The following is a 42400-nucleotide window of genomic DNA, read 5'->3' as shown; positions in this document are numbered from 1 at the left end:
CAATATTGAGCACACTACAATCTGGCTCACCAAAAGCGAGCACACTCGCAAGTAACTAGGGATTTACAGAACCAGAATCAACAAAAGGAGTTGAGCGATGAGTTCTAAAAAGGAAGTTTATTTCGTTCCACACCAAAGCCACTGGCCATTGGTGGGTGCTGTAGCACTGTTTTTGGTCGCAGTTGGCGCTGGCTTGACGGTGCAAAACATGGGAACCGACGCCGCTGGTGGTGTATTTGGCAAAGCGGTGTTGTTAGTCGGGTTTGCTGTGCTGCTTTACATGCTCGCAGGTTGGTTTAGCAATGTGATCACAGAATCATTGAGTGGTCTCTATTCTGAGCAGATTTCTCGTTCTTTTAGACAAGGAATGAGTTGGTTTATTTTCTCCGAAATCATGTTCTTCGGCGCTTTCTTTGGCGCGCTTTTCTATGCTCGCATGATTTCTGTGCCTTGGATTGGTGGTGCGGGCAATAATGAAATGACCCATGAAGTATTGTGGCCGATGTTCCAATCAATATGGCCACTAACGACTACCCCTGATGGCGTAACGACACAAGCCATGCCTTGGCAAGGTATCCCGCTTAAGAACACTATTATTTTGCTGCTCTCCTCTGTGACGCTGCACATGGCACATATCAGTCTTGAACAAAATAAGCGTATGGCTTTGATCGTCTGGTTGGAGATAACCATTGTTCTGGCAGGCTTCTTCCTGTTCTTCCAAGTTGAAGAGTACCTTCACGCTTATCAAGAGATGGGGCTGACACTTCAGTCTGGTATCTACGGTAATACCTTCTTTTTGCTGACTGGGTTTCATGGTTTACATGTCTGTTTAGGGACGATCTTTTTGATTGTGTTGCTGGCAAGGGTTGCGAAAGACCACTTCACTCCAAAAGACCACTTTGCGTTCCAAGCGGGCAGTTGGTATTGGCACTTTGTTGATGTGGTTTGGTTAGGGCTGTTTGTGTTTGTTTATGTGCTTTAACGGTTGAGCCTATAGGGGATTAATAGGGGCGGGGGTTAGGAGTTATTATTCCTGATCCCAAAGCAAGTAATAAAAGTAACACGACAACGGCTGACCACATGACACGACGACCCAAGAAGTGACTGAGTCTTTTTCCATTGTGTTTGCCCGAGGCGATTTGGATTAGACCTTTCATCAAATTGAAAGCGATAAAAAACAGCAAAGCGACCAATACGACTTTAAATAACAGAACAAAGGTAGATGACACCATAGTGATAACTCCAAACCGATTGATTGATGATGAACACAAGTTCCGCAGTAAAGGTTTTTGGATAGCGGTTGTTTTAACTGTGGTTTCAGTCGGCGCTTTAATCAAGTTAGGTTTATGGCAACTCGATCGTGGTAACGAGAAATTACGTTATGAACAGCAATTAGCTGAGAGAGCACAGCTATCGTCACAACCTTTAGATGTCGTTTTTTCTGAGTTGCGAGATATGGATTTATCTGGGCAAGAGTCATTAAATCCTCAAACCCTAAACGGGTTAAAGGCGGATGTTGAATTAGTAGATGCGAGTGGTTTGATGCTCTTGTTAGACAACCAGATAAACCAAGGAACGGTAGGGTATGTGATTTACATGTTGGGTAAGGTTCGTCTTGAAGATGAAAACCAGTCCTTAGTGGCTGAAAAACAGTTGTTGATCGATCTTGGGTTTGTTCCGGCAAGTAATGACAGAAGAGAACTGCCGCAACTAGGAACTATCACTGTACCAACCAAAATGTCAGGGCGCTTGTATACACGCTCCGTTAACCCTTTAAGTCATGAGTTGGGTTTAGAAAATACGACACCGAATAGAATCCAAAACCTAAACATAGCAGCGTTATCACAGTATACAGGGCAAGAAGTGCTGCCCTTTGCCTTCCAACCTCAGAGCTTAGATTCCTGGCCTTATGAGTTGTTATGGCGACCGACGGCGATGAAATCTGAGAAGCACTTTGGTTACTCGTTTCAATGGTTTGTAATGGCTGCTGTACTTCTGTTTTTGATGTTGTTGATTGGGTTCCGTCATTTTAAGAAAAATAGCCACATGAATAAGAAGTAGGCACTTGAAGTTTAAATAGCGGCTTAAACGCATCACCTGCAACAAGGAAGAAAGATGGATAAATCTCAAACACAAATGAACAGGGAAAGTACCGATGCAAATATGGCCGAGCTTAAAAGCCGTCGTACTAAGGGGCGTCTGGTATTAATCGGATTAGTGTTGATTTTCGCTTTGCCTGCGATTATTGCCAAAACCGTGTTGGATCAGAATTGGTACACATCAGGCGTCACTAACTCGGGCGAATTGGTAGAACCAAGAACCACACTAGCGGATTTCGGCGTAACGGTACCCATGGCTGGAGAGGGGTGGTTAGTGGGTTATATTGCGCCGATAGAGTGCGAAAGCTTGTGTGAACAACAGCTTCATTATTTGAATCAAAGCTACTTGGCGTTAGGGAAAAATAAAGAGCGAGTGACCGCCGTTGTTTTTGTATCGGAAGGTAACTCGTTAACGGGGTCGCTTGATAAGCCGGATTTGTCTTTGTTAGCTGGTGGCGATCAGTTAAGTACCGAGTTTTCGCCGGCTTCCATTGTCATTATTGACCCACTAGGTCAGTTGGTTATGGAGTACAAAAGCGTTTCGGAACCGTCGCAGTTAGTCGAGCAATCCAAAGGCATGATTCATGATTTAAGAAAGCTACTTAAGCTATCAAGAGTCGGGTAGTTGATGAGCTTAAGTCTATAAGCTTTAGCAGATGCCGCGAATGCTTGAGCTTAAGCAGCGAAAAGGGAATAAGTATAGGGAGATAAGTGATGCAGAATAAAGCCCCTGATTTACTGATGCTCGTGATGAGATTAACTATCTTGTTAACCCTTACCGTGATTGTTCTCGGCGCTTATACACGTTTGTCTGATGCTGGCCTTGGCTGTCCTGACTGGCCAGGGTGTTATGGGAAGATCACCGTTCCTTCTGATGCCCAAGCGGTGAATCAAGCCAATCTGCAATTCCCTGATCGGGCTCTCGAAGCAGACAAAGCGTGGATAGAGATGATACATCGCTACTTTGCAGGAACATTAGGGCTGCTTATCTTTGTCGTTGTTGCTTGGTGTATTAAAAAGAACATCACACCAGTCGGTCTTCCATTACTTATCTCGGCTACTGTGATCTTTCAGGCTTTGCTTGGAATGTGGACGGTGACTCTCAAGTTGATGCCCGTTGTGGTTATGGCGCATTTGATGGGGGGCTTCACGTTGCTGTCACTGTTGTGTCTGCTCTACTGTCGTTTGTCTCAATTCCAAAGCCGTTTTGGCGAGGCTTCTTATTCTCCAACACTTAAAGTTTGGGCGCTGTTTGGGTTACTCATTGTAGTGGGGCAGATACTGCTTGGTGGTTGGACATCGTCAAACTATGCCGCTTTGGTGTGTACCCAATTGCCTATTTGTGAAGGTAACTGGATGAGCTACCTCGATTTCAAAAATGCGTTCGATTTTGCTCAACATGGACACGACAACTATGAGTTTGGCGTGTTGGAGTATCCCGCGAGGCTCACCATCCATGTCATGCACAGGTTCGGGGCTATTGTGGCGACATTAACGGTGCTGATGGTCGTGTACCAGTTATGGAAGTTTGGCCAAGCACCTCACCAAAAGCTGAGCGTGATTGTCGCAATAGTGTTGTTTACTCAAATCAGCCTTGGGATCAGTAATGTATGGTTTCACCTGCCAATCTCAGTCGCGGTTTTGCATAACCTAGTCGCAGCGATGCTGCTCATCTGCATGGTTGTAACCAATTTTGTGGTGTGGCAACGCAAACCGAGTGAGAGCTTGGTGAAGAACAGTGTATTACAAGGAGGTAATCATGGTCAGTAGAACGTCAACGGAGTATGAAGTGGTGGTTCAAGACGCAGACTTAACTCATAAGATAACAGCCAACAATGACACAGCTTTGGATAACGAAATGGCTGCAAAAAACAAAGCCACTTGGAAAGTTTATTTAACGCTGACTAAGCCGAAAGTGGTGGCTTTGATGTTGTTGACGGCATTGGTTGGGATGTGTTTGGCCGTGCCGAATGGATTGCCTTTGCAACAAACTCTGTTCGGAATGATAGGGATAGGGTTAATGGCAGGTTCAGCGGCTGCGTTTAACCATTTGATCGATAAAAAGATCGACGGCCAGATGACTCGAACAAATCGACGTCCTTTACCATCAGGTGAGCTCAGCAGTGTGCGAGTATTCAGCTTTGCAGCAGGTATCGGTTTGCTTGGGTTTACTACGTTAGTGATATGGGTCAATCAACTCACGGCTTGGTTAACCTTTGCAAGCTTATTGGGCTATGCGGTGATTTATACCATGTACCTGAAGCGAGCGACGCCACAGAACATCGTAATTGCAGGGATTGCAGGCGCGATGCCTCCACTATTAGGTTGGACGGCAGTCACCAACGAGCTGCATTCAAACGCTTGGTTGTTGGTGATGATCATCTTTATTTGGACACCTCCGCACTTCTGGGCGTTGGCAATTCATCGTCGTGACGAGTATGCCAAAGTGAACATCCCCATGTTGCCTGTAACCCACGGAATCGAATACACCAAGACGTCTATTTTTCTCTATACCTTGTTGCTTAGCATCGTGTGTATATTGCCTGTATTGGTTGGCATGAGTAGCTGGATATATCTGAGCGCTTCATTGGTGCTCAACGGCGGTTTTGTTTATCACGCTTGGATACTTAAATATCGTGATGAACCTAATATGGCGATGAAGACCTTTAAGTTCTCCATCTATCATCTCATGATCTTGTTTGTGGCTCTGTTGGCAGACCACTATCTACTTTAATAACCGCATTTATGCTGTTGCTGAATAAGAAAACGGATGCTCTGGGCATCCGTTTTTGTTTGTCTAATTACACAAGCTTACATACTTGAAAGTAAGTAACTCGCTAACAATTAGTCCACTTTGTTCCAAGCATCTTGCCAGTGTGAACCTACACCAGGTTCGTACTGAGTTGCTGTTGGGGCCCATTGAACACAGTAGCCAGAGTATGGGAACTCTTTACACTGATAAACACCACCATCGCTGCTTAGAACCTTTGTTCCTGCAGTGTAAGATTCAATGCTTTCTGGGAACACAAAGTCGTAATCGCCCGCTGGTGGCGGTGTTTGCTCGTCCATCAGATGGAAATCAAGCGTGTTCTGATCCACTAAGTTGCCTTGGTCATCTTTCGTCACAACCACAAGCATGTGGTGGCCAGCTTCAGACTTAGACAGAGTCAGTTGAACACCTTCAACTTGTCCGTCTGTTAGCTCCGATTTCTGAGATGCAAGCGCTTCACGGTGATGGTTGTACACGGTAAGCTCAGCTTGGATATCGCCAGTTGCCGCTAACGTAAGATCAAGCTGAGTAGGTTGGCTCTCATCGATAATGTACTCTGACTCTAGACCTGTTACTTCTAGCTCATGCTCGGGTTCTGGAGTATCAATCTTGTAGCCGATTTCTACACTGTTAAAGCCAGAGCCTGCTTTTAGATAAACAGGGTTAGTGCCGTAAACGGGTGCGAAATCGCCATGGTCGTTCAATTGGCCTGCTTTGATTTGCGTCTGCTCTTGATTGATCTTAGAGGCAAGCGCGTAAGACCAGTTATTGGCTTTGCCTTGCTCAGAACTTTCAATCACAAGCTCTGTGCTGTATGAAGCGTTCTCACCAGATTGGTCAAATACACGCGTATAAACAGCGTCACCAACATTCAGGTCTTGTGTCGGATTGATTTGACCACCTTGATCCCAATCAGGAATGATAGGGCCGTCGCCATCAAATTTCACGTCGATAACGTTGTAGAAAGCCGCAGCAGTGTCACCTACATCCCATACCGCAAGGATCACTTGATAACCTTCACGCTCTGGCACATTACACAAGTGACTGACTTGCATCGGTGGCTGTTCCATATTGCCTTCAACAACACAGAATGGCGTCAAGTCAAAAGAGCTGCGTGCCAAAGGCTGGTTTGGATTCCAGTCTGGTTGAGTAATGTAATATTTCCAATCGCGAGTCTTGTGGTTAGCTGTGAACGTCCACTCAAAGTACTGAGAACCAGACTTGATCGGGCGTTTAACCCAGCGGTCTGCCTTTTGCTCGTCTAGCGCTGCTGCTAAAGAAGATTGCGCACTGGCAATTTTTCCATCAGCAGGGCCGACTTCCGGGAAGCCTTCAGGTCCTTCTACACTTTGTGGTTCGTATTGGATACCACCACAGTTGGTGTTTTTCTCTTGCGTATCACTCGCTGGGAACTTACATAAGGCAACACGGCTCTCAGCAACGCCATTGTTGTATGCAGAGACATAACCGTGACCGAAGCTTGCACCGCTTACGCTAAGAAGCGATAGCGCGATGAGTGATTTTTTTGGGAGTTGTTTCATTATTTGTCCTTACTGTATTTGGCCGACAAAAAAGAGAACACTCCGGCATGCATTTACACTTAAATCCTATTAAGTGGCGGCCCCGCTATCATAGACAGAATATTTGTCGACAGACCGGTGGCTTTGCGTCCTATTCTTTCAAATAGTTTGCCAGAAGTGCGTTTGAGCAATCGAAATGTAGCCAACCAGTTTTATAAATGCGAATCAATCGATTGAAATGTGGAATGCCAATCTCGAACTTTTAATTCTTAATACAAATTAACTTGCTATATGTTTAGTTCGTCAACGTATAAATTATTGATATAAATAAAGAAAGTATTTGCTCTAATCGTTTTTGTGAATGAGTTTGGGTTGTTTCTCTTTGCTCTGTACAACAATTGCGCGCATATCAAAACCAAACCTTTGGTTTCCACTAACCGAACCCTGACACGCCATGTATGAAAAACCGGACAATTGATTGGTATGAATTATATAAAGGAGTCGGTATGGAATTCACAGAACTAGACAGAGACGCGTTGTATCAAACGTGGATGTCACAAAAATCGAGAATGCGAATTACGCAGATGGAGTTTTCAAAAAAGCTAGGCATGAACCAGCTTGATTTCTCAAGAGTGCTAAGAGGGGAGACGCCATTAACCATGTCTTTCATTAGTCACTTTTGTCGTTTACTTCATTTGGAACCAAGGAATGTATTCCCTTCGCTGAAAGAGGGCAATGAGTCTGGGCCTAAAGTGGTGTACCTGAAAAGTAGAATGAGTGTTGATGGTGAGATCCAAAATGCTTATATTGAAGGAAATCAGGTAATTGTAGAGTACGCACACACTGTTCAACATGATTAATTTTAGAGTTAGCTCTGATTTTTAACCCCCTTTTTCTACAACCTTTTCACATAGGGTATGGCATACTTATTTAGATTCCTTAATTTTAGCTAAGTGCGTTATGAACTCTTTAAAAGTCCTTTTGCTTGTTGCAACCAGCATTTTCTTGTTTGGTTGTGCAGGCGGCCCAATTAGAACCGCTACTCAATTTACCAGCTACGAAGATTTTCAGGCTGGGCCTGACGGAGGTGTCGACTTGGTTTGGACAAGGGTTGGGCTACGTGACGCACAGCGTTTGAAATCCAAGTTAGATGATTACGACTCTGTAGTGATCGACCAAATTTTTGTTTTAGCAGAAGAAGGTTCGTTGGATCAGGAAGAGATTCAGGAACTCACTGAGCACATGGTTGCGCGCTTGGAAGAGAAAATATCGCCTCATAAAACAATTGTCGATGAACCTACAGGAAAAACGCTGCGCTTGAGTATCGCTCTGAGTAACGTTGAAATGCCCAATCCGATCTTAGCTGTAACGAGCAGCGTTCTTCCGTTTGGCCTTGCGATGTCAACCATATCTAAGGTCACGACTGGTGAGCACACCAATGTTGGGAGTGCGAGTGTAGAGTTATTGGTCAGTGATGCTCAAGAGGGCACACCACTGTTTGCAGCCATCGACCGTGAAGCGGGTAATAAAGACTTTTCAACTATGATTGATTCGCTGGATGATGCAAAAGACGCGATCAACTATTGGGTCGAGCGTTTAGGTGATACTCTACACAACATAGATGACGCATAGAAAGAGCGAATAATGCTAGAGAAAGAGAACCTGATTAAGTTGGCTCGAATGCAGATGCCATTTGGAAAGTACGCGGGTCGTACACTGATTGACTTACCTGAAGAATATTTGCTGTGGTTCGATAAAAAGGGATTCCCGTCTGGTGAACTCGGCGATTTATTAAAACTGTGCCTTGCTCTGAAGATTGAAGGGCTTGATAATGTCGTCAAGCCATTGAAAAGAATGTAATTAAATAAAAGCTCACGCTGATCACGTGAGCTTTTTTGTTTTTAGGTTCGACACAATTTTACATGCATGATGAAGCTTGAATATTGGCTGTTCTTGCTTTCCTATAAAATACGCAATCGATAGCGTGTAAATAATGGTATACAGGGTGTTTTAAATATAAAACACAAAAAAAATTGCGTTTATTTTTAATTAGTGATTGAAACTAGAGTTTTTACTAGTTAAGTTACAGGGAACAAGAAGATTAGTGCTGATAGAAAGTGACGTGAGACAACGTACATTCAGCTCAAGGATAGAAAAAAGGAAGAAGTAAGCAATGTTCCAGACTGATGATGTAAGAATTAACAAAGTAAAAGAGTTATTACCCCCTGTTGCTGTTTTAGAAAAGTTTCCAGCAACAGAAGTTGCTTCTTCTACAACCTTTGAAAGCCGCAAAGCGATCCACAATATTTTAGAAGAGAGCGATGACCGCTTGCTTGTTATTGTAGGTCCATGTTCTATTCATGACACAGAAGCTGCTCTTGAGTACGGTAAACGTTTGAAAGTGTTGCGCGATGAACTTGGTGATAACCTTGAAATCGTAATGCGTGTTTACTTTGAAAAGCCACGTACAACTGTTGGTTGGAAAGGTCTAATTAATGACCCGTACATGAACGATACGTTCAAGCTCAATGATGGCCTTCGTCTAGGACGTAAGCTACTGCTGGATCTAACTGACATGGGTATGCCAACGGCAAGCGAATTCCTAGATATGATCACGCCTCAATACGTTGCTGACCTAATCAGCTGGGGTGCAATCGGCGCACGTACTACAGAATCTCAAGTTCACCGCGAACTGGCTTCTGGCCTATCTTGCCCAGTTGGATTTAAGAATGGTACTGATGGCAACATCAAGATTGCAACAGATGCTATTCGCTCTGCTAGCGCTTCTCACCACTTCTTATCGGTAACTAAGTACGGTCACTCAGCTATCGTTGAAACAGCAGGTAACCCTGATTGTCATATCATCCTACGTGGTGGTAAAGAGCCAAACTACAGCGCAGAACACGTTGGTAAGATTAAAGAAGAGCTAGCAGCTTCAGGTCTTCCACAAAAAGTGATGATCGATTTCAGCCACGCAAACAGCTCTAAGCAGTTTAAGCGTCAAATGAACGTATCTGATGACGTAAGCGCACAAATTTCTGGTGGCGACAAAGCTATCTTTGGTGTGATGATTGAATCTCATCTTGTTGAAGGTCGCCAAGACCTGGTTGACGGCAAAGCTGCAACTTACGGTCAATCTGTTACTGATGCATGTATTGGTTGGGAAGATACTGAAACAGTACTTCGCCAACTGGCAGACGCTGTTGAAGCTCGCCGTAACAAGTAATCCAATTATTACAGCCGGTCACTAATCGGCTGAAAATTCAAAGCCCTTATTAGCAATCGCTAGTAAGGGCTTTTTTGTGGATCTTAGTTGAAAACTGGAAGTGTCTGTATTCTTAAATGAGAAAAGACAGTAGCTCGTCGACTTTAAATGATAGAAAATCTCTATCTTGTTTGGTTTCAACGTTAAGGCGTATTAATGGCTCGGTATTGGACTTTCTCAAGTTGAAGCGCCATGTGCTCATATTGATGCTGATCCCGTCTGTGTGATCGATCTCAACGGCATTATCTCGGTAGTGCGATAACACGCAAGCCATGACCTGCTCTGGGTCTGATACTCTTCGATTGATCTCCCCGGAAGAGGGGAATCTATCTATACTAGTACTCGTTAATTGGTGAAGAGATTGTTGAGTTTTCGACATCAGTTCGATAACCAATAGCCAAGGAATCATGCCTGAATCGCAATATCCAAAATCACGAAAATAATGGTGTGCGCTCATTTCTCCCCCATAGACGGCATTCGTTTCACGCATCTTCTCTTTGATCAGTGCGTGTCCTGCTTTAATTCCAATCGCTTTTCCACCATGCGTTTTTGCGACTTCAATTGTGTTCCAGGTCATGCGCATATCGTGCAATACCGTCGCGTTAGGCTGATTGACCAAGAATGCTTCAGCAAGCAACCCGACAATGTAATAACCCTCGATGTAATTGCCTTGCTCATCAAAGAAAAAGCATCGGTCGAAGTCTCCATCCCAAGCAATTCCAAGGTTGGCAGAATGCTCTAAAACGGCATCTCGAGTGGCTGCTTGGTTCTCTCTAATTAAAGGGTTTGGAATACCATTTGGGAAGTTTCCATCAGGGGTATGATGAACCTTGATGAAGGTGATAGGGACACCGAGTTCGTTAAATTTTTTCTCTAAAGCATCAATGATATGTCCTGCAACGCCGTTCCCAGCATTAACCGCAATCTTCATCGGTGACAGCTTTGATGGGGTTATGTACGAGAGTAGGTGCTCGACGTACGGAGCAAGAATACTGGTCGTTCTACGAGAATTACTTGGTTGTGCATGAACGAACGGTAAATTGCAGTTCAGCTCTTGATTAAGTTCTTCAATGCGTCGTTTGATTTTATCTAAACCACTGTTTTTACTGATAGGGCTAGCGTCTACACCGACCAATTTCATGCCGTTGTAATTGATTGGGTTGTGGCTAGCTGTAATTTGTATTCCGCCAATCGCTTTTAGGTAACGAGTCGCAAAGTAGACCTCTTCAGTGCCAGTCATACCCAGGTCAATCACGGTAATCCCTGACTCGATCAAGCCTTTGGTCATGGCTTCTTGTAATGACAGGGAGGTTTTGCGGTTATCACGACCAATCACTACCTGAGCCAAACCATCGAGTGAGGTTTCAGGCGTAGCGGATAGGACGTACTCTCCAAATGCCTTGCCGAGCAGGTAGGCGAAGTGCCCATTGATTTGGTCACCAATGATGCCGCGAATATCGTTGTTCTTAAAGCAGCTAAGGTCTAATGTTGGTTTCATCGATTTGTCGCTGCTTTATTTCGTTTGGTTGTGCTTTGATGAGTGGACTTGTTGCTTGCGCACGTCTCGCCCATAACTGTCTTGATATCGAATGATGTCGTCTTCACTTAAATGACTGCCTGTTTGTACTTCAATCATCTCGAGTGGGAGATCCCCTGGGTTCTCTAGGCAGTGAATATGGCCTAAAGGGATGTAAGTGGATTGATCTTCTTTAACCAGATAGGTTTTTTCATCGTTGGTCACTTTCGCAGTACCCGCCACGACTACCCAATGTTCCGCTCTATGGTGGTGCATTTGTAACGACAACTTGTGACCGGGTTTTACGGTGATACGTTTAACTTTGTCGCGTTTGCCTAGATCGATTACATCGTATTTACCCCAAGGTCTAAACACTTCGCGGTGATGAACATGTTCTGTGCGATCTGCTTGATTCAGCTGGCTGACAATCGATTTAACACCCTGAACCTTGTCTTTATTCGCAACCAATATAGCGTCTTTGGTTTCGACAATAATCAGGTTATCGACGCCTACCGTAGCAACCAGCTTATTTTCAGCATGGATGTAGTTGTGTTGAGAGTCGACGGTCAACACATCACCTTCAATGACGTTATTGTGCTCATCTTTTTCGCTTACATCCCAGATCGCGGACCATGAGCCAATGTCGTTCCAACCGACATCCATCGGGATCACTGCGGCGTGTGAGGTCTTCTCCATCACGGCATAATCGATAGAATCACTCGGACTGCTTTTGAATGCTTCAGCGTCTATACGGATAAAGTCGAGGTCGGTATTTTGCTTTGCAAGAGCGAGTTTACAAGCCGCTAATATCTCTGGACTATGTTCAGCAAGTTCTTCAAGGTAGCGTGATGCTCTAAACATGAACATACCGCTGTTCCATAGGTATTGTCCCGAATTAACGTATTGTTCTGCAGTGGCTAGATCTGGCTTTTCAACGAAACATTCAATGGCAAAAGCATAGTGGGAGAGTGGATCTCCTTGTTTTATATAACCATAGCCAGTTTCTGGTGCGCTTGGAGTAATACCAAAAGTAACCAGTTTACCTTGTTTTGCGTATTCAACACCTCTCGCCACCGTTTGCTGAAATTCCGCTGTTTTAGCGATGTGATGATCGGCTGCCAGTACCAATAATATTGGGTCTGACTTGTTCTGTTGGTTGCTGTTCGAGTGACTTAAAGCCTGTAAGGCTGCCAGTGCGATGGCGGGAGCTGTGTTTCTTCCGACAGGTTCTAGCAAAATACCACTGTGTTCTATGTTGGCCGAGCGAGCCTGTTCCGCAGCAATAAAGCGGTGCTCTTCATTACAGACAATGAAGGGAGCCGCACATTCTGCATTACTCAAGTGCGCTTCAAGACCTTGCAGGCGTATAAGGGTTTGCTGGAGCATCGATTGTTCGCCAGCAATATTGAGGAACTGCTTTGGGTAAAGCTCGCGAGATAGTGGCCAGAGGCGGCTACCAGAGCCGCCGGCTAGAATGACAGGTAAAATCATAGCGTGGTAATTGGGTGCTTTAAAATACTGGCGCCATGTTACCACGCTTCACTCTTTTTCATTATCGATAACCCATTTAGTTACCTATAAACAGTAGATACGCTGCTTATTGATGACCTGATGGATTTGAAATAGCCATATCTTGAACTTCGCTAAAACCTTGCGGGTCGATTTTGAGTGTTTGTGTTGGGAAGGCGATATCCGCATTGTGTTTGTGAATAATCGCTAACACCTGCAGCAATACATCTTGCTTAACTTCATGGTATCTCACCCAGTTGACGGTTTTGGTGAAGGTATAGATAAAGAAGTTCAGCGTTGATGGGCCAAACTTGTCAAAGTTAACAATGAGCGTTTGCTTAGCATCGATATCTGGGTGCGTTTCAAGCATGGCTTTTACGTCATCCACGATAGCAGCTAACTTGCTCGCGTCTTCGTAACGAAGCCCAAAGGTTTCATTAATTCGGCGGTTTAGCATTCGCGATGGGTTTTCCACCACAATGTTACTGAATACTGAGTTTGGCACGTACAACGGTCGTTTATCAAAGGTGCGAATAATGGTCATGCGCCAGCCAATACGTTCGACAGTACCTTCGATTTGACGGTCGGGAGAGCGAATCCAATCACCGACTTTAAAAGGTCGGTCGAAGTAGATCATCATGCCACCAAAGAAGTTTGAGAGTAGATCTTTTGCCGCCAAACCGACAATCAAACCACCCACACCACCAAAGGTCAGAAGGCCAGACAGGCTGAGACCGAATGCTTGCATGATCGTAAGGCCGCCCATCACCATAAAGAACAAGCGAGCGACTTTCGCTATAGCTTGTACTGTGGTTTCGTCTCTGGTTTTTTGCTCTAAGACATACGCTTCAGTGTTAGTGATCATTCGTAAGGTAAACCAAACGAAGGTACAGATAATCAATATGTGTTTAAGCGTTTTTAACCAGTTGATTTCATTGCCAAACTGGTCTTGAAGGATTAGCCCGACAGATACAGTAGCAGGCCAACACCAAAGTAACGTGCTGACAGGGGTTTTTAGTGCCTCTAGCAGTAGATCGTCCCAGTGAAATGGGGTTTTCTGAACCAGAATTTCTAAGCGATTATGGATAATTCGCCAAGCTACCCAAGCGAGAAAACTCGCAATAGTGATGAATAGGACGCTGTTTGCCCAATCACTATGGCTCTGGTTGATGTAGGTTTGTACTTGGGTTATGAATTCATTCATTGTGTGTGCTGCCGCAGAAATTATGAATTGGAAATTAGCAGAAACTCGAGTTGTTCTCTACCTTTATAAATCAAGCGATTATAACAATAGTATAACTCTATTTATTGCAGAACTGACTTTTTTTGAGATAGAAACTAATGTAGGTTTGGCTATCCCGTGTAATTAAAATTTCTAAACAGGATTTCAAATGAGCGACAAACAATATGCAGTTATCGGTTTAGGGCGTTTTGGTTTATCTGTTTGCCAAGAACTTCAAAGTTCAGGCTCACAGGTGTTAGCCGTCGATATTGATGAGGAGCGAGTGAAAGAAGCCGCGGCCTTTGTTTCACAAGCGATTGTTGCTAACTGTACGAGTGAAGAGACGGTTAAAGAGTTAAGGCTCGATGAGTACGATATGGTTATGGTCTCGATTGGTTCTGATGTGAACTCGAGCATTTTGACTACTCTGGTCGTAAAAGAGTCGGGTGCTAAAACCGTTTGGGTTAAGGCGAACGATAAATTCCACGGTAAGATCCTCTCTAAAATTGGCGCTGACCATATCATCATGCCGGAGCGAGACATGGGTATCCGTGTCGCAAGGAAGATGCTGGATAGACGCGTTCTTGAATTTATCGACCTCGGCAGTGGCTTAGCGATGACCGAAATTGTTATCGGTGCCAAGTTGTTGGGTAAGAAACTTGGCGACCTCAAGCTGTGTAAAGAAAATGGTGTTGAGGTACTTGGCTTCAAGCGAGGACCTAACCTCACTAAAGCACCAGAACTGGATGTGAGTTTAGAAATTGGAGATGTGGTGATCATCGCTGGGCCGAAAGAGACCTTATCTAGAAAGCTACGCAATTGGTAATTGGCAATAAGGTAACAGTATGAATTCGTTAAAACGAAAAGGTACTTTCTACACGCTCAAGAGTGATAAAAAGCCACGTAAAGGCTCTGAACCTAAGATTATCCTTACGAGTTTCTTAGGCGTACTTATCCCCTCTGCAATATTGTTGACGATGCCTGTATTCTCCGTGACAGGCCTAAGCTTTACGGATGCACTGTTTACAGCAACCTCGGCGATCAGTGTGACAGGCTTGGGTGTTGTTGATACGGGCGAACACTTTACTCTGGCTGGAAAAATCTTGCTGATGTTCTTGATGCAAGTGGGCGGGTTAGGGCAGATGACTTTATCAGCGGTACTGCTCTACATGTTTGGTGTTCGGTTAAGCCTGAAACAACAAGCATTAGCGAAAGAAGCGCTTGGCCAAGATCGTAAGATTAACCTTCGCAAATTAGTTAAGAAGATCATCATCTTTGCATTAGTGGCTGAATTTATCGGTTTTGTATTGCTCTGTTTCCGCTGGGTGCCAGAGATGGGATGGTCAACGGGTAGCTTTTATGCACTTTTTCATGCGATATCAGCATTCAATAACGCAGGTTTTGCACTGTTTTCAGACAGTATGATGAGTTTTGTTGATGATCCATTAGTGATCTTTACCTTAGCTGGCTTGTTTATTTTCGGCGGGCTAGGCTTCACAGTCGTCGGCGACCTATCGAGTAACTGGCGTAAAGGTTTTCGACATCTTCATTTACACACCAAGATTATGCTAACCGCCACTCCGACTCTATTGTTGGTAGGTACGGTATTGTTCTGGCTGTTGGAAAGAAATAACTCAGCAACCATGGAAGGGTTATCGACTCAAGGACAGTGGCTAGCCGCATTCTTTCAGTCGGCAAGTGCTCGTACTGCTGGCTTTAATAGTGTGGATTTGTCTCAGTACACGCAACCTGCATTATTGGTGATGATTGTACTGATGTTGATTGGTGCCGGTTCTACCTCAACGGGTGGTGGTATTAAGGTTTCGACCTTTGCGGTCGCGTTTGTCGCAACTTGGACCTTCCTACGTCAGAAAAAGCATGTAGTGATGTTTAAGCGAACCGTAACTTGGCAAGCGGTAACAAAGTCATTGGCCATTATTGTGGTAAGTGGGGCGTTATTAACCACCGCGATGTTTTTGTTAATGCTTACTGAAAAGGCAGCGTTTGATCGAGTCATGTTTGAGGTGATTTCAGCATTTGCAACGGTTGGTTTAACAGCTGGCTTAACCGCAAACCTGACTGAGCCTGGTAAATACATCATGATTGTTGTTATGGTGATTGGACGTATCGGTCCTTTGACCTTGGCTTATATGTTAGCTCGCCCAGAACCTTCCTTGTTGAAATACCCAGAAGACACGGTGTTAACGGGTTAATAAGATGAACAGGCTTATAAATAAAGCTCTGTAAATAAAAATAAAGCCAGCGATCTGCTGGCTTTGTTGTCATAGGCTGTTCGTTAAATGCAGAATGCTTAGCCCTCAAACATCTCAACGTATTCCTCATAGCCTTCTTCTGCTAATCTATCCGCTGGGATAAAGCGCATTGCGGCTGAGTTCATGCAGTAACGTAACCCTGTTGGTTTTGGACCATCTTTAAATACATGTCCCAGGTGAGAATCGCCAAACTTGCTTCGAACCTCAGTTCTTGGGTAAAGCAATTTGTAGTCAGTAGTTGTGACTACATAAGCCTCGCTGATTGGCTGTGTAAAGCTCGGCCAGCCTGTACCTGATTTGTATTTGTCTTTTGAAGAGAACAATGGCTCCCCAGTTACGATATCAACGTAAATACCTTCTTGCTTGTTATCCCAGTATTTGTTGTCAAACGGGCGCTCTGTTGCATCGTCTTGTGTTACATCGTACTGCAGCGAGGTTAGCTTCGCTTTGATCTCTGCATCAGATGGCTTGACGTAGGTCTTAGCATTAGCTGTCGCATTTTTGCTGTCGATGATCTGACGGATAGTTTGTGGATTCTCTTTTCTATCGTCACCGAAGATCTTATCTAGGTACTGATCGCGACCAGAAGCATAGCGGTAGTAGTTATAACGAACTTTACTCTTCTTGTAATAGTCTTGGTGATAGTCTTCCGCTGGCCAGAATTTTTCAAATTCAATCAGTTCTGTTTTTAGTGGTTCACCAAAGATATTAGCTTTGTCGATCTCCATCATGAAGTTCTGAGCAACATCTTTTTGTGCTTGGTTATGATAGAAAATAGCTGGTCGATAATGACGGCCTCGGTCTACAAAAGAGCCTTTGTCATCGGTTGGGTCGATGTGTCTGAAGAATTGGTCAAGAACCTGTTCATAGCTAACAACATCAGGGTTGTAAGTCACGTTGATCACTTCGATGTGACCAGACTTACCTGAGGATACTTGTTTGTAGGTTGGGTTTTCTAGTTCACCACCAGAGTACCCAGAGATAACGTCAGTGACGCCTGTCAGCTTTTCTAGGTCGGATTCTGTACACCAAAAACAACCACCAGCCAGTGTCGCGATTTCACTTTTACCTGAGTTAGCTGTTTTATCCATTGTATTGGCAGTGCCAGTCTGGCTTACAAACAGCGAAATCAGTGGTAGCGCAACCACGAGTGATACCAATATTTTAGATAATTTATTCATAGATACCTCATCTTGACGTTCTTCTCATTCGATTTTGAATGTACGAATAGAGACAGGTTTTAGATGGAAAAAATTGCATCATTCATGAAAAAAATATGTCATTGAGAAAATCTTGCTCATAAATGCCGCCAGTAGTAGGGTGTCGGTACTAACAATAAATAATAGACAGTGATGGCGGTTATCGGTCATCTAAGGGACAGTATGAAAGCAGAAGTTAAATGGGTCGAAGGCTTTAAATTCTTAGGTCAATCTCAATCAGGTCACTCTGTCGTGATGGATGGAAGTGGTGGTGCAACTGCGCCAAGCCCGATGGAAATGGTGTTAATGGCGGCTGGTGGTTGTAGCTCTGTTGATGTGGTTGATGGTTTGAAATCTGCAGGCCAGAACATCACTGGTTGTAATGCAAAACTTGAAACAACACGACGTGAAACCGCACCAAAGATCTTTACTGTGATTAATATTCATTTTGAAGTATCGGGTGACAACCTTGATCCTGAGCTTGTTGCTAAAGTCTGTGCGGATTCATTAGAGAAATACTGTTCAGTATGTCTGATGCTCGGCGCTGGCGTAGAGATGAGCCACAGTTGGGAAATCGTCTAGTCTCTGATTGTTCAGCTTGGCGGTAGGCTAATCTTTACGGCTTACGGCGTATGAGTATAGCCAGACAAAGAAAAGGGCGGAGCACTTTACAGTGTTCCGCCCTTAATTATTCTCGCTAGAGTAGAGTGCTATTATTCAGCCGCTTCTACGATAACTTCTTCAACTTTAACTTCTTGCTGGTATTCAAAACCAGGGATCGTTGCGTCAACACGACGGTTTTGAGCGCGACCTTCTTCAGTATCATTTGATGCAATAGGATTCTCTTCACCTTCACCAGACGCTGAGATACGGTCTGCTTCAATACCTTGCTCTTCGATGTAAGCGGCTACAGCGGCAGCACGTTTCTTAGAGATCATCATGTTGTACTCTGCTGAACCTGTTGAATCGGTATGGCCAACGACATCAACTGATGATTGAGGATGATCTTTCAGTACTTCGACCAATGGCATCAATGCAATTTTTCCGTCGGTAGACAATTCTGTACTGTTCGTTGCAAACATCTCTTGAGAATAGCTCTCTGTTTGAGCTTGAGTTACAATAACTGTCGTTTTTTCTTCAATTTCAGCAGTCTCTGTGATTTGCTCAGATGGTGCTTGAGTCACTGCTACCGCAGAAGCTGTAGCAGCTGCTGCTGATGCGGTTGTACTACCAGTACCGAAGTTGTAGCTAACACCAACAGACAATAAGTTCGAGTTGAGATCTTGGATGTAATTGTCTTCGAAATTATCAAAATATTGGTATTCAACACGCAGTGCCCAGTCAGGAGATAGCTGCTTCTCAACACCGATACCGGCCGTAAGAACAACGTCATCTTCGCCACCGTGTGAGATGTAAGCAGGACCTGCTTTGAAGAATACGTCAAACTCTTGCTGGACAGGTAGACGATACATTGGCGTAAGTGAGATTGCGATTAGTGGATCGCTGAAGTTCGCATTTAAGCCTGGGCCAGCAGGAAAGCTTGTCTTGTAGTCACCAAGGAAGTCTGAGCTTAGCTCGATACCAAATTTTTCACTAAAATTGTAACCAGAGTAGATACCAGCACCGATTGAATCATCATCACACTTTTCATCACTTACACAGGCACTATCTAGCCAGCCCATTCCTACTTTTGCCCCAACATAAGTAGTAGCTGCAATAGAAGGAGCAGCAGCTAAGCCTGAAGCAGCAACAACAGCACACATGATTTTTGACAGTTTTTTCATAATCTTATCCTTGGATTAACTATTATTGTTATCTGAACTTACTAGTAAAACGATCACTTATTGGGTAACGACACTGCGTATAATAAGTAATTCAAAGTGTTGTTTCAGTTGAACCTATCTTGTATCAGTAATTATATTGTTAGTCTGATTGCGTATCGCAGTCAATGAAATTGTTAAAAATTATACATTTAAAGTGTTATTTACTGTGCTGTTTGTCAATAATATGTTGTCTCAAATGTTGGAAACGAAGAAACCTCGTCCCATTTTTAGGTGATACGAGGTTTCTTTTTCATGTGTGCGGATTATTGGGCTATCGCCCCTGATTTGTCGAAGTTCTAGGAGTTATGGGCGCTCACCAGCTAACAAACGTTTTTCAATGTCTGCAATGACACCTGGTAGGTCTGCAATGGTATCGATTAGGTAGTGTGGGTTTGATTTGTTTAGCTTAACGCTTGCTTTGTCACGTGCAGCTGCAAGTGTTGTCTCGTCTGCATCTAAATATTCTTGATACGTTAAGCCTGCTTCGTTCCCCGATAATACAAGTCCAACTGTCCACATGCCTGCGTTGTGACCTTCATCGATCCCCGGTGCTGCATCGTCTACTTTTACACACGCAGCAACGCTAGTTACACCTAGGTCGATTACGTTTTTCAGTGCCATAAATGGAGCAGGGCGACCACCTTGAGGTAAGTCATCGGTCGCTACCACGTTATCTGGTCGGTAACCGTAATCTACAGCAGCAGGAATTAAAACATCCATCACTTCACGTGGGTAACCTGAACAAGACCCGATCTTCACGTTCTTCTCTTTTAGGTTATTGACCACTTCTATCGCATTCAAAATAGGTGCTGCGTGATCGGCTACTTTCGCTTTTTGAAGAGGCATGAATGCCGCGTAGATCGCGTCAACGTCTTCACTTGTCATCGAGCGTCCGAACTGAGCCTTCCAACGAGCGTCAACAGCTGGAATTCGACCCACTGCTTGGATGTGGTCCCATTTGCCGATCCCCATAGGTTCACGCGCTTCTGCTAAGTCGATATCAAAGTCGAAACCTTGTCTGAATGCTTCAACGAAAATACTGGTTGGAGCAAATGATCCAAAATCAACGATAGTGCCAGCCCAGTCAAAGATAACCGCTTGGATAGGTGATGTTGTGTTCATAGTCTTGTCCTATTTCTGTTCTCTCCCAGCTCAAGTTGTTCTGGGAGATGAATGATTGTTTAAGTTATTGGTTAGATGATGGTTTAAAGGTATTCAAAGTCTTTACAGACTTTTGCTATCGCTTTTTCGAATACAGACAGAGCGACTTCTAGTTCGCTGCGGCTGATGATCAATGGTGGGCTCAACTGAATCACATTACCTTGTGAAACCTTGAAACTCAGGCCATCGTTTAGACATTGGTAAAGTACTGCTTCCGCTTCATCGAAAGCTCGGGTTTTGGTGATATGATCGGTGACCAATTCCACCCCCCAGAGCAGGCCGATGCCGCGAACGTCACCAATGACTGGGTACTTCTCTTTCATTTGAAGCAGCTGTTCACGCACGAATGTGCTGTCCGCTTGTACTTTTTCAAGTAGGTTTTCTTGCTCAATCACTTCCATGGTGGCGAGTGCTGCCGCGCAACCAATTGGGCTTTTTTCGTGGGTGTAGTGACCAAGAGAAACTTGCGCTGCCGTGTTGTATTTGTCTTTAGTGATCATGGCTGCGATTGGCACTAAGCCGCCGCCAAAACCTTTACCGATACAAAGAATGTCAGGTTCGATATCAAAAGCTTGGTGAGTGAACCATTCGCCACTGCGACCCATACCGTTTGGAATATCGTCGATGATCAACATGACGTTATGCTTATCGCAGATCTCACGGATGCGCTTCCAGTAAGCTTTGCTTGGTACTTGAACGTCTGTGTTACGCACTGCTTCGGCAATGAAGGCACCAATGCCACCTTCTTTTTCAATCACATACTCAAGGTAATCGGCGTAGTGCACATCACATGCAGCCTCACTTTCACCGCCTGCGCTTTGCCCGCGAAGCGGAAAAGCACCACGATAGGAAACCGCTGGTGGAATGCGTTCTACGCCAGCCATTAATGGCCCCATGCCTTCGCGGAAACAAGCTTCGCCACCCACTGAAATGGCATCGAGTGACGCGCCATGGAATGAGTCCCACAATGACACTACTTTGAAATTGTTGGTGACATGTCTAGCAAGTTTTAGCGCCATGCCGATCACTGATGTGCCACCGGGAGCAAACAACACGCGATTCAAATCACCACCGCAGATCTGTGTGAGTTTCTCAGCACACCGAACCGCAGTTTCATTGGTAAAGCGACGCGGTGAAAACGGCAATGACGCCATTTGCTGAGTCACTTTATTGATGATGTGGGGATGACCATAGCCTAGTTGATGAACATTGTTACCGTGAAAGTCCATGTACTTTTTGCCCGTCGCATCTTGAATGTAGATGCCTTCGGCTGCTTCAAGTGTGTCTAGGCAAGGCGTTGACATGGCTTGATGAAGAAACACGTCAGCATCACGCTTTAACATCGCTTGAGTCGCATCATCGTTTAGCGATTCGTTCCATTTTTCGCGTGCTGGCGTGGTGTTCACATCGCCTTCGCTTCGAAAGTGTGTGGCCTTTAGAATCGGCTCTTGATTGGTCGTCGTCATTATTTGATGTCCCAGTACATAGCGTTTTTCACTGCGCCAATTAGAGCTTCAATGTCTGACGGGTACACTTCACCGATGTTACCGATTCGGAAGCAGTCTGCGTTTGAAACCTTGCCCGGGTAAATCACAAAACCTTGTTCTTTCAAGCGGTCATAGAATTCCTTGAATTGGTAATCGCTATGAGTTGGAGAATAGAAAGAAGTAATGATAGGTGAATGAAGATCATCATTAAGCAGTGGCTCAAAGCCAAGAGAGCGCATACCTGCAACCAAGGTAGTTTGGTTGGTTTGGTAGCGATTATGACGGGCTTCGATGCCACCTTCTTGCTCCAATTCAAGTAGAGCTTGGTAGAAAGCTCGCACTGTATGAGTTGGAGAGGTGAAGCGCCATTTACCATGGTTGCTTTCCATGCAGTGCCATTGGTCAAACAGGTCAAGGCTTAATGAACGAGCTTGGCCTTTGCATTTTTCCAGTTCCGATTGCTTCGCAATAACAAAGCCAAATCCAGGTACACCTTGAATACACTTGTTTGCCGAGCTGATCATGTAATCGATACCTAAGTCAGCTATATCCATAGGGATGCCACCAAAACTCGACATCGCATCTAGAATGACGGTTTTGTTGTGCTGTTTTGCCAATTTGGCGATGTCTTCGATTGGATTCAACATACCCGTAGTGGTCTCACAGTGCACAATCGCAACGTGAGTAATGTCTGAATCCATAGCCAATGCCGTCTCCATTTCGTTCAAGTCAGGCTGTGATATTTCGCCTGGGGAAACGACATGGCATGGAATGTTTAAGTATTCTGAGATTTGAGCAATACGAGCACCATACGCACCGTTGTCAACAACAAGAAGCTTGCCGCTTTTAGAGATAACGCTACCGATTGTTGCTTCAACTGAAGCGGTGCCGCTACCTTGCATTAGTACGCTCGTATAACCCTTTTGCTTCGTCGCCAAAGTCACTAGCTTGCTACGAATCACTTCAACAACGTCTTTGTTGTATTCATCATCCCAAGTACACCAATCTTTTAGCATCGCTTGGCGAACGGTTTCAGAAGTAGATAGAGGACCCGGTGTCAGTAGTAGGTATTCGTTTCTCATGTTCAATTCTCGTGATTTGCATTTTGGACTATACCAATGTTTTCGGTTACTTTAACAACCAATTTAAACGGTCGTAAATAGCCCAAACGTTATTTTCACAAAAGCTTCATATTCAAATTTATCACTTGTGTTGAGAAATTTTACGATCTTTAAATTGCCATTTTTTGTTCATTTAACCGTCATAAAAGTCGATTAGGTTAATACTCGTCATCTGGTACATACCAATGTAAAGGCATGTACTAACAATCTAAATGAATTTATGGATATAGGCGCCTCTTGATGAGGCTTCTAATTTAAGAAACGTTAAACCTTGGTTGCTTCCAAACCTAGGCAGCTTTAAACCTCGATAACTTTTAATTTTGGCAACTTCTCACTTTAGAGTTAAGCCTGACTGGAGAAAATGATGAAAAACCGTTTTATGAAAGGATCACTTGCAGCTTTAGTAACTCTACTAGCTGGTAACGCTTATGCAGCACAGGAAGTGACGGTTTACACTGCTTTTGAAACTGACATTCTGGCTAAATACAAAAATGCTTTCGAAAGTGAAAACCCAGACATCAACATCAAGTGGGTACGTGATTCAACTGGGATCATGACGGCAAAATTATTGGCCGAGAAAAATAACCCTCGCGCAGAGGTAGTTTGGGGACTTGCTGGTTCTTCAATGGCATTGCTTAAAGAAGAGGGCATCCTGAAACCTTATACGCCTCAAGGGGTAGAAGCATTACGCGCTAACCTTAACGACCCACAGTCTACTCAAGCTTGGTATGGCAATGACGCATTCTTCAATGCAGTTTGCTTTAACGAAGTGGTGGCTAAGCAATTGAACCTACCGGCACCTAAGTCTTGGGATGACCTAACGAAGCCTATCTACAAGGGCCACATTGCTATGCCAAACCCGGCTTCTTCTGGTACAGGCTACATGCAGGTTTCGGCTTGGCTACAAAACATGGGTGAAGACCAAGGTTGGAACTACATGCAGAAGCTAGATCAAAACATTGCTCACTACACGCACTCAGGCTCTAAGCCATGTGTTCAAGCGGGCATGGGCGAAGTCGCTATCGGTATTTCTATGGCGAGCCGTGGCGCTAAGCTGAAAACTCAAGGCGCGCCACTTTCAGTGATTACGCCTGAAGGCATCGGCTGGGAATCTGAAGCGGTAGGCCTTGTTAAGCCTTCTGATGCAGCACAACGTGTTATCGATTGGTCTATTTCTAAAGCGGCGAATGAGCTTTACATCGAAATGTACCCAGTTGTTGGTCACAAAGATGTGACAGGCAAAGCAGAGAACTTCCCTAATGTAGAAAAGAACATGGCAAAAATGGACTTCGCTCGCATGGGCAGCGAACGTGCCGACGTTCTTAAAACATGGTCTGACAAGTTTGACGCTAAATCAGAGCCAAAATCTTAATCTGACGACCTATTTAGTTACTTAACTATTTAGCTATTTAGTTCATTAGAAGTTAGAAATCAGTAAAGGAAGGCTTCGGTCTTCCTTTTTTAGTTTTACGCCTTTAGGTTTTAAGTAAGGTACAACAAATGACAAAGCACTACTCATATTGGTTCAAGCAAGCGTTGGAACAAGAGTTTGGCAACATCAATGCGGGGCTAGATTCGGCTAAGCTGCTCCAAAAAGACGTCAACTGTGATATCGCCATTGTTGGCGGTGGCTATACGGGTTTATGGACGGCGATTTTAATCAAACAACAGCAACCCGAAAAGCATGTTGTCGTGATTGAAAAAGGCCTATGTGGTAGCGGTGCTTCTGGGGCGAACGGCGGTTGCATGCTGACGTGGTCGACTAAGTATCCGACGCTGAAAAAGCTCTATGGAAAAGAACAAGCGAAATGGTTGGTTAAGGAATCGGAAAAGGTTATATACGAGATCGAAGCCTTCTGTAACGAACACAAGATTGACGCGCATCTATATCGCAGCGGAACTTACTACACGGCGACCAATGAAGCTCAAAAGGGTGGAATGGAGCCTGTTGTTAATGAGCTGGTTAAGCAGGGTATCAATAGCTGGAAGAAGTGCGACAATTCTTTGGCTGATAAAGCGGGATCTGAACGCCATATTGAGGGTTACTACTCAGAAGCTGCGGGTAGTGTGCAGCCAGCGTTATTGGCTAGAGGTTTGCGCCGAGTCGCGCTTGAACTGGGTGTCGAAATTCACGAAAACACAGAGATGACATCACTCGATTATGGCTCCCCAGTTCGAATTCAAACCAAAGGCGGTTCCGTATTTGCAGATAAAGTGATTTTGGCACTCAATGCGTGGATGCTCGATCACTTTAAAGAGTTCAAACGCAGCATTGTGGTTGTCTCTTCCGATATGGTAGTGACCAAGCCTATTCCTGAAAAGCTCAAACAATTTGGCCCAGAGAAAGGGGCGGCGGTGGTGGATTCGCGTATCTTTGTCCACTACTACCGAGATACCCAGGACGGACGACTCATGTTGGGCAAAGGCGGCAATAAATTCTCGTTTGCCAATCAAGTTGAAAGCATGTTTAACCAAACGACCAACTACCTGCCGATTCTCAATCAATCCTTCCAAAAACTGTTCCCTAAATTGGAACAAAGTGAATTCGATTACAACTGGTCTGGCGGCTCAGATCGTTCGGTCACCGGATTGCCATTTTTCGGTAATCTAAAAGGCCAAAGCAACATCTATTATGGGCTTGGCTATTCAGGCAATGGCGTTGCTCAAACCCGTATGGGCGGGAAGATTTTGTCAGCAATGGTGCTCGATATCGACAACGCTTGGACACGAAGCGGTTTAACTAAAGGCCCGTTAGGACACTTCCCGCCAGAGCCATTTCGTTGGGTAGGTGCGATGATGGTGCGTGATGCGGTACGAAGAAAAGAGAACGCGGAAGATTCGGGTGACACACCATTGTGGCTAGATAAACAGTTATCCAAACTCGCAGGTGCGGCGGGCAAAGCCGACAAGGTTGAATCATAGATTAATCTAGCGTTTAAATTAGAAGTTTACATTTAGGCTCTCAGTGATTTATGGGCAAGTCACTGAGGGCTTACAACGTTGAACGAACTGTTAATGCTGAACAAATAGCAATCTTTAATGCTTATTATATCTGCAATATAACTGTCATTTAGCTACTATAAATTTGTCACTCAACTGCAATATTCTCAGTTTAAATTTGGTATATACCATATAGAGAGTGCTGTAGTATGAGCAACCAAACTTATTTGAATATTGAAAACGTTGTAAAGCAATTTGGCCAATTTACAGCGTTAAAAGACATCTCCCTATCGATAGATAAAGGCGAGTTCGTCTGCTTCCTTGGCCCATCTGGCTGTGGAAAAACCACCTTATTACGTGCGATTGCAGGTTTAGATTTACCAACATCAGGCTCTATCGAGCAAAATGGTAATGACACGACCTTCTTACCACCAGAAAAGCGCGACTTCGGCATTGTGTTCCAGTCTTACGCTTTGTTTCCAAATCTCACTGTGGAAGAAAACATTGCGATTGGTCTTAAAAACCAAGGCATGTCGACCAAAGAAGCCCTTGAGACGGTTGAGTCTTGGTTAGAGACGATCGGCTTACCAACGTCTGGTCAGAAATTTCCAAATCAGCTATCTGGTGGACAGCAGCAGCGTGTTGCTCTTGCTCGCGCATTGGCTCTTTCTCCAGGCTTGTTGCTACTCGATGAACCGCTTTCTGCGTTGGATGCGAAGGTAAGAACACACCTACGTGATGAGATCTGCCAACTGCAACGTAAGCTGGGTATCACCACTATTATGGTGACGCACGACCAAGATGAAGCATTAACGATGGCAGACCGCATTGTGGTGATGAATCACGGGGTTATCGAGCAAGTGGGTGCTCCTCAAGAGATCTACCAAAAACCCGTCAGTCGTTTTGTGGCTGAGTTTGTCGGCAGTATGAATTTCATTCAAGCTTCTGTTGCAGCTCAAGGCAAGATGCGCATTGCTGAGTCAATGTTGCCGTTACCTGGCTTAGATAATCTCACGCCAAATCTGGGGGATGTTTTCGATATTGCCGTTCGTCCAGAGCAAATCCAGTTTGTTGATCGTTTTAGTGAATCCTTACCTGTGAGAATCGTATCAAGTGAATTCTTAGGGGCGTTTTATCGTGTTGAGTGTCAATTGCAACATGACTCAACGGCGAAAGAGATCATCGTTGATGTACCCGTCAAAGAGTTCAACCGATTGAAGCTGCGTCGCAGTGATATTCGTTACGTGGCGTTTGATCAAGAAGGCCTTAGAGCTTACCCATCGAAAAGCCTGCAAGTGATGAAAGACGAGGCGGCGTAAACAATCATGGAATCGACTCAAATGATGCAATCTAAGCTGCTAATTCAACGACGAGTACAACCTTTTCTGGCTCGGTTAAGCAAAGACAACGTAATTCTGTTTGGGCTGTTGGCCTTTTTGTCTGTAGTTATGACGTTGTTTATCCTGATGCCACTGTGGGCGATGTTGAAAAAGAGTGTTCAGAACGCAGACGGTGAATTTGTAGGTTTACAGAATTTCGCAACGTATTTTGCGTCTCAAAGCCTATGGCAGTCGGTAGGTAATACGTTCACGCTCGGGTTGTTAGTGACCGTTGTTGTGGGTGTCTTAGCGTTTGGTTATGCCTATGCGCTAACTCGTTCATGCATGCCTTTTAAAGGACTTTTTCAAGTACTGGGTTCTGCGCCTATTCTTGCTCCGTCACTGCTTCCCGCAATCAGTCTTATATTCTTATTTGGTAACCAAGGTATCGCTAAAGAAGTCTTGGGTGGCAACTCGGTTTATGGCTTGATTGGTATCTCACTGGGCTTGATATTCTGGACGTTTCCACACGCCTTGATGATTCTGACCACCTCATTAAGAACCTCTGACGCTCGCCTTTATGAGGCAGCACGTGCACTCAATACTTCATCGTTAAAAACCTTTTTCATGGTGACGTTACCTGCGGCAAAATACGGCTTGATCAGCACCCTGATCGTTGTGTTTACGCTGGTGGTTTGTGACTTTGGTGTGCCAAAGGTGATCGGTGGTAGCTACAACGTGTTATCGACTGACATCTTTAAGCAGGTGGTTGGTCAACAGAACTTCTCTATGGGTGCGATAACCAGTATCTTACTGCTATTGCCTGCGTTGCTTGCGTTTACCGTTGACCGCTGGGTTCAAAAGAAACAGAAGAGCTTGTTTGATACTCGTTCTGTCGCGTACCAACCTGAACCTAGCTCTCTGCGTGATGGCTTATGTTTCCTTTATTGCACCATCATCTCTGCTGCTGTGGTTATCGTGTTGGGCATGGCGATATACGGTTCGATGGTCACCTTCTGGCCTTGGAACAAAGCGCTGACGCTAAACAACTATAACTTTGCAGAAATGAGTACCTATGGTTGGGCGCCATTCTTCAACTCGTTAACGCTTGGTGCTTGGACTGCGATAATTGGTACTGTTCTGATTTTCCTAGGGGCATACTGCATTGAGAAAGGCCGCGCATTCGGGCCTGTTCGTCAAGCAATGCAAATGCTCAGCGTTGTTCCGATGGCCGTTCCGGGTATGGTTCTGGGTTTAGGTTATATCTTCTACTTCAATGATTTGAGTAACCCACTCAACTTCTTGTATGGCACGATGGCGTTCTTGGTGATTAATACCGTGGTTCACTACTACACGGTAGGGCACATGACGGCGTTAACGGCATTGAAACAGCTGCCTTCGGAAATTGAGGCAACGGCGGCTTCGGTAAACTTACCGCAATACAAGCTGTTCTTTAAGGTGACGGTACCCGTTTGTCTGCCAGCGATTTTAGATATTGCGACATACCTGTTTATTAATGCACTTACCACGACATCTGCGGTAGTATTCTTGTATTCTACCAATACGATTCCAGCGTCAGTATCAGTACTGAATATGGACGACGCAGGCCAAACCGGTGCAGCAGCAGCCATGGCGGTGATGATCATGATATCTGCAGCGAGTGCGAAGTTGATTCATATGTTAATCAACAAGTTATTTGAGAAACGCACCCAAGCTTGGCGTAAACGCTAGCGAACCATTTATGTTGCAGTTGGTCAAGGAGTGGCTGACGACAAGAACAAGAATGAAAGGAAATTAAGTGCAGTACGTAAAAATCAAAGATGTCATCGTAGAGCAGATAGAGTCGGGGATGTTAACACCACGACAGAAGCTGCCTGCGGAACGTAAGCTGGCTGAATCGTTTGATACGACTCGAGTTACCTTACGCGAAGCCTTGTCTTCACTTGAAGCGGAAGGGCGCATTTATCGAGAAGACCGACGTGGTTGGTTTATCTCTCCTGAGCCGCTTCGTTACGATCCAACACAAACGCTGAACTTCACTAATATGGCTCTGTCGCAGAACCGTAAGCCGAAAACAGAGTTGGTGGCGGCGAAAGGCATGTTAGCAACCAAGGAGGCGACTCGGCTTCTTGAGTTACAACCTTTTTCGGACGTTTATCGAGTAGACAGAGTTCGTTATCTTGAAGATAGGCCCGTTGTGTATGTAACCAACTACATTCGACCAGAGTTGTTCCCTAACTTGCTTGATTATGACTTGTCTAAATCGTTGACGGACATCTACCGCGAACACTTTGGTGTGGTGTATCAGAAGATCCGTTACCGAGTGAGCACAACGTCTTTACTTGGCGAAACAGCACAAGCTCTGCGTGCGACTTCTGGCTCTCCTGCAATGGTCGTAGAGCGTGTGAACTACAACCAAAACGGCGATCTGATTGACTGTGATATTGAGTATTGGCGTCATGACGCGATCAGTATTGAGTCAATTGCGCAGCTGGAGCGCTAGTCATACGTTAGAACGCGTACATATCTGTAACTCTTTGGGCTTGCCCAATTGAATCGATCAAAGGTCTCTTACCAAGAGGCCTTTTTTATCACCCGTTTTCAGCTACGGCTTTTATAAGTCAGTTAATAAGTTAGGAATGAAATGGAATTTTCTGCCATCGTCATCGTGATAATTTCGGCTCTGCTTCATGCGGGTTGGAATGTTCTAGGTAAATCTAATCAAGGTTCGGGGTCGTCTTTTTTCCTTGCTTCTGGCTTTGCCGCTGCCGCGATCTTGACTCCCTATTTGATCTGGTACGTTTATAGTGTCGGCTTTGTGAACATCACGCTCTTATTCTGGCAGCTACTTCTTTTAAGTGGTATTTGCCAAATCATCTATTTAATCGGCTTAGGTATAGCCTACAAGCAGGCCGATATTGGGGTGATTTACCCAATGGCACGAGCATTGCCCGTGTTGATGGTTGGCTTGGGTACGGTGTTAATAGGGTATGAATTATCAATCAATCAATGGCTTGGTTTTGCATTGATCACACTGGGTTGTCTGTTTGTTCCGCTTAAGCAGTTTTCTGAATTAAGGTTCAAGGCCTACCTGAATCTTGGCGTACTGTGGGCGTTAATCGCCGCCATCGGTACCACGGGGTATTCCATTATTGATAAAGAGGCGCTTCTATTATTAGAGCCCTTAAGCACACCTAGCATTACCAATAAACACACGGCGATTTTCTATTTGGGTATTCAGTTTTGGGCAATTGTGCTTCCACTGAGCCTGTGGTTGCTCGTGTCGAATCAAAGAATAGAATTTCATAACGCTTGGTTACTACGTAAAAGAGCAACACTTGCTGGCATTATGATGGCTTCGACCTATGGCTTAGTGTTGTTTGCGATGACTATGACAGAGAACGTCAGCTTGGTTGTTGCACTTAGGCAAGTGAGTATCATTTTCGGCGTAGTGATGGGGATCTACTTTTTAAAGGAAAAGTGGCACGCGACTCGCGGTGTAGGCGTCTCTCTAATTATTGCTGGCTTAGTTATCTCATTGACTTAAAAGACTTTTAAATCTCCCTTACTGCTTGTAATGTGACTTTTCAGTCACATTATCCTTATTGATAGCAAACGTTTTACTAATGTTAAAGATGTGATCCTTCTCATAGACAAGGCTGTAAAGTTACCGGTAACATTCATTTCAACGTTACCGGTAACATATAATTACAAACCGGACTCTGTGAAACTCATAAGGATACCCAAATGAAAGCTCTGACTAAAACGCTGATTGCTGCTTCCCTCACTGGTCTATTTGCTACTTCAGCAATGGCTGCAGACTTTAAACTTAAGATTCAATCTTCAGATCCATCTGGCGATTTGAACTTCAAGGTTCAGCAGAAGTGGGCTGAGCGAGTAGAGACGATGTCTAACGGACGTATTGATATCGATCTATTGCCTGTTGGCGCTGTGGTTAAACACACAGAAACGCTTGGCGCGATCAAAATGGGCATCTTAGATGGCCACATCACAGCAACAGGTTACTTCTCTGGTAAAGATCCAGCATTCGGTCTTATCGGCAACATGGTGGGTGCGTGGTCTGATACAACACAACTGCTTCAGTACATGAACTACGGTGGCGGCAACGAGCTAATGATTGAACTGTACAAGCCTTACGGTGTTCAGTTCGTTGGTGCTTCTACAACGGGTGTTGAGTCTTTCATTTCTAAAAAGCCAATTGACGGTGTAGCAGATCTTAAAGGTCTTAAGCTTCGTGCGCCTGAAGGTCTAGTACAACAAGTGTTTGCAGCTGCGGGTGCGACTCCGGTAAACCTGCCAGGTTCTGAAGTATTTACCGGCTTAAGCAAGGGGGTAATTGATGCCGCGGACTACACGGTATTCTCTACCAACCAAAAAGCGGGCATGAACGATATTGCAACGCATCCAGTTCAACCGGGTTTCCACTCATTACCGCTTATCGACATCTCTGTATCTCAGAAAAAATGGGACAAGATGCCAGCTGATCTACAAACGATTCTACAAACATCAGTGCGTGACTTCTCTTACGACATGACAACTCAACTGAAAATGGCTGACCAAGCTGCAGTTAAAGAAGCACAAGCGAACCCAGAAATTACTATCCACGACTGGTCTCAAGAAGAGCGTAAGAAATTCCGTGAAATCGCTAAAGGTCAGTGGAAAGTCTTCGCAGAGCGTTCTGATAACGCGCAGAAAGTTTATAAATCAGTGACTGTGTTCTTAGAAGAAAACGGCTTGCTGTAACTTAAACTTAGCTTACTGACGGGGGAGGGCATTGCTCTCCCGTATTCTCCCAGGAAATTTGGCCCATGACAGACAAAATCCCCCACGCCCCAGCTGAAAACGACGAACAGCCAAGAAACGTACTTGATCGTCTTATTATAAAGTTCAGTAATCTCGTTAGCTGGCTGTTTATCTTTACTGTATTGATTTCATTTTACGAAGTTGTGATGCGTTATGCATTTGATGCCCCGACCACATGGGTACATGAAACAGCTTCTTTCATCGGTGGTTCTTTATTCATTATTGGTGGCATCTACGCTTTTGCCGCGAATAAGCACGTACGTGTGGTTCTTATCTACGATTCAGTCTCTAACCAAACACGTAAATATCTTAATCTTGTTCACCACATTGTTGGTTTGGCTTTTGCTGGCATGCTTGCTTACGCGGCTTACTTCACCGCAGAAGAAGCGTGGTTTGCACCATGGGGTGAATTCCGCCTTGAAACATCAGGCTCAGTGTTAAACGCGCCTTATCCTGCGCTGTTGAAAGGCCTGATCTTTGTCGTTTTGTGTGTTCTTGTTATCCAGTTTGTATTGCACCTAATCCAAGAGTTGATGGGTCTAAGGAAGAATGACGATGTTTGATTTATCTTCTATTGGTATCGCATGGGGCAGTTTGCTCATGTTGGTTATGATGATTGGCTTGCTCCTGACGGGTATGCAGCTTGCGTTCGTAACTGGCTTTGTCGCGATTTTCTTCACTCTATGTTGGTTTGGCCCTGATGCTTTACCTTTGATTGCGAGCCGTACTTACAGTTTTGCTTCTGGTTATGTGTTCCTCGCAGTACCGATGTTTGTATTGATGGCCGCTTTACTAGACCGTTCGGGCATTGCTCGTGATTTGTTTGATGCAATGAAATCTGTCGGCCGTAAGGTTCGAGGTGGCGTTGCGGTACAAACGTTATTGGTAGCTGTGTTACTGGCTTCAATGTCAGGTGTTATCGGTGGTGAAACTGTACTACTAGGTATTCTTGCACTGCCTCAAATGCTTCGCTTAGGGTATGACCGTAAGCTTGCTATTGGTACAACCTGTGCGGGTGGCGCGCTCGGCACCATGCTGCCGCCAAGTATCGTACTGATCATCTATGGTATGACAGCGAGTGTGTCGATTGGCGACCTATTCAAGGCTTCTTTCTTACCAGCGTTTATCCTTGCGGGCTGTTACATCGGCTACGTATTGATTCGTTGTAAGCTGAACCCTTCTCTTGCTCCTCTTCCAAGTGATGATGAGACAGAAGAAGACTTAGCGAATCAACCTAGCTACTTCAAGGCTCTGTTCTTCCCTCTGCTTTCTGTAGCAACCGTTCTTGGTAGTATCTATACGGGTATTGCTTCAGTAACGGAAGCTTCGGCTTTGGGTGTAGTCGGCATCATGATCAGCGCGCTTATCCGCGGTGAATTGAACTTCAATATGCTGAAAGAGAGTGCCATAGCAACCATGCGAACCTGCGGCATGATCATGTGGATCGGCATTGGTGCAAGTGCTCTGGTTGGTATCTACAACCTGATGGGTGGCATCGACTTTGTTGAAGAAACGATCCTTGCACTCAGTGGCGGCAACGCAACAGTAACACTGCTAATCATGATGGCTATCTTGCTGGTTTTAGGCATGTTCCTTGACTGGGTAGGTGTGGCACTTCTAACAATGCCAATCTTCGTTCCAATCATCACTGGCCTTGGTTTCGACCCAGTTTGGTTTGGTGTTGTGTTCTGTCTAAATATGCAGGTGTCTTTCTTGTCACCACCATTTGGTCCCGCGGCGTTCTACTTGAAATCGGTAGCACCGAAAGACATCAGCTTAGGTGAGATTTTCTCTTCACTACTGCCATTCATTGCACTTCAAGTATTGGTTCTGGCACTGGTTATTATCTTCCCTCAGCTCGCGCTTTGGTGGCAATAACAACGAAGGTTCCAGAGTGAATTTAACGCTCAGGAACCGATTAGCAGTAACACAAGTTTAACTATTAGATTCGATTGTCAGCCCCAGTTTTGGTTGGGGCTTAGGGAAGGCTTGCCTTATGAAAAGCAAAAAAATACTCGTGATGGGCGTATCTGGATGCGGAAAAAGCCTGATTGGTAGCCGTATCGCACATGCTTTAGATCTTCAATTCTTTGATGGCGATGACTTCCATCCGCAAAGCAATGTAGAAAAAATGCGCCAAGGAATTCCGCTGACTGATGAAGATCGTCAAGGATGGCTAGAAACACTTAACAAGCAATACATTGAACAACCAAGTGCTGTGATTGCTTGCTCTGCATTGAAACCACAATACCGCGACATTCTACGAAAGAACAATGAAGGCTTAGTTATCGTGTACCTACAAGGTAGCTTCGACACTATTTGGAACCGCCATAAAGCGCGTGAGAACCATTACTTCAATGGTCAAGAAATGTTGAAAAGCCAATTCGCAACCTTGGTTGAACCGAGTGAAGGCGAGGCGTTGTTTGTTGATATCTCACAAGATGTTGAACAGGTAGTAGAAAGTGCACTCAAACAAATTAAGCAGATAGGTTAAACCATGACTCAGACAAAAAATGACATTGCGATGATTGGTTTAGGAGTGATGGGTAAAAGCCTGGCACTCAACCTACTTGATAATGGCTTCAATGTCGCAGGCTTTGACCTCAATACAGACAACATTGAGCGTACTAGCTCTGAAGCGAAGCAGCTCAATGAGACATTTGAAGGAAAAGGCCTCTTTACTAGTGGTGTTAATCTTGAAGACATTCTTCAGGGGTTAGCGAAACCACGAGTGATTGCATTGTCGGTTCCGGCAGGAAAATCGGTTGATATCGTGGTAAGTAACTTGCTAGAAGCCGGTTTAGAGCGCGATGATATTATTATCGATACAGGCAATAGCTTATGGACTGATACTGAAGCCCGAGAAGTGAACCACAAAGGCAAACTACGCTTCTTTAGTACAGCTGTTTCTGGTGGTGAAGAAGGGGCTCGTGTTGGCCCTGCGTTGATGGCTAGTGGTGACCCATCAGCTTGGCAATATGTGAAGCCGATGTGGGAAGCGATTGCTGCGAAAGTTGATGTGAATGGTTTGCCTGTCGCTCAGTTTGAAGCAGGTGAAGCGTGCGCTGCGTATGTTGGCCCTTCGGGCACTGGGCACTATGTGAAAATGGTGCACAATGGTATTGAGTACGCTGACATGCAGCTTATTTGCGAAGTGTATCAGTTCATGCGTGATGTACTTGAAATGCCAGCTCAAGAGATCGGCAAAGTCTTTGACCAATGGAATAATGGCGTCCTTAATAGTTATTTGATGGAAATTAGCGCCGATATTCTTCAACAAGAAGATGTGGTGACGGGTAAGCCATTCGTTGATGTTGTGCTTGATAAGGCTGGTCAAAAAGGCACTGGCTTATGGACAGCAGTAAACAGTTTGCAAGAAGGTTGCCCAACGCCAACCATTGCACAGGCGGTCTATGCGCGTGCGATGAGTGGTCAAAAAGCACAGCGTGTTCAAGGTAGCAAACTGCTAAGGGGCAATATTACCGATGCGAGTCAGCTAGATAAAATTGAAGTCATCTCAGAACTTCATGATGCTCTGTATTGCGCCAAACTGTCTGTTTATGCGCAAGGTTTTGATTTACTGAAAACAGCGTCAGACAAAGAGGGGTGGAATCTCGATTTCACCCAAATAGCTAAGATCTGGCGTGCGGGTTGTATTATTCGCGCGGCCTTCTTACAAAGCATCACGTCGGCTTACCAACAAAATAGAGAACTTGCGAACTTGTTGTTTGATGAGGCTTTCATTAAACAAGTAGAAGAGCGCGAACTAGCTTGGCGTATCGCGGTAGCGAATTCAGCTTTGTATGGTGTGCCGATGCCAGGAATCAGTTCTGCATTAAGCTACTTTGACTCATTGCGTTGCGAGGTGCTGCCTGCGAATTTACTGCAAGCACAACGTGATTACTTTGGTTCTCATACCTATTCACGAGTGGATAGAGAGGAAGCCGAAAAATTCCATGTCACTTGGAGTCAGTCCCCAAGGACAGAAGTAAAAGTTAACGCTTAAATAACCAATAACGCCCTCTACTGAGGGCGTTTGTATTTATGACGCTATATCAATATTTTACTAAATTAGACTTCAAATTCCACGTCAGTTGGATACACTGTTACCAGTAACATAATTCATAACTATAACAATTAAATACTATGTCGAATAAGAAAAAACGTCCCACATTACAAGATGTTGCCAACCTAGTTGGTGTCACCAAAATGACCGTAAGTCGCTGTCTGCGAGACTCTTCTCAAGTGTCTGAAGCACTGCGAGACAAGATCAACGCTGCAGTCGACGAGCTCGGTTATATCCCTAATCGAGCACCAGATATCCTTTCCAACGCTAAAAGTAATGCTATCGGTGTGCTTGTTCCCTCGTTAACTAACCAAGTTTTCGCCGAAGTTATCCGTGGTATTGAACAAGTTACCGCGCCTGCGGGCTACCAAACCATGATTGCCCACTATGGTTATAGCGCTGAACTGGAAGAGCAAAGCATCGCTTCGCTGCTTTCGTACAATGTGGATGCGATTATTCTGTCTGAGAATGTTCACACCGATAGATCTCGAAAAATGCTGCAGACCGCGTCGATCCCAGTGATCGAGATTATGGACTCGGTATCGCCAAGAATTGAACAAGCTGTCGGCTTTGATAACTTCGAAGCGGCTAGAGCGATGACCAAAACCATGTTCGACAGAGGACGCACCAATATCGCTTACTTAGCGGCTCGTATGGATGAACGAACTCGCTTAAAAATGGCGGGCTACGAACATGCGATGCAAGAAGCTGATAAAGCGCCCGTGACTCTGCAAACAGAAGACGCGTCCTCGTTTACGCTTGGTGCGAAACTTATTGGTGAGTTACTAGAGAAGCACCCTGAAGTGAATGGCATTTTCTGCACCAACGATGATTTAGCAATCGGTGCTTTTTACGAATGTGTACGTCGTGGTATTCAAGTACCAGAACAGATGGCAATTGCAGGTTTCCACGGGCACGACATCACAGTGGCAATGACGCCTCGTTTAGCGACTGTAGTAACACCAAGGGAGCAGATTGGTAAAGTCGCTGCACAGCAAGTTGTAGCGCGTTTACAAGGCAATAAAGAATGGGTCGCGAAGCTGGATCTCGGTTACAAGATTGAAGTGGGTGAGAGTATTTAATTTTATATTTCAGCCTTGCTCTTCATCGGATTCAAACTAAAACGCCCTTAGCGAAACAAACTTCGTTAAGGGCGTTTTCTATTTTTCTAGCAAGAAGATGTATGGCGTAACAGGCTTAATCCGCTAAATCTTGAGCATCTTGCTGTTTCAACACTTTGTGACCATCTTCAGTGACGCCACGTTTCCAGTAGCTGCTGATGTAGATGTTTTCTTTCGCGACTTCTTTTTCGTTGCGGAAGTATTGTCTCAGCTCGCGCATGCTTTCGAATTCACACGCTGTCCATACTGACACCTGACCTTCTAACCACTCTGTGTTACGCACGGTTTGTGAAAGTGACTCTGAGGTTTCATCTTCAATCAACCAGGTTACTTTGATGCCTTGAGGGTTTTCAAGTGCTTGCTTATCTGCTGCTGAATTGATCTGAATGACAGCGTGACCAGTCGCTGTTTCTGGGAGCATTTTTACTTTTGCAGAAAGCGCAGGTAGGGAGGTCATATCTGCCACTAGGAAGAACCAGTCTGACTCTAGGTTCAGCCCCTGAATTAAACCAGGGCCAGCCACTGAAACCGTGTCGCCCACTTTTGCGTTCATTGCCCATCGAGCTGCAAAACCACATTGCAAATCTGTAGTAATATGGCGAACAAAATCAACTTCAATCCACTGCTCTACAGGGTTGTACTGACGAATGGTGTAAGTGCGCATGGTTGGGCGCTCACCTTCGTTTAGTTGGCTTAAATCAGTTGTGCCGAGTGGCGAGAATAAAAGCTTGATGTAGCCGCCGGCACATTCTGTTGGGTATTTACTTAATCCCTCACCGCTAAGCGTTATGCGCTGCATGTTTGGAGTAATTGTTGAGGTTTGAGTAACGGTTAATGTGATAGGGCTAGGCTTGCTCATATAAGGCTCTCTTAGATTTTGATTTCCACATCATAATCCTGAACTAAAAAACACTCAATACTAATAGTTATCATTTACTTTGATTTACACATGTCCTACCTAACTTATACGATAGATTATATTAAGAAACAGAACCGACAAAAAAGAGCCCTTTAGAAAACTAAAGGGCTCTTAGGATTGGTTTGACTTAGCGAACAGAATTAGCTTTTTGCTTGCTCTAGTTCAATCGTTTCTTCAGCGGCTTTCGCAGCTTCTAGCATCTTACGAATAATGAACGATGCTGCCATTGCGATACCTACCATCACGACTGCAAGAACAGTCAGCATTTGGAAGTAATCACCGTAAACCGTTTGCACGATCTCTTGTGTGATCTCTTGACCTTTCTCTAGTGCAATAGACGTTGAGAATACGGCACCAACAATGCCTGATAGTGCGATAGCAACAGAGAACAAACTTACTGAGAAGTTCTCGATGTGCTTAGGTGCAACAGACAGGATGAAGGCTACAACCATTGAACCTACAATCACTTCACCGAATGCTAGGAAGAAGTGAATCGCTAGGAAGACTTCTGGGCGGATCAGAACATCGTCACCCACTGTCGTTACTGCCATCGTAAGGATACCGAAAGCGATAGCCGTAAGGATGAAAGAGAAACCGACTTTGGTTGCAGTTGAGAAGTTAATGTTTTTCTTTTCTAGGTTAGAGAAGATACCCGCGATGATAGGGCCAGCAACCATACACCATAGTGGGTTCATTGCCATTGAAGCTTCAGGTGCGACAGGGATGAAGCCAAATAGATCGCCACGCATTGTGTTGATCGCTACCATTGTCATCGAAGTCATCATCTGACCGTAGTACACGAAGAAACATGTCGTCAGGAATGTGATGATTAAGATAGTGCCCATTTTCAGCATGTCTGATTTCTTCGATTTCAACATCGAAGAAACAAAGTAGACGATTGCTGCACCGCCAATTGCGTATACGATGTTTTGGCCAATATCCATGTTAGAGAACATGAAGAATACCAAGCCAATCATTGCTGCAGAAAGACCAAGGAACGCTGCCCAGTTTTTAGTGCTTACTGGTTTTTGGTCGATTTCTGCACTTGCTTCAACAAGGCCTTTGCGAACAAAGATCATCATTAGAAGCGCAGCACCGGCTAGAACCGCAGAAAGAAGGAAACCACCGTGGAAACCAACAACAAGCACTAGCATTGGGAACAGGTATTGGCCTAACAGAGCACCAATATTGTTTACTGAGTAGTTGATTGGGTAGCAGTTCTCAAAATCTTCTTGAGTTTTGAACGTGCGTTTGTAAAGACTTGGGTAAGAAGGGGACATCAAACCACGTGCATAACTTGCTAACGCAATACCACATAATGCCATCGGAACATTGGTTGCTGCTGCACCAAGTACCAGTAGAACGTAACCACTTGCGAACCCTAGGAAGGCAATGGTTAAAGATCGGTAAGCGCCTAAAAACTTGTCGGCGATAAAGCCACCAGCGATAGCAAATAGCGGCCCGATTGCAGAGAAAGCACCAACAACCATCATGGTGTCGGCTTCATTGTAGTTCAGATCTTCAAGGAAGAAACGAGTCAAGATCACCATGACGCCATAGAACGAAAGCCCGAACATCATTTGGCAGAACATCATTGATTTGTTTAATCTATTCCACATTATTTTATTCTCACATTTGTATTAATATGTAGTGTAATTACCCGATTATAATATCATTACTAGTAATACATAAACTGAAACATCTGTCCCAAACAGAACTTTACTCGATATATCTTTTCTTATGAGTACATTCATATTTCTCATGAATGAAATTTGCAACGTTAGATTTTGCTAGTGGATGCATAGCGGTATGAAATTTAGCCATCATCATTTGTGGCTAAGTAATGAACTAATAAAGGGAAAGTTAGAGGTGAGCATTCTGTAAGTTATTTTGAGTGAGTATCACTTTCAATTGGCTGCTGGGCTTTAGCCAATAAAAAAGCCAGCTTGGTGGCTGGCTTTGTTGAGATATTGAAAACTAAGTTTACAAGAATGCAGTCTCTATAGAGGCTTTCTCCACTCGTGTTTTTGTCTGTTATTCACACGGTGGTGCCATGTGGATCACGGCTAGGCCGCCTAGAGAAGTTTCACGGTACTTCTTGTTCATGTCTTTACCTGTTTGATACATGGTCTCGATAACCTTGTCTAACGAAATAAGACACTTGCTGGTGCGCTTCAACGCCATGCGCGATGCATTGATCGCTTTCATTGCGCCCATAGCATTACGTTCAATACATGGTACTTGTACCAGACCACCGATAGGGTCACATGTCATGCCCAGTGAGTGTTCCATCGCGATCTCAGCGGCAATACAGATTTGCTCGTTGCTACCACCACGCAGGGCAGTTAGGCCAGCAGCAGCCATTGAAGAAGAAACGCCGACTTCACCCTGACAACCTACCTCTGCGCCAGAAATCGAAGCGTTGGTTTTGTATAAGATGCCGATTGCACCAGAGACCGCCAAGAAGTCTTTAAGTTGCTTAGTGTCTAGCTCTTTGATGAAACGATGGTAGTACATCAAAACCGCAGGAATAACGCCAGCCGCACCATTAGTAGGTGATGTGACAACCTGGCCACCTGCTGCATTCTCTTCACTCACAGCAAAGGCAAATAGGTTAATCCAATCCATGATCTCCATTGGATCGTTTTCAATTGAGGCATTCGCTTCAAGCTTTTTAAGCAAAGCAGGTGCTCGACGTGTTACTTCTAGGCCGCCATCAAGAATGCCTTCAGTATCAAAGCCACGCTGCATACACAGAGACATCACCTTCCAAATTTGGTCGGCTTTCTGGTCAATTACATCCATACCTTGGAAAGACACTTCGTTACGCAGAATTAAGCCACCAAGGCTAAGTCCTTGTTGCTCTGATAGTTCAAGTAACTGATCAGCAGAAGAGAAAGGGAACTCAACTTGTGTTTCTGCTTCCTGTTTGCCGTTTTGTAGCTCATCAGCGGTTGCGATAAAGCCACCACCAATCGAGTAGTAGGTTTCCATATCCAGAAGACTACCGCTTGCGTCAAAGGCAGAGATAGTCATGCCATTTTCATGCAACGGAAGGTTAGTTTTGTGGAAGAGAAGGTCGCTTTCTACATCGAAATGAATTTCATGGTTACCGCTAACCAATAGAGATTTATCTTCAATCGCCTTGCGCATAGCTTGGTTAGCACTGGTGATTTTAATGGTGTCGGGGCGGTTACCTAGTAAACCTAACAAGGTCGCTCTGTCTGTGTGGTGACCAATACCCGTCAATGATAACGAGCCGTATAAGTCGATTTGAATACGCTTCACTTGCTTAAGCTGAGCATCAATTTTTTGGGTAAAGTTAAACCCAGCGATCATTGGTCCATTTGTGTGGGAGCTGGACGGCCCAACCCCAATTTTGTAGATATCAAAAATAGACAGCATAGTAACTTCCTGTGAAGACGGTTCGATGGACGAACTCTGTGTAAAATTTGTATTTAGTTAGTTTCACTTCTTTGAGTGAACCTGTTCTTTGGATGAAACAGTTATGTGATTGAGCGTATTCATTGATAGAAAGCGCTCTTTTATCGACCAGTGCTAACAAGCATAGAGCGATGAAATACAAGAGCGTGCTATGTTTGCTGTAAAGCGACACGTCTATTCTTGTATTACCTAAGATGTCGCTATCAATAGTGAGCATTATTGCGAGCAACATATAAGAATTTCAAAATACTTTTGTTAACAAGTATTGTATACATAATTCACTCCATCTAATCCCCAAAACGAGACTTGAACATAAAATGAGCATTAATCACCTCCTTATTGTGCTGGGTAAGCGACTGAATGAGAATAAATTGACTGATGAAGGAATCAGTCGAGTTGATGCTTTGTTTGAGTATCTGGCGGAGCCTTTGGTAGAAGAGTCGAATCAGCAAACCGCGGTTGCATTTTGTGGTGGGATAACGAAAGGGCAAACTCTGTCTGAAGCCGATGCGATGCACCAATATTTTAGGAAGCTTGAAAAGCGGCGTGAACATCCGTTTTTCTTAGGAGCGATTTTGCTCGAGCAGCATTCGACCAACACTGTCGAGAACATACAAAACTTGACCTCAGAGATGATTGCAAGCGGGTTGTTTACTCGCGGGCAAAGTGTGCAAGTGACTTTCGTGTCGAATGACTACCACTTACAACGTATATTCGAAATTCAATCGCTCATGGACGAGCAAGGTTTGCTTAAAGTTCTCGTCGAGAAGTGTTCCGCACTTGGGGTAGAGCTGCAAATAGA

38 protein-coding genes and 1 riboswitch are annotated in these 42400 nt (G+C 44.6%); of the genes, 25 read left to right on the top strand and 13 right to left on the bottom strand.

Annotated elements, in window-relative coordinates; all coding sequences use genetic code 11:
• The first annotated feature begins 97 nt into the window (after positions 1-97).
• Positions 98-982 (top strand): cytochrome c oxidase subunit 3, encoded by an 885-nt coding sequence (locus IQQ51_RS21535; RefSeq protein ID WP_009845661.1) that lies wholly within the window; start codon positions 98-100, stop codon positions 980-982.
• Between the two features lie 19 nt (positions 983-1001).
• Here the strand turns inward: IQQ51_RS21535 and IQQ51_RS21530 are convergent, their stop codons facing one another.
• The gene (locus IQQ51_RS21530; RefSeq protein WP_193842095.1) at positions 1002-1232 is read right to left on the bottom strand and encodes a DUF2909 family protein; all 231 of its coding nucleotides are present in this window, start codon (positions 1230-1232) and stop codon (positions 1002-1004) included.
• Between IQQ51_RS21530 and IQQ51_RS21525 the strand changes: the two genes are divergently transcribed.
• The 4 genes from IQQ51_RS21525 (at position 1120) to cyoE (ending at position 4833) form a co-directional block, all read left to right on the top strand.
• Positions 1120-2061 carry an SURF1 family protein gene (locus IQQ51_RS21525; RefSeq protein ID WP_193842094.1) on the top strand — a complete coding sequence of 314 codons (942 nt, stop codon included), beginning with the start codon at positions 1120-1122 and terminating at the stop codon, positions 2059-2061. The two genes, IQQ51_RS21530 and IQQ51_RS21525, sit on opposite strands and share 113 nt — an antisense overlap.
• A 54-nt stretch (positions 2062-2115) precedes the next feature.
• A complete protein-coding gene (locus IQQ51_RS21520; protein ID WP_193842093.1) occupies positions 2116-2724 on the top strand; it encodes a hypothetical protein in 609 nt (202 codons plus the stop codon).
• A gap of 89 nt (positions 2725-2813) precedes the next feature.
• Positions 2814-3869 (top strand): COX15/CtaA family protein, encoded by a 1056-nt coding sequence (locus tag IQQ51_RS21515; RefSeq protein WP_193842092.1) that lies wholly within the window; start codon positions 2814-2816, stop codon positions 3867-3869.
• A complete protein-coding gene (cyoE, locus tag IQQ51_RS21510) occupies positions 3859-4833 on the top strand; it encodes a heme o synthase (RefSeq protein WP_193842091.1) in 975 nt (324 codons plus the stop codon). The genes IQQ51_RS21515 and cyoE overlap by 11 nt, the downstream gene beginning before the upstream one ends.
• Positions 4834-4943: 110 nt before the next feature.
• Here cyoE and gbpA read toward each other — a convergent pair whose 3' ends face one another.
• Complete coding sequence (gbpA, locus tag IQQ51_RS21505) at positions 4944-6410, bottom strand: N-acetylglucosamine-binding protein GbpA (protein WP_193842090.1); 1467 nt, start codon at positions 6408-6410, stop codon at positions 4944-4946.
• 72 nt (positions 6411-6482) lie between these two features.
• Positions 6483-6572: riboswitch (cyclic di-GMP riboswitch) on the bottom strand.
• A 323-nt stretch (positions 6573-6895) separates the two neighbouring features.
• On the opposite strand from gbpA, the gene IQQ51_RS21500 reads away from it, so the two are divergent.
• From IQQ51_RS21500 to aroG, 4 genes are all read left to right on the top strand, one after another.
• Entirely contained in the window at positions 6896-7249 is a 354-nt protein-coding gene (locus tag IQQ51_RS21500) for a hypothetical protein (RefSeq protein WP_017061749.1), read from the top strand.
• Between the two features lie 100 nt (positions 7250-7349).
• Positions 7350-8021, top strand: a complete 672-nt coding sequence (locus tag IQQ51_RS21495; RefSeq protein ID WP_193842089.1) for a DUF3313 domain-containing protein — start codon at positions 7350-7352, stop codon at positions 8019-8021.
• A 12-nt stretch (positions 8022-8033) separates the two neighbouring features.
• Positions 8034-8249: a DUF3820 family protein gene (locus IQQ51_RS21490; protein ID WP_052880013.1), complete on the top strand. Its 216-nt coding sequence runs from the start codon at positions 8034-8036 to the stop codon at positions 8247-8249.
• A gap of 313 nt (positions 8250-8562) precedes the next feature.
• On the top strand, positions 8563-9615 hold the full coding sequence (aroG, locus tag IQQ51_RS21485; protein WP_019820407.1) for a 3-deoxy-7-phosphoheptulonate synthase AroG: 1053 nt from the start codon (positions 8563-8565) through the stop codon (positions 9613-9615).
• A gap of 112 nt (positions 9616-9727) precedes the next feature.
• On the opposite strand, the gene IQQ51_RS21480 is transcribed toward aroG, so the two are convergent.
• From IQQ51_RS21480 to IQQ51_RS21470, 3 genes are all read right to left on the bottom strand, one after another.
• Positions 9728-11152 carry a phosphomannomutase CpsG gene (locus IQQ51_RS21480; protein WP_193842088.1) on the bottom strand — a complete coding sequence of 475 codons (1425 nt, stop codon included), beginning with the start codon at positions 11150-11152 and terminating at the stop codon, positions 9728-9730.
• Positions 11153-11167: 15 nt separating this feature from the next.
• Positions 11168-12661, bottom strand: coding sequence for a mannose-1-phosphate guanylyltransferase/mannose-6-phosphate isomerase (locus tag IQQ51_RS21475; protein WP_193842135.1), 1494 nt, complete (start codon positions 12659-12661; stop codon positions 11168-11170).
• Between the two features lie 106 nt (positions 12662-12767).
• Complete coding sequence (locus IQQ51_RS21470; protein ID WP_193842087.1) at positions 12768-13883, bottom strand: mechanosensitive ion channel family protein; 1116 nt, start codon at positions 13881-13883, stop codon at positions 12768-12770.
• A gap of 187 nt (positions 13884-14070) precedes the next feature.
• Here IQQ51_RS21470 and IQQ51_RS21465 point away from each other — a divergent pair, with 187 nt between their 5' ends.
• Positions 14071-14727, top strand: a complete 657-nt coding sequence (locus tag IQQ51_RS21465) for a potassium channel family protein (protein WP_193842086.1) — start codon at positions 14071-14073, stop codon at positions 14725-14727.
• A gap of 19 nt (positions 14728-14746) precedes the next feature.
• Positions 14747-16114 (top strand): TrkH family potassium uptake protein, encoded by a 1368-nt coding sequence (locus tag IQQ51_RS21460; RefSeq protein ID WP_017065604.1) that lies wholly within the window; start codon positions 14747-14749, stop codon positions 16112-16114.
• 98 nt (positions 16115-16212) lie between these two features.
• Here the strand turns inward: IQQ51_RS21460 and msrB are convergent, their stop codons facing one another.
• Positions 16213-17355 (bottom strand): peptide-methionine (R)-S-oxide reductase MsrB, encoded by a 1143-nt coding sequence (gene msrB / locus IQQ51_RS21455; RefSeq protein WP_193842085.1) that lies wholly within the window; start codon positions 17353-17355, stop codon positions 16213-16215.
• 201 nt (positions 17356-17556) lie between these two features.
• Between msrB and IQQ51_RS21450 the strand changes: the two genes are divergently transcribed.
• Positions 17557-17955 carry an OsmC family protein gene (locus IQQ51_RS21450; protein ID WP_193842084.1) on the top strand — a complete coding sequence of 133 codons (399 nt, stop codon included), beginning with the start codon at positions 17557-17559 and terminating at the stop codon, positions 17953-17955.
• Positions 17956-18086: 131 nt separating this feature from the next.
• Here the strand turns inward: IQQ51_RS21450 and IQQ51_RS21445 are convergent, their stop codons facing one another.
• From IQQ51_RS21445 to phnW, 4 genes are all read right to left on the bottom strand, one after another.
• A complete protein-coding gene (locus IQQ51_RS21445; RefSeq protein WP_193842083.1) occupies positions 18087-19157 on the bottom strand; it encodes an OmpA family protein in 1071 nt (356 codons plus the stop codon).
• Between the two features lie 342 nt (positions 19158-19499).
• Positions 19500-20318, bottom strand: coding sequence for a phosphonoacetaldehyde hydrolase (phnX, locus tag IQQ51_RS21440; RefSeq protein WP_193842082.1), 819 nt, complete (start codon positions 20316-20318; stop codon positions 19500-19502).
• A gap of 83 nt (positions 20319-20401) precedes the next feature.
• Positions 20402-21823 carry an aspartate aminotransferase family protein gene (locus IQQ51_RS21435; RefSeq protein ID WP_193842081.1) on the bottom strand — a complete coding sequence of 474 codons (1422 nt, stop codon included), beginning with the start codon at positions 21821-21823 and terminating at the stop codon, positions 20402-20404.
• Positions 21823-22926, bottom strand: coding sequence for a 2-aminoethylphosphonate--pyruvate transaminase (gene phnW, locus IQQ51_RS21430; protein WP_193842080.1), 1104 nt, complete (start codon positions 22924-22926; stop codon positions 21823-21825). The genes IQQ51_RS21435 and phnW overlap by 1 nt, the downstream gene beginning before the upstream one ends.
• Positions 22927-23326: 400 nt before the next feature.
• On the opposite strand from phnW, the gene IQQ51_RS21425 reads away from it, so the two are divergent.
• The 12 genes from IQQ51_RS21425 to gntR all read left to right on the top strand — a co-directional run bounded on the left by IQQ51_RS21425 (position 23327) and on the right by gntR (position 37196).
• Positions 23327-24337 carry a putative 2-aminoethylphosphonate ABC transporter substrate-binding protein gene (locus tag IQQ51_RS21425; RefSeq protein ID WP_052880020.1) on the top strand — a complete coding sequence of 337 codons (1011 nt, stop codon included), beginning with the start codon at positions 23327-23329 and terminating at the stop codon, positions 24335-24337.
• A gap of 128 nt (positions 24338-24465) precedes the next feature.
• Positions 24466-25887, top strand: coding sequence for an FAD-dependent oxidoreductase (locus IQQ51_RS21420; RefSeq protein WP_193842079.1), 1422 nt, complete (start codon positions 24466-24468; stop codon positions 25885-25887).
• A gap of 227 nt (positions 25888-26114) precedes the next feature.
• Complete coding sequence (locus IQQ51_RS21415) at positions 26115-27224, top strand: putative 2-aminoethylphosphonate ABC transporter ATP-binding protein (protein WP_048608831.1); 1110 nt, start codon at positions 26115-26117, stop codon at positions 27222-27224.
• Positions 27225-27245: 21 nt separating this feature from the next.
• Positions 27246-28955 carry a putative 2-aminoethylphosphonate ABC transporter permease subunit gene (locus IQQ51_RS21410; RefSeq protein ID WP_416222619.1) on the top strand — a complete coding sequence of 570 codons (1710 nt, stop codon included), beginning with the start codon at positions 27246-27248 and terminating at the stop codon, positions 28953-28955.
• 67 nt (positions 28956-29022) lie between these two features.
• The gene (gene phnR / locus IQQ51_RS21405; protein WP_048609092.1) at positions 29023-29727 is read left to right on the top strand and encodes a phosphonate utilization transcriptional regulator PhnR; all 705 of its coding nucleotides are present in this window, start codon (positions 29023-29025) and stop codon (positions 29725-29727) included.
• Between the two features lie 141 nt (positions 29728-29868).
• Positions 29869-30771 (top strand): multidrug transporter, encoded by a 903-nt coding sequence (locus IQQ51_RS21400; protein ID WP_193842077.1) that lies wholly within the window; start codon positions 29869-29871, stop codon positions 30769-30771.
• 200 nt (positions 30772-30971) lie between these two features.
• Positions 30972-31988, top strand: a complete 1017-nt coding sequence (locus tag IQQ51_RS21395; protein ID WP_193842076.1) for a TRAP transporter substrate-binding protein — start codon at positions 30972-30974, stop codon at positions 31986-31988.
• Between the two features lie 65 nt (positions 31989-32053).
• Positions 32054-32611: a TRAP transporter small permease subunit gene (locus IQQ51_RS21390; protein ID WP_048616944.1), complete on the top strand. Its 558-nt coding sequence runs from the start codon at positions 32054-32056 to the stop codon at positions 32609-32611.
• A complete protein-coding gene (locus tag IQQ51_RS21385; protein WP_048608821.1) occupies positions 32604-33926 on the top strand; it encodes a TRAP transporter large permease in 1323 nt (440 codons plus the stop codon). The genes IQQ51_RS21390 and IQQ51_RS21385 overlap by 8 nt, the downstream gene beginning before the upstream one ends.
• 118 nt (positions 33927-34044) lie before the next feature.
• The gene (locus IQQ51_RS21380) at positions 34045-34542 is read left to right on the top strand and encodes a gluconokinase (protein WP_193842075.1); all 498 of its coding nucleotides are present in this window, start codon (positions 34045-34047) and stop codon (positions 34540-34542) included.
• Between the two features lie 3 nt (positions 34543-34545).
• Positions 34546-36054 carry an NADP-dependent phosphogluconate dehydrogenase gene (gene gndA, locus IQQ51_RS21375; RefSeq protein ID WP_193842074.1) on the top strand — a complete coding sequence of 503 codons (1509 nt, stop codon included), beginning with the start codon at positions 34546-34548 and terminating at the stop codon, positions 36052-36054.
• 140 nt (positions 36055-36194) lie between these two features.
• Positions 36195-37196: a gluconate operon transcriptional repressor GntR gene (gene gntR / locus IQQ51_RS21370; RefSeq protein WP_193842073.1), complete on the top strand. Its 1002-nt coding sequence runs from the start codon at positions 36195-36197 to the stop codon at positions 37194-37196.
• A gap of 115 nt (positions 37197-37311) precedes the next feature.
• Here gntR and IQQ51_RS21365 read toward each other — a convergent pair whose 3' ends face one another.
• From IQQ51_RS21365 to IQQ51_RS21355, 3 genes are all read right to left on the bottom strand, one after another.
• Positions 37312-38094, bottom strand: a complete 783-nt coding sequence (locus IQQ51_RS21365; RefSeq protein ID WP_193842072.1) for a siderophore-interacting protein — start codon at positions 38092-38094, stop codon at positions 37312-37314.
• A gap of 200 nt (positions 38095-38294) precedes the next feature.
• Entirely contained in the window at positions 38295-39773 is a 1479-nt protein-coding gene (locus IQQ51_RS21360; protein ID WP_416222618.1) for a peptide MFS transporter, read from the bottom strand.
• 415 nt (positions 39774-40188) lie between these two features.
• Complete coding sequence (locus tag IQQ51_RS21355) at positions 40189-41559, bottom strand: L-serine ammonia-lyase (RefSeq protein WP_081231434.1); 1371 nt, start codon at positions 41557-41559, stop codon at positions 40189-40191.
• Between the two features lie 356 nt (positions 41560-41915).
• Here IQQ51_RS21355 and IQQ51_RS27490 point away from each other — a divergent pair.
• Positions 41916-42400, top strand: a 485-nt coding sequence (locus IQQ51_RS27490; protein ID WP_228013104.1) for a YdcF family protein, incomplete at its 3' end; no start/stop codon positions are given.

Origin of the sequence: Vibrio sp. OPT18 (assembly GCF_015163615.1) — a bacterium.
Classification (GTDB): domain Bacteria; phylum Pseudomonadota; class Gammaproteobacteria; order Enterobacterales; family Vibrionaceae; genus Vibrio; species Vibrio coralliirubri.
This window is presented reverse-complemented; position numbering and strand designations above follow the sequence as displayed.

Coding starts and splice junctions, on each gene's coding strand:
- IQQ51_RS21535 (WP_009845661.1), top strand. CDS start 98: ATGAGTTCTAAAAAGGAAGTTTATTTCGTTCCACACCAAAGCCACTGG.
- IQQ51_RS21530 (WP_193842095.1), bottom strand. CDS start 1,232: ATGGTGTCATCTACCTTTGTTCTGTTATTTAAAGTCGTATTGGTCGCT.
- IQQ51_RS21520 (WP_193842093.1), top strand. CDS start 2,116: ATGGATAAATCTCAAACACAAATGAACAGGGAAAGTACCGATGCAAAT.
- IQQ51_RS21515 (WP_193842092.1), top strand. CDS start 2,814: ATGCAGAATAAAGCCCCTGATTTACTGATGCTCGTGATGAGATTAACT.
- cyoE (WP_193842091.1), top strand. CDS start 3,859: ATGGTCAGTAGAACGTCAACGGAGTATGAAGTGGTGGTTCAAGACGCA.
- gbpA (WP_193842090.1), bottom strand. CDS start 6,410: ATGAAACAACTCCCAAAAAAATCACTCATCGCGCTATCGCTTCTTAGC.
- IQQ51_RS21500 (WP_017061749.1), top strand. CDS start 6,896: ATGGAATTCACAGAACTAGACAGAGACGCGTTGTATCAAACGTGGATG.
- IQQ51_RS21495 (WP_193842089.1), top strand. CDS start 7,350: ATGAACTCTTTAAAAGTCCTTTTGCTTGTTGCAACCAGCATTTTCTTG.
- IQQ51_RS21490 (WP_052880013.1), top strand. CDS start 8,034: ATGCTAGAGAAAGAGAACCTGATTAAGTTGGCTCGAATGCAGATGCCA.
- aroG (WP_019820407.1), top strand. CDS start 8,563: ATGTTCCAGACTGATGATGTAAGAATTAACAAAGTAAAAGAGTTATTA.
- IQQ51_RS21480 (WP_193842088.1), bottom strand. CDS start 11,152: ATGAAACCAACATTAGACCTTAGCTGCTTTAAGAACAACGATATTCGC.
- IQQ51_RS21475 (WP_193842135.1), bottom strand. CDS start 12,661: ATGATTTTACCTGTCATTCTAGCCGGCGGCTCTGGTAGCCGCCTCTGG.
- IQQ51_RS21470 (WP_193842087.1), bottom strand. CDS start 13,883: ATGAATGAATTCATAACCCAAGTACAAACCTACATCAACCAGAGCCAT.
- IQQ51_RS21465 (WP_193842086.1), top strand. CDS start 14,071: ATGAGCGACAAACAATATGCAGTTATCGGTTTAGGGCGTTTTGGTTTA.
- IQQ51_RS21460 (WP_017065604.1), top strand. CDS start 14,747: ATGAATTCGTTAAAACGAAAAGGTACTTTCTACACGCTCAAGAGTGAT.
- msrB (WP_193842085.1), bottom strand. CDS start 17,355: ATGAATAAATTATCTAAAATATTGGTATCACTCGTGGTTGCGCTACCA.
- IQQ51_RS21450 (WP_193842084.1), top strand. CDS start 17,557: ATGAAAGCAGAAGTTAAATGGGTCGAAGGCTTTAAATTCTTAGGTCAA.
- IQQ51_RS21445 (WP_193842083.1), bottom strand. CDS start 19,157: ATGAAAAAACTGTCAAAAATCATGTGTGCTGTTGTTGCTGCTTCAGGC.
- phnX (WP_193842082.1), bottom strand. CDS start 20,318: ATGAACACAACATCACCTATCCAAGCGGTTATCTTTGACTGGGCTGGC.
- IQQ51_RS21435 (WP_193842081.1), bottom strand. CDS start 21,823: ATGACGACGACCAATCAAGAGCCGATTCTAAAGGCCACACACTTTCGA.
- phnW (WP_193842080.1), bottom strand. CDS start 22,926: ATGAGAAACGAATACCTACTACTGACACCGGGTCCTCTATCTACTTCT.
- IQQ51_RS21425 (WP_052880020.1), top strand. CDS start 23,327: ATGATGAAAAACCGTTTTATGAAAGGATCACTTGCAGCTTTAGTAACT.
- IQQ51_RS21420 (WP_193842079.1), top strand. CDS start 24,466: ATGACAAAGCACTACTCATATTGGTTCAAGCAAGCGTTGGAACAAGAG.
- IQQ51_RS21415 (WP_048608831.1), top strand. CDS start 26,115: ATGAGCAACCAAACTTATTTGAATATTGAAAACGTTGTAAAGCAATTT.
- IQQ51_RS21410 (WP_416222619.1), top strand. CDS start 27,246: ATGATGCAATCTAAGCTGCTAATTCAACGACGAGTACAACCTTTTCTG.
- IQQ51_RS21400 (WP_193842077.1), top strand. CDS start 29,869: ATGGAATTTTCTGCCATCGTCATCGTGATAATTTCGGCTCTGCTTCAT.
- IQQ51_RS21395 (WP_193842076.1), top strand. CDS start 30,972: ATGAAAGCTCTGACTAAAACGCTGATTGCTGCTTCCCTCACTGGTCTA.
- IQQ51_RS21390 (WP_048616944.1), top strand. CDS start 32,054: ATGACAGACAAAATCCCCCACGCCCCAGCTGAAAACGACGAACAGCCA.
- IQQ51_RS21385 (WP_048608821.1), top strand. CDS start 32,604: ATGTTTGATTTATCTTCTATTGGTATCGCATGGGGCAGTTTGCTCATG.
- IQQ51_RS21380 (WP_193842075.1), top strand. CDS start 34,045: ATGAAAAGCAAAAAAATACTCGTGATGGGCGTATCTGGATGCGGAAAA.
- gndA (WP_193842074.1), top strand. CDS start 34,546: ATGACTCAGACAAAAAATGACATTGCGATGATTGGTTTAGGAGTGATG.
- gntR (WP_193842073.1), top strand. CDS start 36,195: ATGTCGAATAAGAAAAAACGTCCCACATTACAAGATGTTGCCAACCTA.
- IQQ51_RS21365 (WP_193842072.1), bottom strand. CDS start 38,094: ATGAGCAAGCCTAGCCCTATCACATTAACCGTTACTCAAACCTCAACA.
- IQQ51_RS21360 (WP_416222618.1), bottom strand. CDS start 39,773: ATGTGGAATAGATTAAACAAATCAATGATGTTCTGCCAAATGATGTTC.
- IQQ51_RS21355 (WP_081231434.1), bottom strand. CDS start 41,559: ATGCTGTCTATTTTTGATATCTACAAAATTGGGGTTGGGCCGTCCAGC.